The organism is Corynebacterium provencense (genome assembly GCA_900049755.1).
GTDB classification, from domain to species: Bacteria; Actinomycetota; Actinomycetes; order Mycobacteriales; family Mycobacteriaceae; genus Corynebacterium; species Corynebacterium neomassiliense.
In genome coordinates this window covers 32,244-89,914 of the sequence record LT160593.1, presented here as the reverse complement: position 1 = coordinate 89,914, position 57,671 = coordinate 32,244, and the positions used below count along the sequence as shown (strand labels likewise).

Annotated in this window: 44 protein-coding genes and 1 pseudogene (1 of these 45 only partly in view); 12 read left to right on the top strand and 33 right to left on the bottom strand. The window is 67.2% G+C overall.

Translation table 11 applies throughout. The features are described 5' to 3' along the window. Window positions 1-668, top strand: partial view of a DUF6114 domain-containing protein gene (locus tag BN3906_RS06885; protein ID WP_066589405.1) — the 3' portion only. The gene continues 757 nt to the left of window position 1, outside the view; only the last 668 of its 1,425 coding nucleotides appear in the window; its start codon lies off the left edge, out of view; its stop codon occupies window positions 666-668. A 65-nt stretch (window positions 669-733) separates the two neighbouring features. Here BN3906_RS06885 and BN3906_RS06880 read toward each other — a convergent pair whose 3' ends face one another. The 20 genes from BN3906_RS06880 to BN3906_RS06785 all read right to left on the bottom strand — a co-directional run bounded on the left by BN3906_RS06880 (window position 734) and on the right by BN3906_RS06785 (window position 29,025). Continuing rightward, entirely contained in the window at window positions 734-1,261 is a 528-nt protein-coding gene (locus BN3906_RS06880) for a hypothetical protein (RefSeq protein WP_147592859.1), read from the bottom strand. 369 nt (window positions 1,262-1,630) lie between these two features. Further along, complete coding sequence (locus BN3906_RS06875) at window positions 1,631-3,214, bottom strand: acyl-CoA carboxylase subunit beta (RefSeq protein ID WP_066586438.1); 1,584 nt, start codon at window positions 3,212-3,214, stop codon at window positions 1,631-1,633. A 19-nt stretch (window positions 3,215-3,233) separates the two neighbouring features. Further along, the gene (gene pks13, locus BN3906_RS06870; protein WP_066586435.1) at window positions 3,234-8,333 is read right to left on the bottom strand and encodes a polyketide synthase Pks13; all 5,100 of its coding nucleotides are present in this window, start codon (window positions 8,331-8,333) and stop codon (window positions 3,234-3,236) included. Between the two features lie 251 nt (window positions 8,334-8,584). Next, complete coding sequence (locus BN3906_RS06865) at window positions 8,585-10,471, bottom strand: FadD32-like long-chain-fatty-acid--AMP ligase (protein WP_066586432.1); 1,887 nt, start codon at window positions 10,469-10,471, stop codon at window positions 8,585-8,587. 158 nt (window positions 10,472-10,629) lie between these two features. Then, on the bottom strand, window positions 10,630-11,586 hold the full coding sequence (locus tag BN3906_RS06860) for a cutinase family protein (RefSeq protein WP_066586422.1): 957 nt from the start codon (window positions 11,584-11,586) through the stop codon (window positions 10,630-10,632). A 104-nt stretch (window positions 11,587-11,690) separates the two neighbouring features. Beyond that, complete coding sequence (locus BN3906_RS06855; RefSeq protein ID WP_066586420.1) at window positions 11,691-12,260, bottom strand: DUF732 domain-containing protein; 570 nt, start codon at window positions 12,258-12,260, stop codon at window positions 11,691-11,693. A 50-nt stretch (window positions 12,261-12,310) separates the two neighbouring features. Further along, the gene (locus BN3906_RS06850; RefSeq protein ID WP_066586418.1) at window positions 12,311-14,248 is read right to left on the bottom strand and encodes an alpha/beta hydrolase-fold protein; all 1,938 of its coding nucleotides are present in this window, start codon (window positions 14,246-14,248) and stop codon (window positions 12,311-12,313) included. Between the two features lie 331 nt (window positions 14,249-14,579). Next, entirely contained in the window at window positions 14,580-15,650 is a 1,071-nt protein-coding gene (locus BN3906_RS06845) for an alpha/beta hydrolase (protein WP_261796892.1), read from the bottom strand. A 148-nt stretch (window positions 15,651-15,798) separates the two neighbouring features. Further along, entirely contained in the window at window positions 15,799-16,845 is a 1,047-nt protein-coding gene (locus BN3906_RS06840) for a decaprenyl-phosphate phosphoribosyltransferase (protein WP_066586416.1), read from the bottom strand. Next, window positions 16,842-17,426 carry a phosphatase PAP2 family protein gene (locus BN3906_RS06835; protein ID WP_066586414.1) on the bottom strand — a complete coding sequence of 195 codons (585 nt, stop codon included), beginning with the start codon at window positions 17,424-17,426 and terminating at the stop codon, window positions 16,842-16,844. Before BN3906_RS06835 ends, BN3906_RS06840 begins: the two co-directional genes overlap by 4 nt. Beyond that, on the bottom strand, window positions 17,419-19,479 hold the full coding sequence (locus BN3906_RS06830) for a glycosyltransferase (RefSeq protein ID WP_066586411.1): 2,061 nt from the start codon (window positions 19,477-19,479) through the stop codon (window positions 17,419-17,421). The genes BN3906_RS06835 and BN3906_RS06830 overlap by 8 nt, the downstream gene beginning before the upstream one ends. A 125-nt stretch (window positions 19,480-19,604) precedes the next feature. Continuing rightward, on the bottom strand, window positions 19,605-20,108 hold the full coding sequence (locus BN3906_RS06825) for a hypothetical protein (RefSeq protein WP_147592857.1): 504 nt from the start codon (window positions 20,106-20,108) through the stop codon (window positions 19,605-19,607). A 33-nt stretch (window positions 20,109-20,141) separates the two neighbouring features. Next, on the bottom strand, window positions 20,142-21,005 hold the full coding sequence (locus tag BN3906_RS06820; RefSeq protein ID WP_066589400.1) for an ABC transporter ATP-binding protein: 864 nt from the start codon (window positions 21,003-21,005) through the stop codon (window positions 20,142-20,144). 14 nt (window positions 21,006-21,019) lie between these two features. After that, entirely contained in the window at window positions 21,020-22,129 is a 1,110-nt protein-coding gene (locus BN3906_RS06815) for a FecCD family ABC transporter permease (RefSeq protein WP_078057250.1), read from the bottom strand. Then, a complete protein-coding gene (locus BN3906_RS06810) occupies window positions 22,126-23,244 on the bottom strand; it encodes a FecCD family ABC transporter permease (RefSeq protein ID WP_315969036.1) in 1,119 nt (372 codons plus the stop codon). Before BN3906_RS06810 ends, BN3906_RS06815 begins: the two co-directional genes overlap by 4 nt. A 241-nt stretch (window positions 23,245-23,485) precedes the next feature. Next, complete coding sequence (locus BN3906_RS06805) at window positions 23,486-24,583, bottom strand: iron-siderophore ABC transporter substrate-binding protein (RefSeq protein ID WP_066589389.1); 1,098 nt, start codon at window positions 24,581-24,583, stop codon at window positions 23,486-23,488. 146 nt (window positions 24,584-24,729) lie between these two features. Further along, entirely contained in the window at window positions 24,730-25,584 is an 855-nt protein-coding gene (locus tag BN3906_RS06800; protein ID WP_066586407.1) for a helix-turn-helix transcriptional regulator, read from the bottom strand. Further along, the gene (locus tag BN3906_RS06795) at window positions 25,581-26,486 is read right to left on the bottom strand and encodes a siderophore-interacting protein (protein ID WP_066586404.1); all 906 of its coding nucleotides are present in this window, start codon (window positions 26,484-26,486) and stop codon (window positions 25,581-25,583) included. The genes BN3906_RS06800 and BN3906_RS06795 overlap by 4 nt, the downstream gene beginning before the upstream one ends. A 323-nt stretch (window positions 26,487-26,809) precedes the next feature. Further along, complete coding sequence (locus BN3906_RS06790; RefSeq protein ID WP_078057249.1) at window positions 26,810-27,805, bottom strand: ABC transporter substrate-binding protein; 996 nt, start codon at window positions 27,803-27,805, stop codon at window positions 26,810-26,812. A gap of 125 nt (window positions 27,806-27,930) precedes the next feature. Then, window positions 27,931-29,025 (bottom strand): ABC transporter substrate-binding protein, encoded by a 1,095-nt coding sequence (locus BN3906_RS06785; RefSeq protein ID WP_261796890.1) that lies wholly within the window; start codon window positions 29,023-29,025, stop codon window positions 27,931-27,933. 360 nt (window positions 29,026-29,385) lie between these two features. Between BN3906_RS06785 and BN3906_RS06775 the strand changes: the two genes are divergently transcribed. The 3 genes from BN3906_RS06775 (at window position 29,386) to BN3906_RS06765 (ending at window position 33,039) form a co-directional block, all read left to right on the top strand. After that, window positions 29,386-30,561, top strand: a complete 1,176-nt coding sequence (locus BN3906_RS06775) for an ABC transporter transmembrane domain-containing protein (protein ID WP_066586396.1) — start codon at window positions 29,386-29,388, stop codon at window positions 30,559-30,561. 75 nt (window positions 30,562-30,636) lie between these two features. Beyond that, the gene (locus BN3906_RS06770) at window positions 30,637-31,167 is read left to right on the top strand and encodes an ATP-binding cassette domain-containing protein (protein ID WP_066586393.1); all 531 of its coding nucleotides are present in this window, start codon (window positions 30,637-30,639) and stop codon (window positions 31,165-31,167) included. Between the two features lie 114 nt (window positions 31,168-31,281). Further along, the gene (locus BN3906_RS06765) at window positions 31,282-33,039 is read left to right on the top strand and encodes an ABC transporter ATP-binding protein (protein ID WP_066586383.1); all 1,758 of its coding nucleotides are present in this window, start codon (window positions 31,282-31,284) and stop codon (window positions 33,037-33,039) included. On the opposite strand, the gene BN3906_RS06760 is transcribed toward BN3906_RS06765, so the two are convergent. Beyond that, entirely contained in the window at window positions 32,966-34,732 is a 1,767-nt protein-coding gene (locus BN3906_RS06760; RefSeq protein WP_066586380.1) for a long-chain-fatty-acid--CoA ligase, read from the bottom strand. The genes BN3906_RS06765 and BN3906_RS06760 overlap by 74 nt on opposite strands. Window positions 34,733-34,841: 109 nt before the next feature. Continuing rightward, window positions 34,842-36,011 (bottom strand): UDP-galactopyranose mutase, encoded by a 1,170-nt coding sequence (glf, locus tag BN3906_RS06755; RefSeq protein WP_066586378.1) that lies wholly within the window; start codon window positions 36,009-36,011, stop codon window positions 34,842-34,844. Window positions 36,012-36,056: 45 nt separating this feature from the next. Between glf and BN3906_RS06750 the strand changes: the two genes are divergently transcribed. Beyond that, complete coding sequence (locus tag BN3906_RS06750; RefSeq protein ID WP_066589381.1) at window positions 36,057-37,193, top strand: zinc-binding alcohol dehydrogenase family protein; 1,137 nt, start codon at window positions 36,057-36,059, stop codon at window positions 37,191-37,193. Window positions 37,194-37,202: 9 nt separating this feature from the next. On the opposite strand, the gene BN3906_RS06745 is transcribed toward BN3906_RS06750, so the two are convergent. From BN3906_RS06745 to nrdI, 3 genes are all read right to left on the bottom strand, one after another. Continuing rightward, window positions 37,203-37,985, bottom strand: coding sequence for an acetoin reductase (locus BN3906_RS06745; RefSeq protein WP_066586376.1), 783 nt, complete (start codon window positions 37,983-37,985; stop codon window positions 37,203-37,205). A gap of 303 nt (window positions 37,986-38,288) precedes the next feature. Continuing rightward, window positions 38,289-39,311: a class 1b ribonucleoside-diphosphate reductase subunit beta gene (nrdF, locus tag BN3906_RS06740; RefSeq protein ID WP_078057245.1), complete on the bottom strand. Its 1,023-nt coding sequence runs from the start codon at window positions 39,309-39,311 to the stop codon at window positions 38,289-38,291. Continuing rightward, window positions 39,308-39,865, bottom strand: a complete 558-nt coding sequence (gene nrdI, locus BN3906_RS06735) for a class Ib ribonucleoside-diphosphate reductase assembly flavoprotein NrdI (RefSeq protein WP_078057244.1) — start codon at window positions 39,863-39,865, stop codon at window positions 39,308-39,310. The genes nrdF and nrdI overlap by 4 nt, the downstream gene beginning before the upstream one ends. Before the next feature lie 238 nt (window positions 39,866-40,103). Between nrdI and BN3906_RS06730 the strand changes: the two genes are divergently transcribed. The 3 genes from BN3906_RS06730 to BN3906_RS06720 all read left to right on the top strand — a co-directional run bounded on the left by BN3906_RS06730 (window position 40,104) and on the right by BN3906_RS06720 (window position 44,837). Next, entirely contained in the window at window positions 40,104-40,640 is a 537-nt protein-coding gene (locus tag BN3906_RS06730; protein WP_066586375.1) for a flavin reductase family protein, read from the top strand. After that, complete coding sequence (gene nrdE, locus BN3906_RS06725; RefSeq protein ID WP_078057243.1) at window positions 40,627-42,789, top strand: class 1b ribonucleoside-diphosphate reductase subunit alpha; 2,163 nt, start codon at window positions 40,627-40,629, stop codon at window positions 42,787-42,789. The genes BN3906_RS06730 and nrdE overlap by 14 nt, the downstream gene beginning before the upstream one ends. A 161-nt stretch (window positions 42,790-42,950) precedes the next feature. Next, window positions 42,951-44,837, top strand: coding sequence for a phosphoenolpyruvate carboxykinase (GTP) (locus BN3906_RS06720; RefSeq protein WP_227871087.1), 1,887 nt, complete (start codon window positions 42,951-42,953; stop codon window positions 44,835-44,837). A 45-nt stretch (window positions 44,838-44,882) separates the two neighbouring features. Here the strand turns inward: BN3906_RS06720 and BN3906_RS06715 are convergent, their stop codons facing one another. The 4 genes from BN3906_RS06715 to serS form a co-directional block, all read right to left on the bottom strand. Next, complete coding sequence (locus tag BN3906_RS06715) at window positions 44,883-46,082, bottom strand: low temperature requirement protein A (RefSeq protein ID WP_187119910.1); 1,200 nt, start codon at window positions 46,080-46,082, stop codon at window positions 44,883-44,885. 35 nt (window positions 46,083-46,117) lie between these two features. Then, a complete protein-coding gene (locus BN3906_RS06710; RefSeq protein ID WP_066586373.1) occupies window positions 46,118-47,032 on the bottom strand; it encodes an HAD family hydrolase in 915 nt (304 codons plus the stop codon). A gap of 14 nt (window positions 47,033-47,046) precedes the next feature. Next, on the bottom strand, window positions 47,047-47,976 hold the full coding sequence (locus tag BN3906_RS06705) for a lysophospholipid acyltransferase family protein (protein WP_066586370.1): 930 nt from the start codon (window positions 47,974-47,976) through the stop codon (window positions 47,047-47,049). Window positions 47,977-48,041: 65 nt separating this feature from the next. Next, window positions 48,042-49,316, bottom strand: a complete 1,275-nt coding sequence (gene serS, locus BN3906_RS06700) for a serine--tRNA ligase (RefSeq protein WP_066586368.1) — start codon at window positions 49,314-49,316, stop codon at window positions 48,042-48,044. A 41-nt stretch (window positions 49,317-49,357) separates the two neighbouring features. Between serS and BN3906_RS06695 the strand changes: the two genes are divergently transcribed. Then, window positions 49,358-50,374: a septum formation family protein gene (locus BN3906_RS06695; RefSeq protein WP_066589363.1), complete on the top strand. Its 1,017-nt coding sequence runs from the start codon at window positions 49,358-49,360 to the stop codon at window positions 50,372-50,374. A 5-nt stretch (window positions 50,375-50,379) separates the two neighbouring features. After that, entirely contained in the window at window positions 50,380-50,727 is a 348-nt protein-coding gene (locus BN3906_RS06690; RefSeq protein WP_078057458.1) for a metallopeptidase family protein, read from the top strand. A 53-nt stretch (window positions 50,728-50,780) separates the two neighbouring features. Here BN3906_RS06690 and BN3906_RS06685 read toward each other — a convergent pair whose 3' ends face one another. From BN3906_RS06685 to pheA, 3 genes and pseudogenes are all read right to left on the bottom strand, one after another. Beyond that, window positions 50,781-52,328 carry an MFS transporter gene (locus tag BN3906_RS06685; RefSeq protein ID WP_066586364.1) on the bottom strand — a complete coding sequence of 516 codons (1,548 nt, stop codon included), beginning with the start codon at window positions 52,326-52,328 and terminating at the stop codon, window positions 50,781-50,783. A 152-nt stretch (window positions 52,329-52,480) separates the two neighbouring features. Continuing rightward, window positions 52,481-53,467: a histidine phosphatase family protein gene (locus BN3906_RS15075; RefSeq protein WP_066586361.1), complete on the bottom strand. Its 987-nt coding sequence runs from the start codon at window positions 53,465-53,467 to the stop codon at window positions 52,481-52,483. After that, window positions 53,464-54,478 (bottom strand): annotated as a pseudogene (pheA, locus tag BN3906_RS06675) (prephenate dehydratase). Before pheA ends, BN3906_RS15075 begins: the two are co-directional and overlap by 4 nt. A 39-nt stretch (window positions 54,479-54,517) precedes the next feature. Between pheA and BN3906_RS06670 the strand changes: the two are divergent. Beyond that, window positions 54,518-56,008 carry an amidase family protein gene (locus BN3906_RS06670; protein ID WP_066586357.1) on the top strand — a complete coding sequence of 497 codons (1,491 nt, stop codon included), beginning with the start codon at window positions 54,518-54,520 and terminating at the stop codon, window positions 56,006-56,008. A gap of 40 nt (window positions 56,009-56,048) precedes the next feature. Beyond that, window positions 56,049-56,831 carry a CPBP family intramembrane glutamic endopeptidase gene (locus BN3906_RS06665; protein ID WP_066589354.1) on the top strand — a complete coding sequence of 261 codons (783 nt, stop codon included), beginning with the start codon at window positions 56,049-56,051 and terminating at the stop codon, window positions 56,829-56,831. Between the two features lie 19 nt (window positions 56,832-56,850). On the opposite strand, the gene BN3906_RS14075 is transcribed toward BN3906_RS06665, so the two are convergent. Beyond that, window positions 56,851-57,324 carry a hypothetical protein gene (locus BN3906_RS14075; protein ID WP_187119909.1) on the bottom strand — a complete coding sequence of 158 codons (474 nt, stop codon included), beginning with the start codon at window positions 57,322-57,324 and terminating at the stop codon, window positions 56,851-56,853. Window positions 57,325-57,671: the final 347 nt, after the last annotated feature.

Here is a 57,671-nt window from a genome sequence, read left to right as displayed (position 1 = left end):
CGGCCCCCTCCACCACACCGGCGGCACCCTCACTGCAGCTGCCGGGCCTGCCGGAACTCCGGCTGCCCGAGCCGACCCTGCCGGACGGTACCGCACTGCAGCAGAACATCGACGGTGGCCTCGACGCCCTCGGCGTCACGGTCCCCGGGCTCAACGTCGAACCTCCGGCACCGGTGCAGGGTCTGCTGCCGATCACCGGCAACACCTTCACCATCAAGTCCGACCGGACCGCAATGACGCCGGGGATGAAACTCTCGGTGGTCACCGTCGACACCCTGCAGGGGCCGAAGAAGGCATTCCGCATCGACTCCGACCGCACCGTGCTGACCAACCTGCGGGTCCAGTTCCCCAACGGCGTCCCCGGACTGCAGGACCTGGGCCAGGACACGCTCGGGGCGGTGACGACCCTGTCCGGGAACTTCCACATCTTCGTCAGGAAGATGACCATCACCGCCGAGGTGGCGGGGGTGGACACCGGCCTGCCGCTCACCCTCGACGCCGAGGACCTGCCGGACAACATCGTCCGGGAACTGTCGAAACTCGGTCTCGGGCTGCCGGACTTCCTGTCCGGTCAGACCGACATCCTCAACGGCACGATGGAGACCTACCTGGTCACCTCGGATGTGCTCGAAGCCCCGACCAACGACATCGGCCCCTGGCAGAGCTGACAGGGGCAGACAGGGGGCCGGCAGGGGGCCGGCAGGGGGGCCGGCGGGGGGCCGGCGGGATTGACCTACTCGGCCGGGTCCCCCACACCGGAACCGGAGGACGCCACGGCCGGCTCCTCCGCCTCGGGCGCGGTGCTCTGCCCGGTGCTGGACTCCGCGGCACTGCTCTCTGCCGGCGTACTTTCCGTGGTACTGCTCCCGCCCGTGGAGCCGGAGCTGCCTGAGACGGAACCTTCCACCGAACCGACGACATCATCCCATGTCAGCGGCGAGTTCGCGATGAGTGAGAGAATGTCGATGACAGTCGTCAGGTTGACGGTGCCCGTCGCCAGTGCCCCGGCGACACGCGCGACCCGGCCCCAGTCCGTGGTAGCCAGGGAGCCGACGAGCCGGCCGTCCTCGAGGGACCCGGTCGCCTCCGGCGCGTCGGTGGACTCGGCGTCCTCACCTGGCGCAGGTGCCGGAGACTCAGACGTCGGGGCCACAGACGTCTGGGCGACAGTACTGTCGGCCGACGAGCCCGGCACTGTCGGATCAGCGGAGCTGACCGGCACCAGAAGCGCCGCGGCGGTGACCGTGGTCAGTGCCGCCACACCGACCCGCGACGACAGACGGGCCGACAGCCGCGATGAACGACGGGAAGAGCGGAGCGTGGAAGCGGATAGGGAGGAAGGGAGGGAATGGAGAGACACAGGATTACCGTCCTTGCGGAATCGTCGGTTCGTGAAGTTCACGGTCCCCGCCACTGACGACCGGGACCCGTTGACCACTAAACCCTCTCCGGAGCCTCTCCGCCAGAGGTGAATTCACCGGGACGGTAATTTCCCCGGAGAACACCCCCACCGCCGGCACCACGACCACCCGGCCACCCCCGTCACGGCCCGGTCGGCCACCCCCGCTGCCCCTGGATCAGTGGCGCTACAGTGGCGCTACAGTGGCGCTACTGTGGCGCGACAGTGGCGCTACAGCGGCATGATCGTGTGCTTCTTGGGCACCTCGGGCACTCTCTTGTCCTTCAGGATCCGCAGTGACTGCCGGATCCTCAGCCGGGTCTCCGCAGGATCGATCACGGCGTCGATGTACCCGCGTTCCGCCGCCACATAGGGGCTCGTCATGTTGGCGTTGTAGAAGTCCATGAACATCTTCTTCGCCGCCGGACGCTCCTCCTCAGGAAGTGCCGCAAGCTGTCTCCCCTGCAGCATCACCGCGGCACCCTCCGCACCCATCACGGCGATCTGGGCGGTCGGCCAGGCGAAGTTCATGTCCGCACCGAGGTTCTTCGACCCCATCACCGCATAGCCGCCGCCGAAGGCCTTGCGGATGACCACGGTCACCTTCGGCACACTCGCCTCGACCATGGCGAAACCTAGCTTGGCCCCACGGTGGATCAGGCCCGCCTTCTCCTGGTCGGCACCGGGCAGGTAGCCCGGAGTGTCCACCACGAAGACGAGGGGGATGTTGTAGGCGTCACAGATCCTGATGAACCTCGCCGCCTTGTCCGCGGCGTCCGCGTCCAGGCACCCGGCCAACTGCATCGGCTGGTTGGCGACCACACCCACCGAATGCCCGTCCACGCGGGCGAAACCGGTGATCACGTTCGGTCCGAAGTCTGGCAGGACCTCGAGGAAGTGGTCGTCGTCGAAGATGCGGGTGAGCACGTCGGTCATGTCGTAGCCGGCGTTGGGGTCGTCCGGGACAATGTCGAGCAGTTCGGTGTCCGTCCCCGACTGTTCGTCACCGGGCGCCCAGAACTCCGGCGTCGTCTCGAACGCCGACGACGGGAGATGGTCGAGCAGTTCGCGGGCGTAGTCGAAGGCGTCCGCCTCATCAGGGGCGACATAGCTGAGATTGCCGCGCTCCGCCTGGATCCGGGCGCCACCGAGTTCCTGCATGCTGATCTTCTCGCCGGTGACGGACTCGATGATCGCCGGACCGGTGACGAACATGGTGGTCTGCTCTTCCACGCCGATGAGGAAGTCCGTCGTCGCCGGTGCGTACACCGCACCTCCGGCACAGTTGCCCAGCAGGATCGAGATCTGTGGGGACTGGCCGGACAACGGGAGCTGGCGGCGGGAGATCTCCGAGTACATCGCCAGGGACATCACGGCGTCCTGGATCCTGGCACCACCGGAGTCGTTGATACCGACGACGGGGCATCCGATACGGGTCGCGAAGTCCATCACCTCGCACACCTTGTTGCCGAAGGTCTCGCCCACGGAACCGCCGAACACGGTCTTGTCGTGGGCGTACACGGCCACGGGGCGCCCGTTCACCCGCCCGTACCCGGTGACCACGCCGTCACCGTAGGGGGCGGTGTCGTCGCCCGGGGTCTGGGCCAGGGCACCGATCTCGGTGAAGGTTCCGGGGTCCAGCAGGGCGTCGATGCGCTGCCTCGGGGTCGTCCGTCCGGCGGCGTCCCTCTTCGCCCGCGCGCGTTCACTGCCCGGGTCCAGGGACTCCTCCGTGCGCCGCCGCAGGTCGGCGAGCTTCTCCGCGGTGGACCGGCCGGAACCGGGCCCGTAACGGTCGTCTGTGCTCTCGCTCATGGTGCTCACTCCTCCCACGCTAGCTGAGGGTGTCAAGGTGTTCGGTGATGCGGGCTCCGACGATGCCGATGGCCGGCTCGTCGGGGACACCGAGATGGTCTCCGGGCAGGTGGACGATCTCAAGGTCGTCGACGATACCGCCCCATCCGCCGTCCGGTGCTATCTCGGCGAAGCTGGGTTCCAGCTCGATCGCGCCCTCGTGCATGCCCTCGGACTTGTACAGGGTCACCGGGGCAGTGACGTCGGCCCAGCGGTGGAAGTCGAGGGAGTTGAGGATGCGGGTGTCGACGAAACTGGCGCGCTGGTGTTCCAGGACACCGGCGGCAAGGCCGTGCCCGGAAGAGTCCGAGGTGCGCAGGAAGGTGGTCATCAGGCCGATGAGCGCCTCCTCACCCTGCTCGTCGAGCAGGTCGTGCGGCACCGGCAGGTCGATCCCGTAGGTCTTCGACGCAAAGGCGGAGTACCTGTCCCAGCGGGCGTGCATCTCCTCCTTCGTGTCAGGGGCCGGGTGGAGGGGCTGCACCAGGTCGAGAAGCTCCAGATGACCGACGGTGACCTCGGAGTTCTCCAGACGGTGGGCGACCTCGTAGGCCAGGGCACCGCCGAAACTCCAGCCGCCGAGAACCACCGGCAGGCCGTCGGCGAGCGCGGTGATGTCCTCGACGTATGCTCGGGCACGCTCGTCGAGACTGCCTTCGAGCCTTTCCACCCCGTACACCGGGACGTCGTCGGGGAGGCGCCGCGTCAGCGGTTCGTAGACCACCGAGGAACCGCCCGCCGGGTGGAACATGAACACGGCAGGACGCCGCGAGCCGGAGGGACGCTCCCGCAGGACACGGATATTGCCCTCCACCTCTGTCTCGAGGAACTCCCGGGCGATGTCGGACAGGGGTTCGACGGTGCCGGCCTCCATCACCTGCTGCGCGGTGATCGAGGATCCGGACCGTTCGTTGATCCTGGCGGCGATCGTCTCCGCTGTGGCGGAGTCGACGGGCGGCAGCGGGCTGGTGACACCGGCCGGAGCGGCACCGGTGACGGAGGCCCAGGTTCCGAACACCATGCGCTCGGCGGCATCGCGGGGGGCGACACCGACCCCGGTCGGGGCCTGTGCCTGTGCCGCGGAGGCGTCCGTCGTGCCGGAGGCTCTAGATGTGTATAGAGGACGGGCCTGTGCCTGTGCCGCGGAGGCGTCCGTCGTGCCGGAGGCGTCCGTCGTGCCGGCTGAAGTGTCGGAGGCGGCGGTGACGGCTGCGTCCTCACGGGCATCCTCACCGGCGTCCTCACCGGCGTCCTCACCGGTACTTTCCCCGGTGTTCCCGCCGTCGGCCACCAGAGACTCGACCATCGCGATGACCGAATCCACGGAACCGTCCCTGAGCTCCTGGACATTCAGCGGAGGAAGCCCGAAATCGTACTCGACACGGTTCTTGATACGCATACCCATCAGAGAGTCCAGCCCCAGGTCGATCAGCGGCAGCTCCCCGGGAAGGTCGTCGGCGTCATAACCCATCGACTCGGAGACAATGGCACGCAGCCGGTCAGCCACCGACTCACCGGACTCCGGGTCCCACCTCTCCGATGACGTGTCGACAGCGGGTAGGGCGTTGACCGCCCCCTTCCCGGTGGCCGACCTGTCAGAGACCGGGGCCACCCCGCCTGCAGCACCTGCAGAAACCGCCGGAGCAGCAGCTCCCCCGCCCTGCGGTGTCGCGGCCGACCCGGAGGCGGTGGCGAACGCTTCGCCGACCAGCCGGGCGGAACCGTCGGCGGCGATGTGGTGCACATGCACCGTCAGCCCGCCGAGACTGCGCTGCACAACGGTGGTCACGTCGTCCCCCGGGGCACCCGCCAGGGCACCGTAGCTCTCCACAGCGGAGACGACCGCGTCACCGTCGACGGCGTGCACCGCCGCCTCCGCCACCGCGGACACGCTCGTCACATCGGACAGCGCCGCACTGAACGCGGTACGACCGTCCGGCAGCGCGACCCTCGCCCCGGGCATGCCGCGGACCGCACCCCCGCCCGGGCGGGCGTCGGTCCAGTGACGCTGCAGATTCCAGTGCATCCCCGGCAGGTCAGCCCAACCACCCGGCCCCGCCAGCGCGGTGAAGTCGATGTCCGCACCACGGACGTACAGTTCCGCGACCGTGGTGAGGAAGGTGTCGGCGGCGGGATGCTTCCGCTTGAGCAGGAACATCAGGGAGGCGTCCCCGGCGTCACGGGCGAAAGCGGTGTTCATCAACGGCATCAGTGCCACCGGGTTCGGCGAGAACTCCACGAACGTGCGGAAACCGGCGTCGAACTGGCTGCCCGTCGCGTCCGAGAACCACACCGGCTGACGCGTGCACCGCACGAAGTAGTCGGCGTCATGGGGAGTGTCCCCCGGCCGGTAGACCACACCCCTGTCCACGGTGCTGTACAGGGGCACGGTGATCGGACGGGCGGTGATGTCACAGATCTCCGCGTGCAGCTCACCGAGCACCGGGTCCAGCATGCTCGTGTGCCCGGCCCCCTTGACCTGCAGCTGACGGGCGAAGCGCCCCTCACCGTCGACGAAAGCCACAAGATCGGCGACCTGCCGGGCAGGTCCGCCCACCGTCGTCATACCCGGCGCGGCGTACACCGCGGGCTCCACGGCGGAGAACTCCGGGTGCTCCTGCTGGAAGGACGCCAGCTCATCCACCCCCAGGTCGATGACCGCCATCGCACCGAGCTTGTCCTCGGGCAGCAGACGCTCACCCTCACCCATCAGACGGGCCCGGTGACAGGCGACCCGCACAGCGTCCTGCATCGACAGTCCGCCGACAGCGTACGCCGCCGCGATCTCACCCATGGACTGCCCGACCACGGCGGACGGGCGTGCACCCGCCGCGGTCATCAGGTCGGTCAGCGCTATCTGGATCGCCGTGATACCCACCTGTGCCGTCTCCAGGTCGTAGTCCCGGGCGTCATCGGTGACCAGTTCCACCAGATCCCATCCGGACTCGGCGGCGACAACCTCCGCGATCTCCCGGACACGTGCCGCGAACAGGGGGGACAGGGTGAACAGTTCCTTGCCCATCTTGCGGTGCTGGGAACCGAAACCGGAGTACACCCACACCGCACCCATCCGGTCGGGACTGTCCGCCGCAGCCACCCCGGCACCTTTCTTCCCCGCAGCAAGGCGGGCGACACCGGCGGACGCCTCGTCGAGCCCGTGCGCGAGGACCACCCCACGGGACCGTCCGTGACTGCGGCGTCCCAGTGTCCGGGCAGTGTCCGTGAGCAGCGACTGTCCCGCCCCGGCATTGTGACCGTCATTCCCGTCATGGCCGCCCAGCCAGTCGGCGAGGTCCGAGGCCGCGGTGCGGCGCCGAGACGGCAGCAGACCGGACACCGGCAGAAGCTGCGGAATTCCCAGTTCGGACTTCCCGCCGTCACCGTCGTCCACTGTCTGGGTGGCACTGCGGTCGAACAGGGCGGGCCGGTCCTCCCGTGCCTCCGGGTCCGGATCCGGCGCAGCCCCCTCGGGGGCGACGACCACGACATGCGCGTTCGTTCCACCGAACCCGAAACCGGAGACCCCGGCGACCGGGTGGCCGGAGTAGGCGGGCCACTCCCGCGGATCCTCCACGACCTCCAGGTGGTCACGGTCGAAGTCGATGTACGGGTTGGGCCCGGTGAAGTTCAGTGACCGGGGAAGGACGCCGTGACGCATCGACTCGACGACCTTGATCACCCCTGCCACGCCGGCGGCGGCCTCGGTGTGCCCGAAGTTCGTCTTCGCCGACCCGAGGAGCAGTGGACTGGAGTTGTCACGGCCCTCACCGAGGACACGTCCGAGAGCACCCGCCTCAATCGGGTCGCCGAGGATCGTGCCGGTACCGTGTGCCTCGACATAGTCGACGGTCCGCGGGTCGATCCCGGCGTCCCCGTAGGCCTGCTGCAGGACAGCGACCTGGGCCTCCGGATTCGGGGCGGTCAGGCCGTTTGACCGGCCGTCCTGGTTGACCGCGGTACCGGCGATCACGGCGAGGATGTCGTCACCGTCCCGGCGCGCGTCAGACAGCCGCTTGAGCACCAGCACCCCGGCGCCGTCGGACCGGACGATGCCGTCGGCGTCCTCCGAGAACGCCCGGATGCCACCGGTGGGACTGAGGACGCCCAGCTCAGAGAAGGCGACGGTCCCGAACGGGTTCGCGAGAATATTCACGCCACCGGCCACTGCCAGGGTCGCTTCCCCGGTGCGCAGCGCTGCGACCGCGTCATGGACGGCGACGAGGGAGGACGAGCATGCGGTGTCCATGGCGACCGAGGGGCCGCGGAAGTCGAAGGCGTAGGAGATCCGGTTGGCGACCACGGCCGTGGAGTTCCCCGTCAGAGCGTACGGGTGCGCCGCAGTGGGGTCGGCGCTGATCAGCATGCCGTAGTCGTTGTTCGTGGTACCGATGAACACACCGGTGCGGGTGCCGCGCAGCGTGTTGGCCGGAATGTGCGCGTCCTCCAGGGCCTCCCAGGTCAGCTGGAGCAGTATCCGCTGCTGGGGGTCCATGTTCGCCGCCTCGACCGGGGACAGCCCGAAGAATTCCGCGTCGAAGGAGGCGATGTCGTCGAGGTAGCCTCCCGTGAGCTGGGCGGCGGACATCCGACGGACCATCTCAGGGTCACCGTCGTACTCGCTCCAGCGGCCTTCGGGCAGGTCGCCGACGCCGCTGCGCCCCTGTTCGAAGAGCTTCCACATCTGGCTGACGGACTCCGCACCCGGGTACCGGGCGGCCATACCGACCACGGCGACCTGCCGGTCGGAGGGGTCCTGCCACGCACCGGCGGCGGAGGCCGCCTGCGGGCCGGGGACACGGTCGGACCCCGACGTCCCGGAGACCCGGGCCATGACATAGGACGCCAGGGAATCGACGGTGTTGTACTCGTAGGCGACGGTGGCGTCGAGTGTCACGCCGAGCAGGCGTTCCAGGTCACCGGACAGGACCACCACATCCCGGCTGGACAGGCCGGACTCCTCCAGGGGACGGTCATCTGCGATGTCCGCGGGGTCGGTGTCCGTGGTCCTGGCCACCCAGTCGTGCAACCAGGCACGCATCTCGGGGACGGTGGTGGGGGCACTTGCTGGCGTGGTCGACATGGTCGTGGAGATTCGCCTTCCTGAGGTTGTCGCCCGGGTGTCTCCCGGGTACTGCACTGTGGTTCTGCTGGCGTGATGCTGTCGTACTGCTGTCTGAGGGGTTACGGCGGTCGCGTACGACGACAGCGGAACAGCGGCCTCCGTCGGTACTCCAACGGCACAGGCCGCCCGACTGCTACAGGCCGCCGGTCAGGGCACCGCCGGCACAGAGGGACAACTCTACCGGGTGCCCCTGTGACGGGTCACGGGGCTCAGGCGAACGCGCCTTCCGCCCACGCCTTCGCGGCGACCCGGCGCGCGATCTTGTTGGCGGAGGAACGCGGCACGGAACCACGGTCGACGATGAGGACCTCGGCGGGGCTGACACCGTGGACGGAGGTGACCGCCGCCCGGACCGCTGCGGCAGCGTCACCGTCGAGGGCAGGATCAGCCTCCGGGTCACGCTCGGCGACGATGATGAGCTGCTCCACGCCCTCCCCTTCCCCGGGGGTGGCGGCGAACGCGGCAAGGACACCGGGGAGGATCTGGTCCGTGGCCTCCTGGGCGGTGGCCTCAATGTCCTGCGGGTAGTGGTTACGGCCGGCGATGACGACAAGGTCCTTGATCCGGCCGGTGATGTACAGCTCACCGTCGACGGTCACGGCCAGGTCCCCGGTACGCAGCCAGTTGTCCTCCGGGGCGCCGGCGGCGGCACTGCCTTCCCCTCCACCGTTGAGGCGGCTGCCGACAGGCAGCACGTTGCGGAACGTCTCTACGGTCTCCTCCTCACGGCCCAGGTATCCCGCGGCAACGTTGTCACCGTGGATCCACACTTCCCCGACAGACCCGGAGGGGAGCTCAGTGCCGGTGGCGGGGTCGACGATCACGATGTACTCGTTCGGCCCCGGCTCACCGACGGACATGATCGGCACGGCGGTGCCGGAGTCCGCGGGAACCTCGACGGCGGTGCCCTCCGAGAGCTTCTCGCGGTCGAAGACCCGCAGCCGGGGCCGGTCCTCGGTCTGCGGGGTGGTGACGAACACCGTCGCCTCGGCGAGACCGTAGGAGGGCCTCATCGCGGTACGCCGGAACCCGTAGGGGCCGAACACCTCCTGGAACCGGTCCACGGACTGCAGGGACACCGCCTCTGCCCCGTTGATGATCCCCTCGACATGGCTGAGATCCACGTCGGCGAGATCCTCCCGCTCCGCCGGGTCGGCGTAGCGGGCGGCGAGCTCCAGGGCGAAGTTGGGAACCGCCGCGTACACGTTGACGGCGTCCTCCCCCACTGTCCCTTTCTCGTCGAGCTGGCGGATCCACCGGCCGGGGTCCTGGATGAAGTCCCTCGGCCCCATGATGTCCTGCGGGATCCCGAGGATGAGGCAGAAGGACGCCAGGATGATGCCCATGTCGTGGTGCAGCGGAAGCCAGTTCACCAGACGCATCGGCATCTGCAGCTGGCCGGCCTGGAACACCTGGAGGACGTTGGTGACGATCGACCTGTGGGTCAGGACCACACCGGCGGGTGTGCGGGTGGACCCGGAAGTGTACTGCAGGAAAGCGGGGTCACCGGCCTTCGGTGCCAGCTCCGGGTGCTCCATCAGGGCGGCCATGGGGTTGACCCAGTCCTCGGCCAGGGAATCCGGGAGCGCGTCGACGGTGAGGATCCTGGGACGCTGCCCTGCGGGCCGGTCGGAGAAGTGGCCGCGTACCGCCGCCGCGGAATGCCTGTTGGTCAGGACCACGGTCGGAGTCGAGGACTCCAGGACTGCGGTGAGGTGGGCGCCGTGACCGGGCTCGGTGGGATCGTAGAGGGGCACGGGCACCGTGCCGGCGTAGAGGGCGCCGATGAACCCGATGAGGTACTCGGGACTGTTGTTGGCCAGGACCGCTACCCGGTCACCGGGGGTGGTGACCTGCCGCAGCCGGACGCTCACGGCCTTGATCTTCGTGTTGACCTGTGCACGGGTCCAGGTGACGACCTCTCCCCCGCGGGAGGCGGAGTAGTCGTGGAAGCGGAAGAGGAGGGAATCCTGGGTGCCCTGCATCTGCGCCATGGCGAAGAGCATTTCGTTCATACCCGAGAGGGTCAGCTGGTCAGGGATGCTGATGTTCCCCTTGTCGTCGTAGAACTGCTGCATCGCGGCACTGATGTCCATGAAATCTCCTCTGTGGGGTCTGTCCTGCGGATGGCACCCCGCGGCGCACACGGTAATGCCCGTCGCGTGGTTTTCTCTTTGGAACCTTAACGGTTTCTCCTGTCAGAGGTCCCCGTTCGGGGTACCCGCGTGTCCCGGGACGGCCGTCCCGGGCACGCTCACCTGCCCCCGTCGATGATGCCCCGCGCCCAGGACACCACCCACTGGGGAACTGTCTGACCGGGGACGACGTTGCCGTTGGTCGAGTAGCGGGCATGTATCCCGTTCGCTGCCACGAGATCGTTGGCCCGCTGGATGGCGTTACCGATGTCACGGGGTGCACTGCAGACAAGGTCGGCGGGATCGCAGAACTGGTTGACCCTGTCGTTGAGCGCCCCGAAGTCGGTGGGACGCGGTCCGCGCATGGTCGCCCCCGGGACGATGGGCTGGACCAGGAGGTTGACGGAACTCAGCGCGATCTCCGCACCGATGCCCTGCACTGCCGGACTCCCGACGAGTGTGCCCTTGCCGTCTTCCCTGCGACCGTCGGCGATGAGGGACACTCCGGCGACGGTGTCGGCGGGCACCGGACCGTTGCCGTTGCCGATGTCGGTGGCCAGGTCGCCGGTGAGCACCGCCCCCTGGCTGAATCCGACGAGGAGGAACTTCGTCCCCGGGCATGCGCCGTGGGTGGCGGCCAGTTCGTCACTGACCCGGCTGTAGCCCTGGTTGCGGGAGTCGTCGTAGGTCATCTCGGTGAGGGCGTTGATGTTCCGGAACTGGGCGGCGTAGGGCAGGGTCCAGACCTTCACCCCGCCGTCAGCGCCGGCTGCGGTGGCCTGCCCGCCGTAGGCCTCCTGCAGCGGTCGGGTGACGTTGAGGAGCAGTGAGTTCGGGTTCGCTGTGGGATTCACAGGGTCGTCGTCCGCCCGGGACTCCCAGGTACCGGGGGCGGCGATGACCTCGAACGCCGGACAGGACGCCGGCTGTTCGGCTCCGGTGGTCTCCCCCGGGGCCGGTACAGGGCCGGTGGGCGGGGTGTTCTCGTTGCCACGGCCGCCCAGCCAGGTGCCGACGCCCACGACGAGAATGACCGCGAGCACGAGGACTCCGAGCACAGTGAGGATCTTCTTCATCCTGCCGACGCTACCCCCTCAGACTGACAGGACGCTGGGAGTCGGCGAAGCCCCGTGGGAGTTCTCCGGAGCGCAGGGGAGAGACCCGGCGCTCTCCGCGGAGATCAGGAGCAGAAGTGGGCTTCTGCCGCAGAACGGATCACCGAGGCAGATTCCTCCGGAGCCTTGTCGGTCACCCCGAGTGTGCCGAGCTGGCCTGCGATGGCGGGGACGGAGAAACTTTCGCGCCCCTCCGAGTTCGCCTGGCACTGCTCGTGCCCTGCGGCGATGACCTGGTCCTGGGTGACCTGGTCGGTGATGTCGATGCCGTTGGCCCTGAGTTCACCGAGGAAGGCGTCGTCGGCCTCGGAGCGGACGGAGGAGGCGGGGGGCAGCTCGGTGATCTCCGTGACTCCGCCGTCTGCGGTGGAGCCGGACCCCTCCTCACCGGCTCCGGAACCATCGTTGCCGGAATGGGGGTTCGGCGTGGTCGTCGCGACGGTGCCGTCCGTGGACGTCGGGTTGGCCGGTACAACGGTCGACGGGGCGACCGCCGCTGTTCCTGTACCTTCAGCTGTCGAGGAATCGTCGCCGCAGGCGGTGAGACCTGCCAGTGCACCTGCGGTGACCAGGGCGAGAATGCCGAGAGAAACGGGGCGGCCGCCGGCGTGTGCCCGGTCGGTCAGCTTTGTCATCAGGTTTCCTGTCCTATGGGGCTGCATCAGGGGCGGTATGAGGGGCACCGTCAGATCTGGTCTTCGCGGAGTTCACCGTGCTGGAAGGTGACCTTCTTCACTCCGTTGTCGACCACCTCGTCAGACACCGGGAAACCGAGGCGTCCCTGCTCGTAGCCCTGACGACCCCATTCCTCGAAGATCTTTCCACGGGAGAGCTTGTGCGCCCCGGTGGCGGCGGACCAGTAGATGTTGCCGTTGTCGAACTCGCTGAAGGCGCCACCGTTGATCTTGATCTCGTCGGTGTTCGGGAAACCGAGACCGGACTTCGACGGGCCTCCGTCGGCGATGTACTTCTGGGCGATGACGCCCTCGACGTACCTCACCTGCCCGTCGGGGTCACGGACGATCACACCGTTCTCGAACTTCTGCCAGGCTCCGCCGTCGATGCCGGTCTCAGCTTCGGTCGGGAAGCCCAGGGGGCCTCTCTCCCAGTTGTTGCGACCCCATGCGTCGATGATGTCCTGCTTCACGGCGACGGCGCCGGTCTCCGGGGTCCAGTAGATGGCCCCGTGCTCGAAGGTCACGAAGCGACCGCGTCCGTCAGCGATGGTGTGCTCCTCCGAGGTCGGGTAGCCGAGGAAGGAGTCCGGCCCACCCATCTCGGAGTAGCGGGCGCTGATCCGTCCCCAGGTCGCGTGAGCACCGGTGGCGGGGTTCCACCAGACACGGCCGTTGCGGAAGTCCTGGACCTTGCCCCCGTCCTTCGCGTCGTACTCGTTGGACAGGCAGGTTCCGAGTTCGGTGGAGTACGTGTTCGCGACCGGGGCAATGGCACCGACCGGCGCGCAGCTGGTCGAGGTGTCCCCGGCTTCCAGGCCGAAGGTCTTGGCGATGTAGGGCCAGGCCTGCGTCATCTCGTACTGCCAGTACGGCCAGTCGTGCGTGCCGGAGGGACGGAACTGCTGGATGACGTCGACACCGGCGGCGTCCGCCGCGGCGACGAAGGTGCGGGTGGTCAGCATGGCCATGGCCTCGAGACCCCAGGCGGCCGGGTTCTCCGGGTATCCGGGGATCGGTCCCTGCGTGTCGTAGGCGCCGGCGTTGCCGTTTCCGGAGGAGGCGTAGACGGTGATGCCCTTGAGCTTCTCCACGTGCTGCTTCGGGTCGTTCTCGTTCCACCGGGCGGACCCGTAGGGGCCCCACATGTTCACGGCGGACAGGCCGCTGGTCTCGTGGATGGCGTAGTCGATCGCCATCGGCATGCCGAAGGAGGTGGTGTCGAGGTAACCGGAGAACGAGCCGACGAACTGGAACATCTCCGGGTGGTGCTCGGCAAGGTTGACCGCCGCGGTGCCGGACATGGAGAGGCCGGTGATCGCGCGCTGTTCACTGGTCCTCCAGCCTTCCCGGAGGACAGCGGGCAGTTCATTGATGAGGAAGGACTCCCACTTGTAGTTCACCTCACCGTCCGGCTGGTCCCAGTCGGTGTAGAAGGAGCCTGCACCGCCGACGGGCATGATCACGTTGACGTTCTTGTCGGCGTAGAACTGGGCGATGTTGGTCGACAGCGTCCACCCGGACTCGTCGTCACGGGCGCGCATGCCGTCCAGTGCCCAGACCGCGGGGAAGGTCTTGTTCGGCTGGCTGTACCAGTCTCGGGCGAGGAGGATCTGGACCTTGACCGGCTGGCCAGGCATGGCGGCAGAGTTGATGTACAGGTTGACCCACCGGTCGGTGAGCCACTCCACCTTCTCCACGGAGACCCCGGACGGAAGCCCGGACAGGGCCTGCTGCTGCACCGCCTGAGGCACCCGCTCAGGAACATTCTGCGGGTCGAGGTAGCCGCCCAGCACGGAGGGGTTGGGCTCGGGGGCGTTCTCCTGGGCGACGGCGGTACCTGCCAGCGGCAGGGCGACGGCCACCGACAGAGGCAGTGCGAGCACCGAGGCGGCCAGACGACGCGTCCGGGCCGCGCGCGGGGATTTCCGGGCGGAAGGTGTCTTCATGTCTCGTTATTCCTCTTTAGTCTCGTAAGTTCTGTCCGTGGTGGCGGTCCGACCTTCCGCCGGACGCCACGGTGGAGCATCGACCTGCACGACCGTCAGCCGCCGTCGGACAGGTTCCCCTCCTGTCCGGCAGGCGGTGTCAACCAGGCGGGCACCATTATGCCAGTCGGTCGCCGACACTGTCCGCCGACACTCCAAAAGTCTCAAGTATCAGTTGAAGGTTGGTGCTCAGACTATCACCGGAGAACTGACTCCCGGGGAAGAAGTCCACTTCCCACCGCACACGGGGGGGAGCGGTACACCTCTCAGCCCCGCCCGTCCCGTGGTGGGCCTAGGCGCAGGTCCACTGACCGCCGCGGTAGCAGACTCCGAGCGAGTCCAGGATCTGCGGGCGGGCCTTGGCGAGCTCAGGGGTCCACAGCGTCCAGTTGTGCACCCCGATCATCGGGTAGCTCGAGGTGACCTGAACTCCGGCCACCCGCGCCGCCGCCTCATAGGGCATGGTGAGGGTCTTCGCAAGCAGCTCCAGGGCAATGCCTGTGACGCCACCGATCGGGTCACTGAAGAAGTTCCCGGCGTCCACCAGGGGGTTGGGGATCCCGGACGCCGCCGCAAGGTAGACGGGCATACCGCTGAGACGGCCCACATTCGCCATCGGGTCATTTCGGCTCCGCGCCGGATCCCAGGGGGCACCCCACATGTCCCACACGGACGCCCCCGGAGAACCCGAGGTCATGGCGACCTGCAGGGCCGAGTACATGCCCGGGGCGGTGGTGTTGAGGTAGCCGGACAGTGAGGTCACCTGTTTGAACTGGTCACGGTGGTAGGCGGCGAGGTTGAGTGCGGCCGTCCCACCCATCGACAGGCCGACGATCGCGTTCTTCTGCGACGAGATCCCGAAACCCTGCTGCAGCTGGGCCGGCAGTTCCCTGGTCAGGAAGGTCTCCCAGCGGGGCTTCTTCGGGGTGGTGATCCCGTTGAAGTTGCCGGACCAGTCCGTGTAGAACTGTGACGCCCCTCCGACCGGCATCACCACGTTCACGTCATCGTCGGCGAACAGGTCCGCCCCGTGACCAAGGTAGGTCCAGGCGTTCCAGTCGTCCCGGGCGCGAAGTCCGTCGAGCATGTAGATCGCCGAATCGGAGTTGGAGCGCTTGATCTGGACCTGGATGTCCTGGCCCATCGCGTCGGACCAGAACCAGCAGTTCTGCACCCAGTAGTTGTAGGGGCTCCAGCTGCAGCGGGGCCCCAGTTCCGCGCGCTTGTCCCCGCCGGCCGACGCCGTCGGAGCGGCGACGGAGGCCACGCCCAGGGCGGCGGCCACGGCCACGATCAGTGCAGCGACCTTGCGCCCCAGGCTCCGTCCCGCGGACCTGTGCTTTCCGGTGCTCGTCGTCATCATTCCCTCTTCCTGCTGTGATTCCGGTCAGGAACCGTCTTCGGTCACGGAACCTATCGCGCCACAGGACGGGAACGTTACCAAACAGTGACTATGGTCTACAAAAGTACCTGGTGAGAGCACTGTAAGGATCAGAGGAAGCTGTATTTTCTCAGTTCAGCTCAGGAATGACATACACGGCGACGGCGATGACCACGACCCACGCGAGCGCGAGAGCCTGCAGTGTCCGGTCCTTCAACGCGATCTCGTCGGGCGCACCGCCCTCCCCCCGGTCGACATCGGCCGCGTACCGCAGGATCGCGACAGTGAACGGCACCATCGACAGCTGGTACCAGACCGAGGCATGCCCCGGATGCTGCTGGCTCATGTCGAACCCCCACAGGGCATAGAAGACGACCACCACAGTGGCGGCCATCGTCCACACGAACCGGAGGTAGGTCGGGGTGTAGCTCTCCAGGGAACGCCGGATCTTCGCACCTGAGCGCATCGCCAGCTTCAGTTCCGCGTACCTCTTGCCGGCTGCCATGAACAGGGACCCGAAGGCCGCGATGAGCAGGAACCACTGGGACAGGTCGATGTCCGCCGCCACGCCTCCGGCCATCGTGCGCAGCATGAAACCGGAGGAGACCAGTGCGATGTCGATGACCGGCTGGTGCTTCCAGCCGAAGCAGTAGCCCAGCTGCAGTGCGATGTAGACGGCGATGACGATCGCCAGTTCCGGTCCGGAGGACGCCAGGAAGCTCAGCCCCACCGACAGTGCGATGAGGACAACCGCCATGATGTAGGCCAGCGGCACGGGAAGAACCCCCGCCGCGATGGGACGGTACCGTTTCGTCGGGTGGGCGCGGTCGGCCTCGACGTCACGGGCGTCGTTGATGAGGTAGATCGAGGACGCCCCGAGGCAGAAGACCACGAAGGCGATGACAATGTCCAGGATGACATCGGCGTGGAAGAGCATGTCGCCGCCGGCTGCGGCCGGTGCCGCCACGACCAGGACGTTCTTCACCCACTGCTTCGGACGCAGGGCCTTGACCATCGCGTCGGGCAGGTTCCTCGGCGCCCGTGGCGTCCTCCCTGTACCGTCCGGGGAGGTCTCGGTGTGCCCCTCCGTCCACACGGCCGTGTCCTCGTCGAGTCCGGAGGTGTGCGGCTCGGACCCGATAAGTCCACCGTCGGGATTCTGCCTGTCGGGATTCATCGACCGTTCTCCTTACTCTCTGCCCTGTCAGTTCCGGCCCTGCGGGACCCCGCCCGGTCTGTCATGAACCGGTGCACGGCCTGCTCCGTCAACGCCCCGAGCACAGCCCCCGCAGCCACGTCCGTGGGATAGTGGACGCCGAGGGCCAACCTGGACGCCATCATCACGGGAACACCCGCCAGGGGCACGGCCGAGCCCGTGATCCGGGACAGCGCGGCAAGTGCCGCCGTCGTCGAGGTCACGTGCGAGGAAGGGAAGCTCAGACTGCTCGGGGTACCGACACCCACCGTGATCCGGGGATCGTGGGGGCGCCTGCGACGGACGACACGTTTGAGGACCACCGACGTCGCGTGCGCGGTGAAGGCGGCGGCGCCGAGAGCGATCCACGCGTCCCTGCCCGTCCGGCGGTCCCGGCTGTCACGGGCGGAGAACGCTCCGACGGCAGCCAGCGCGCACCAGCCCAGGGAGTGCTCCCCGAAGTAGCTGAGCCCGCGGGCCACAGTCCGGACGGCAGGCCCGGCGGGAGTCCGGACCACGGCGTCCTGGAAGGCTGCCAGCAGGTCGTCCTCGCGACTACTCACCGACACTCTCCGGTTCGAAGATCCGGCCCCATGCCTCCGTGCTGGTGAGTTCAGGAAGTGCGACACGGTAACGCTGACGCATCTCGTCGAAACGGGTGAGCACTTCCTTCTGCAGTCGGACGGACTCCGTCGCAAGTTCCTTCGCCTTGTCCCGGTCCCGCTTGCGGAAGACCACTCCCCTGCCGTCGGCGGTGGTGACGGTGGCTCCGTCGACCCGGCCCATGGAGAACCACCGTGCCTCGATCGGGGGCAGATTGACCTGCGGAACCTCGTGATGGTGCGGGTCAGCGGGGCGGAGGTTGTTGCGCAGCACCTTCACCAGGGTCGTGATCTTCTTCAGCGGTGTCAGCGGGATCTCCGTCAGGCGGGCGGGGCCGCCGTCCGCGGGGGGCAGCTGCGATGCACTCGGGACGACCACGGCGTCGGGGAAGTTCTTTCTCAGGGCGCTGATCCGCGGGAGGGCGGTGCCCAGGATCTCGAAGAGGTGGTCGGGGCCGGCGAGGAAGTCCTTCATCGCCTCGTTCTGGATGGCCACGGTGGAGTACTCCAGGCACATGAGGTGCTTGGTCGTCGCCTTGGCCATCGAGGCGATGATGCCGTTGGGGCTTCCCTCATGCTGAAGTGCGGCGACGATGAGCCGGTTACGCAGGTGGAAGTAGGCCTGCCAGTCAATGGCGTCGTCCTTGTCGGACCAGGCCATGTGCCAGATGGCGATACCGGGCCACGAAGCGGTGGGGAAGCCGTGGTCGCGGGCCCTGAGCCCGTACTCACCGTCGTCCCACTTGATGAACAGGGGGAGCGGCTGGCCGATGGTGTCGGCGACGACGCGCGGAATCATGCACATCCACCAGCCGTTGTAGTCCGCATCGATGCGGCGGTGCAGGTCCTTGGAGTCGATCCTCTCACCGGACGGGGTCACACCGTACTCGCCGCGGTCGCTCAGCGGATGCCGGTAGAAGTCGTGGTCGTAGTGGGTGTGGGGGGCGCCGGTCCACATGAAGCTGCCCCGGTCGATGATCTCCCCCATGGTGTGCAGGTGGGACCTCTCCTGGAGGTTCAGCATCTGACCGCCGATGAGCATGGGCGAGGAGGCGTACCGGGCCGCCGCGAGGGCACGGAGCACGCTGTCCGGCTCAATGGCGATGTCGTCGTCCATGTACAGGATGAAGGGGCTGTCGGTGCCGCGCTCCGGGTGGCGGGCCTCGTACATGATGCGGGAGTAGCCGCCGGAGCCGCCCAGGTTGCCCTGCACCGGCATGCGCAGACGCTCCCCGTAGAAGGCCTCGACCGCTGCGAACCCGGGCTCGTCAGCGGGATGCTTCGTACCCTGGTCAGGCATGATGAGTGCGTCCACCACGGAATCGACGACCGGGTCGGAGGACAGTGCCTCCAGGGCGGCGACGGCGTCCGCCGGCCGGTTGAAGGTCGGGATACCGATGGTGATGCGCGGCTCCCGGGCGGGGAGGGTGTCCCCGGCGTGCAGCGTGGTCTTCTCGCCGGTACCGGGGTCGGTGACGACGGCGTCAGCGACGAGGGTCTGTTCCCCGGCGTCGGCGGTGGCGTACCATCCCGCCGCGTGGACCGTGGTCTCGGACTCGCAGGTGAGGTCGAACCAGATCCACCCGCCGTCCTCGAAGGGGGCGAGGGAGACGGTGAACTCCGCGGTGCCGCGGCCGGAGTCGTCTGTCTCGACGACGCCACCGGTCACCGCGATGCGCGAACCGTCGATCTTGGACCTGTAGATGTCGATCCTGGCGTCCCCGGTGAGCTCGATGCGCAGCTGGACTTCACCGAGCTGGCTCCAGCGGCGCCAGTAGGACGCCGGGAATGCGTTGAAGTAGGTCTCGAAGCTCACCTCGGTGCCGGCAGGGATGCTGGCCGAGGTGCGCGACAGTGCGGTCACGCGACCGGGGGCCGACTCGTCCTCGACGATGTAGAGGGACCGGACGTCCCGCGGCTCGCCACGCTTCGGCAGAATCACCCGGGCGAGACGCCGCGGGTCGAAGGTGTCGGAGGTGCTGCTGTTGACGCTGTTGTCGCTGGTTGCGCTCATGTATTCCTACGCCGGCTTCCGGTAGACAGTTGTTCGCCGACGATTATCCCCTATCGGGGACCCGGGAGTGTAGTCCGGCACGCGGACAGGTGGCGGATTTTACCGGGAGTTCCCTGTGAGACCGGTCATCCCAGGGTCAGTCCGAGGGTGTCGAACCTGCTGTCTGCGCAGGTGCCCAGGGTGTTGACGCAGTAGCCGGAGACGGTGTCCGAGTCGAGCGGGAGAAACTGCCCCTGCACGGCGGCATCACCTGCGGCGTCCTGTGCGAGGGTGACCGCCGCCGCCCCGTCGGGGACGTCCGACCGGTCGAAGACGGCGAACACCGCACCGGTGAGTTCCTTTCCCGCCCCGGGACTGCAGGTCGCTCCCGGGTGTTCGGTGTACGGGTCCGCACCCGGGATGCAGTTCCAGCCGGCGGCGCGGGCTACAGCGAGGAAAGCCTCCACGTCTGCGCCCGGGCCCGATGAAGCGGGGCCGGGTGATCCCGGCCCGGATGACCCGGTGGCCGCCTCTGTGGCGGTCTGCTGCCGGCCGGGATCCCGCTCCGTCCCGTCGGAGCAGGACGCCGACACCAGGACGGTGGTCGCGGCGACAGCGACAGTGACGGCCGTGGTCTTCGCGGTGCGCATGGTGTGCATCGTAGGCGTCGTCGCCGCGGACTGTCAGGCTTCGTCGACGACGGGTGTGACGGGGGCGAGTCCCCCTTCGGCGGACCTCGGGTCCAGCGGGACCACCGTCGGGGTGCCGGTGACCGGGTCGGGGACGACGAGGGACCGCAGACCGAAGACCTGCTCCACGAGGTCCGGGGTCATGATCTCCTGCGGGCTGCCCGTGGTCACCACCTGACCGTCCCTCATGACGATGAGATGTCCTGCGTAACGGCAGGCCTGGTTGAGGTCGTGGAGAACGGTGACGACGGTCTTGCCGTCGTCGTGGAAGGTGCGCAGCAGTTCCATCAGCTCGTACTGGTGGGCGATGTCCAGGAATGTCGTCGGTTCGTCGAGCAGCATCACCGGTGTCTGCTGGGCCAGCAGCATCGCGACCCACACCCGCTGACGTTGTCCACCGGACAGTTCGGCGACGGGACGGGAGGCGAGACTGTCGGTCCGGGTCGCCACGAGGGCGTCCTTCACCGCTTTCTCGTCCTCCGGGCTCCACTGGCGGATGAGGGACTGGTACGGTGCACGGCCACGTGCGACCAGGTCGGCGACCCGGATGCCTTCGGGGGCGAGGGAGGTCTGCGGCAGCAGACCGAGCTGCCGGGCCACCTCCTTTGACCCGTAGGTCTCGATCGCCCGGCCGTCGAGGAGGACCTGGCCCTTCACCGGGGTGAGCACTCTGGCCACGGCCCGGAGCAGGGTGGATTTTCCGCACCCGTTGGGGCCGATGATGGCAGTGAAGGAACGGTGCGGGATGTCGACGGTGAGGTCGGTCGAGATGATCCGCTGGTCGTAGCCGATGGTGGCGTCGCGGATCTGCAGCCGCGCCTCGACGGTATCTGTGTTCACGGTGTTGTCACTCCTCATGTCGGTGTCCCGTCTCATTTCGGCGTCCCGTACTGGACCCGTGCCTCGCGGATCAGCAGCCAGATCATGTAGATACCGCCGACGGACACTGTCAGCAGTCCGACGGGGATGGACCGGTAGAACTGTGCGATCACCAGGGACAGGAAGTGGGCGAACGTGAGCAGGGCCGCCCCCACCGCCGCGGCACCGAGCACCGTCACCCCCGGGGTCCCCGCGATGCGCCGTGCCAGTTGCGGGGCGACCAGCGCGATGAAGCTGATGGGTCCGGCTGCGGCGGTGACGAGCGCTGTCGTGGCGACGCCGAAGACCATGAGCAGCAGTCGTGTCCGTTCCACGTTGATTCCCTGGGTGGTGGCGGCGTCATCCCCGAGTTCCATCTGCCGCAGTGACGGTGCGAGCAGTGCCACACCGGCGAGGACGACAACGGCGAGCACGAGCACCGGAACCAGGGAGTTCCAGGTCACCCGGTTGATTGAACCGGCGGACCAGAAGCCGACCATCATGGCGTCCTCGACATCGGCGCGGGTGATCAGGTAACTGTTCAGGGAGCCGAGCGTGGCCGAGACGCCGATACCGACGATGATGAGGCGGAAACTCTCGACCTTCCGGTTCTTCCGCGCCAGGAGGAAGACGATGCCCGCCGTGATGATTCCCCCGATGATGGCGGCGAAGGCGACGTCCCAGTAGGCGGTCGCCCCGAACGCGAGCATGCACAGGGTGACGGCGGTGTAGGAGCCGGCGTCGAACCCGATGATGTCCGGGGAGCCCAGCGGGTTCCGCGTCATCGACTGGAATACCGCCCCGCCGATGCCGAGCAGCGCCCCGAAGACAACCGCCGAGATGGCGACGGGCATCCTCCACTCCACGACGACGATGCGGTGGAAGCGGGTCTCCGGGTCGCCGAAGATCGCACGGGTGATCTGCCAGGGATTCAGCGGGTAGTCGCCGATGCCGATGGCCACGACCGCGAGTACGGCGGCGGCGACGAGGAAGGACACGGCGACGACCACGAGACGGACATGGACCCTGCCACTGGTCCGGGGGGTACGGACAACGACGGTGCGGTAGCCGAAGTCGATCCCGGATTCTCCGGTGTGGTTCCTGATTCTCTCTCTGATACTCACAGACCACTCGCATTCTTCCGGCGGACCAGCGCGATGAGGACGGGTGCACCGATGACGGCGGTGAGGATGCCGACCTCGATCTCACCGGGACGGGCGATGACGCGTCCGAGCGTGTCTGCCAGCAGGACCATCACGGGTCCGCCCAGCAGACAGTAGAAGAAGATCCATCTCTGGTCGGGGCCCACGATCCAGCGCACCACATGGGGCACCATCAGGCCCACGAATCCGATGCCCCCGGTCAGGGCGGTCGCTCCGCCGGCGAGCACTGTGACCGCTACGACGGTGACCACACGGGCCCTGACCACCCTGGTTCCCAGGGAGGCGGCCAGGTCGTCACCCAGGGCGATCGAGTTCAGGTCGGTGGCCACCAGCACGGCGAGAACGAACCCGAGCAGCAGGAACGGGATGACGAAACGCGCGTCCTCCAGCGAGGTCCGAGCCACCGAACCGAGGTTCCAGTTACGGATCGACTCGAAAGTGTCGGGGTCGATGAGGGTGAGGAAGCTGGTGACTCCTCCGAACACGGCACCGAGGGCGACACCGGCGAGCACCAGGGTGGCCGGGTTGGCTCCTCTGCCGCCTCCGGCGACGCCGATGACATAGACGAGCACTGTCGTCCCCGCGGCCCCGAGGAAGGCGAACCAGATGTACTGGGTGATCCCCGAGATCCCGAGGACGCCCACGCCGACGGTCACCGCCAGTCCGGCGCCGGCGTTCACGCCGAGGATCCCGGCGTCCGCCAACGGATTCCTGGTCAGTGCCTGGATCAGTGCACCTGCCAGCGCGAAAGCTGCTCCGGTGAGGATGCCGATGACGGTGCGCGGCAGGCGCTGGTCCCAGACGATCCAGGACGCCTCGTTCTCACCGCGGTGCCAGATGGCGTCCCAGACATCGGCGTAGGGGATCGGGTTGGCACCATGGGCGAGACTGGCGAGGAAGGCCAGTGCCAGTGCCACGACAAGCACGATCAGCCCCAGGGCACGCCGGGCGTTGATGCCTCTGTCCCGGCGACCTCCGCCGCCGGTATCAGGGTCAGTACCGGTGGTAGCGGATGTGCCGCCGGAGTTCTCGTCCGGGCCGGGGTCCGGTGGGGCGTCGGTGGTCAGATGTGTCATCTCTGTCTGTCGTCAGTCTCGGTACGGTTGTCGCCGGCGCTGTTCACAGGTGGTTGTCGCCGACGGTGGAGCAGGTGGTGGAGCAGGTGGTGGAGCAGGTGGTGATTCAGGGCATTCTTACCGGCTTCGTAGCCTAGCCTCTCCTCCGAACATTCAGTTGTCCGGAAGTGACGGATTCTTGACCTGTTCCGGCGTCGGTCGGGTGCTCCACACACCGCGGTCCGCCCCGCAGGGGTCGAGGTCACCGGGCTGGGCGGACCACCGCACCCCCGTCGACGGCCGAGGCCAGATCATCAAGGAATCCCTGGTCGAGCGACCATCGGATACTCAGGGGACTGGGCGCGTTGGTCGCCGACGCCAGGGTCTCGTCCTCGATCAGGTAGTAGTGACCGCTCTTGATCGGCTCCCACCTGGCCACCGCGGGATTGTCGAGCGTGTCCTCGGTCTCGTCGTGCCCGCCGGACCATCCGACAAAGAGGTCAGTCTTCACCCGCTGCAGGTTCTCGAGACTGATGTCCCCGTAGAAGGAGTCCGCGTCCTCCACATTGAGATCTGTCTTCAGGCTGGGGCTGTCCACCAGCCCGAACTCCCGTAGGAACGCCACCCGAGGATCCCCGGACACGTAGATGCCGATGCTCGAGGAGCCCTCCGGGGGCAGGGTGAGCCCGTAGAGGAAGTTCTTACCCGCCAGCTGCGGATGCTTCGCCGCCTCCGCGGCCATGGCGTCCCCGGTCTCGGAGATCAGTTCGGTGGCCCTGGCGTCCTCCCCCAGTGCCTTCGCCACCGTACGGGTGAGGTCCTGCCAGTTCCCCGACTGCCACGGTTTCTCCTGGTAGGCGACCGTGGGCGCGATGCTGCTGAGCTTGCTGTAGTCGTCGGCGGTGACGCCCGAATGAGGGGCGAGGATGAGATCGGGTTTCAGGGTGGCGATCTTCTCGATGTCTGTCGTGCCGTCGTCCCTGTTCGTCGTCTCCGGCATGTCCGCGCCGAGGACATCCTGGACCTGGTGGCGGAACCACGGGGTGAAGCCCTCGTCGTCCCCGCCCCAGGTTTCGTCGACCCCTACCGGAGCCGTACCGAGCGCGGCGACGATGTCGTGGGTGATCCACCCGATCGTCACGACCCGCTCCGGCTTCTCCGGAATCTCCGTCTCACCGTAGACGTGCCCCACGGTGACGGGGAAGTTCCCGTCGCCGGACTCCCCGGATGTACCGGCGGCACTGTCCCCGTCGTCGCCGGACGAGCACGCCACTGCCGCGCCCAGGGTCACCGCCGCGAGAACTCCCGCCGCGGCCGTACGCCACATGGACGCCGTGCGTCGCAGTTTCACTGTTGCCATGTCCACTCCTCTGCTGAAAGCCCCCGCCATGTCAGGCCAGGGTCACCTTGGTCGACAGTAGAAGTGCGTCCACACTGGTGGACGACAGGATTCTTCGCTCAGCGGACAGTGCGTCACGGAGTCTGACGGGACCGCCGTCACGCCTGTCACCGGGTCCGGAAGTCCTGTGGGCCACGGCCGGTGATCCTCTTCAACGCTGTGGCGAAGGCACTCGGACTGGTGTAGCCGACCCTGCGGGACACCGTGCCGACCGGTGTTCCCTCACCCAGCAACCGCACGGCGGCGGACATACGGGCCACAGTCCGCCATTCACTGAACGTCATCCCGGTGTCGGACCGGAAGGCGCGGGCGATGGTCCGACCGGACGTGGCGAGCAGCCACGCCCAGTCATCGAGGGAACGGGCGTCCTCCGGGTGTTCGAGCAGCTGACGGGTGATCGGCTGGATCAGCGGACTGCGTGGCAACGGCAGTTCCAGTCCCGGAGCCCCGGGCTCGGCCATGAACTCCAGGCACAGGCGTTGGGCACGGAACCGCTGTTGCCGTGACATTCCCCGGTAGGCCAGGTGCAGGAGCAGTTCCCGTGTCGCCGTGTTGACCGTGACATCCCGGACAGCACCGGCCGGGCCCTGCCAGGCTGACGGCCGGACGTACACGGCGGTGAGGGTGCTGTCCTCCGAAGTGTCCGAGACATGCTCCACTGAAGCCGGTACGAACAGTCCGAGTCCGGGGGGAAGATGGTGGCGGTTGCCCCGGATGTCCACGTGCGCGGTACCGCGTACCGAGAAGAACACCACATGATGGTTGTCGTGACGGTGGGTCCGGCCGGTGCACAGTTCAGGTTCCAGGGGACTGGGGTAGCGCAGTTCCCGCAGGGTGAACAGGTAGTCACCCGGAATGAGCGCATCCCTCGCATCGCCTGAACTCCCGGCACCTCCGGCGTCCCCGGTGCCCCCGGCGTCCCCGGCGCCCCGGAAGGAGGCACCGGTCACTGCGGCGGTCACAGTCCCCTGCTCCCGTAGAGTTCGTCGACGACCGCGGTCTTCTCGTCGTCATCGAGGTCACTGTCGAAGATGTCCCGGACCTTGTCGGCGAAGTCGGGACCGAGGGCGTCCCAGGTCGCACGCCACTGTTCGGAGTCGTGGATCCAGTAGCCCATCGTCGTTGCAGCTCCCCTGGCCAGGCCCTTGTCCCGGCGCAGGATCTTCCGGACCGCGCGCGAGGTTCGGGTCTCCGTCGCCGCCCACACGGCGTCCTGACCGGTGATCTCCATGTCGGAGAGGACGTCAGGGATCCTGCTTTCCGCGACACCGTTGCCGGAACCGGGGAGCCAGATGCACTCGACGTCATCTCTGGACGGGACTATCCCGTAGCCTTCGGCACGGACTTCGCACACCAGTACCGAGGACACTGTGGCCGGAGCGGTCTCGATGATCCGGAGTGCCGCGGGAAGACCTGGTTCGTCGCAGAAGAGCACCTGGCGGGTGGCCTCAGGAGGACGGTCGTAGACGCCGACCGGTGGGGTGAGGCCGACCTCGCCACCTGTTTCCACGGTCGTGGCCCAGGTGGTGGCGACACCGTCGCCGTGGACGACGAAGTCCACGTCAATCTCCCCTGCCCGCCAGGCCCTGACCGTGTAGGTGCGCATCTCAGACGGCTCCACCCCCTCGTCGTACACCCAGCCCCGGCCCTGCAGTTCCGGAAGACGGACAGGCTCTGCCGGCGAGTCAGGGAAGAAGATCCGGATCCACTCGTCACCGACACCGGTCGTCGGATAGTCCGCCATGTCCGTTCCGCCGAGGGTGACACGCACCATCGCGGTCCCCACCCTGGTCACGGCCAGAACCCCTGCACGGTGGACACGGGGAACATAGTCGGCAGGGTACTTTTCATCACTGCTGGTCATGTGCTTCTGTCAGCCTCTCGTCATGTGGCGGAGGTGTCACGGCACCGTATTCCCCGGGCCGTCTACGCCATGTTCAGTGAGGCAACCCTACCCGGCGGAATCTTCGCGCAGCGGACAGGTGCGGCGGCGTGGCGGGCACGGCACATGCATCCGGAGACACTGACCGATCCACAGTTGCCGCAGGTACGGAAAGCCATCCGGGCCGAGGCGTCCATCACATTCGCCATCTTTGTCAGAGGGACTCCTGCCGGCACCTCCGCGTCAGCTCACCGGCGGAGAGGAGGTGGTCGGGGACCACCAGTTCGGCCGGGGAACGGAAGCTGTCACTCCTGCAGGGGTCTGAGCACGGATTTCTCGACAGCGCTCAAGAAACTCTCTGCCGTCGAATAATCCGTGATCTGTACGAATACCCCGAACACCTTCTCTTCTTTCGCTGCCCTGAGGTTCTGGAACTGGACATTGTCCGTCAACGATGCAACATCCGTAAGGACACTGCCGTCGGGTCCCGCGGGAACAATGACGACGTCAGCCTCTCCCAGCACGTCAGTGATCCTCTCATCCGAGTATTTCTCCCATCCGTTGGGAAAGTCTCCGGACGGAATCGACGATGCCGTCCGCATACCGATCTCCCGGTAGACAGCACCTGCCGGACCAGTGGGATAGTGCACGGCAAAACTGTTCTCATCCATCGGCGCGACAGACGCGAAAGTCGTGTCCTCCAGCACGTCACGGTACTTCTCGCCGAGCTCGGCAAGATGCTGTTCGTATCGCTTCTTCCCTTCGGAAAGCTCTCCCGTTCTCCCTACGGCCTCTGCGATTCCGGCCGTGACACCCTGCCAGTCTCCCCAGTTTCCTGTGCGGACCAGAACTGTCGGCGCAATGGCCGCGAGCCGCTCGTAGTCCCCGTCCCCGAGAGCCATGGCGTCGCCCACGATGAGATCCGGTTCGGCTTTCGCCACAGCCTCGAAATCCAGTGATCCGGCACTCCCGACCGAATCCGGTGCAGCAAGATACCTCTGCTGCTCCTCAGTGAGCCCGTCTCCCGACATTGAATAGTCAAGGGTGGCGACCGGGGTGATTCCGAGAGACCTGAGCTGCAGCGGAGTGTCATAGGTGACCGCAACCACCCGCTCCGGATCCTCCGGCACCTCGATGTCACCGTATGCACTGGCAACGGTGCGCGTGGCTGTGTCACCTCCGGCATTGTTGCCACCGGAACTGCAGGCCGACGCCGCGAGGACGCCGATGGTGGCTGCCAGAGTCATTACAGTGCGGCGGACACGGCGGGCGCGGACCGTCGTGAGTTGACGGAGGTTCATGACATTCTCTCTCGGTCGGAGGATCTCTGTTTCAGGATCTCTGTTTCAGGAGAGCCCAGGTAGGCTCACCCCGGTCTGGCGTGCACTTTTCATCCGCGGACGGACCATGGCCGCCCGCTTTCCGGCTAACCGACGGCCCCGGACAACACGTCGGCGATGTCGTCGATCGCCCACGCCAGACTCAACGGTGTGGAGACCGACAACGCCAGGCTCACGTCCTTGTCAGTGATCAGCGCGGTGTGACCTGCTCCGACCGGCCCCCAGGATGCGAAGGCACGGTTGGATCGGAGCGTCTCGTCCCACGACTCCCGGTCGGTACCGGTGACGTACAGGTCGGCGGTCGTGCCGACCAGCTTCTCGACCGAGACGTTGAAACTGGAGGCACCGTCCGCCTCGGCGGCGAGCCTGCCGAGGTCCGGGGAATCGACCAGGCCGAGTTTCTGGAGTGTCTTCACCCGGGCATCCTGGTCGGAGAAGATCACGGTCTGGCCGTCCTCGGGAAGGAATCCGTAGAGGAAGGTCTTCCCGTCGAGTTCCCTGTGACTGTCAGCGGTCTCCGCGATTTTCGCGTCCAGGTCCCCCGTGATCTTCTCTGCCTGTGAAGGACGCCCCAGTGCCCTGGCGACCATGTCCAGATGATCTTCTGCCGAGGTAGCCCAGGGTTCGTCGGGGAAGGCCACGGTCGGTGCGATGTCTGACAGCTTCCTGTACTCATCCTCCGTGATCCCGGAGTTCACCGCGAGAATGAGGTCGGGGTTCTGCTCCAGGACGAATTCAGTGTTCACGTCACCACGTTCCAGTGACGGATCGGTCGCGGGCAGTGGAGCGCCCAGTGCGTCGACGGCTTCGCGGAACCACGGGTAGTATTCCGCACTCTCTCCGTCGCCACCCGCGGTCCCCTGCGCCACCGGTACCGTCCCGAGCTGCACGGCGAGGTCGGAGCCCGCCCACCCGACGACCACCACCCGCTGCGGCTGGGCCTCGACGGTGGTGCTTCCGTAGGCATGGTCGACGGTGACCGGGAATGCTCCCTCTTCGGCGTCGGCGAAGACCCGCCTGTCGTCCGGCGCACTGTCACCGTCGGAGGAGGAGCAGGCGGTGAGGGCTCCGGCTGCCGCGACAGTGACCGCGACAATTACCGCCAGGAGCGCCCTGATCCTCCCGGGGAACCGGAGACCGGGTCCTCCTGCCGTCATCACAGGTACCGGGGTGTCTGACACAGTGTTTTCCTTCCGTCGCATGCTGTTACCTGCAGAACGCTAGTCAGCCTCACCTTCCCCGGGAGGACACTTTCTCCGTCCCCGCGGACATCCGCGACATCCGGAGCGTCCGGAGCGCCCGCGACATCCGGAGCGTCCGGAGCACCCGTGCGGACACTGTCCGCCGCACGGCAACGGTCGTCCTCCAGGCGCGTCCGCCGGCCCCTAGCGTCAGGACCATGCCCGCGCCCCTCTCCCCCACCCCGCGCCCTCCCGGACCAGTGAGCCGCCCTCGCCCCCCGCGGCGGGGCCGGGAAAAGGAACCGCCGGTGATTTTCTTTTTACCACACATAGATTTTTAAAAGAACTAGCGTCAGGACCATGCCCGCGCCACCTCCGCCCGCCGCGCCTTCCACCGCCGCCCCTTCCACCGTCACCACGTCGGACATGCTGCGCACCGCGCTCACCCGCGACGGCCGTTCGCGGCGACTCATCGCCTGCACTCTCGGCCTGGTGGTCCACAGTCTCGGTGAGGCCTCCGTTCCCCTGCTCATCGGAACGGTGATCGACCGGGCCGTGATCCCGGGCGACGCCACCGCACTGGTGTTCTGGCTCGGCGTGCTCGGGGCGTCCTTCGTGGTCATGTCCTCGGCATACCAGTGGGCCATGCTCGGCATGGTGCGGGTCTACGGCCACGGTGAACACGACCTGCGGCAGCTCGCCGTGGGCCGGGTGCTGCACCCCCGGGGCACCGCCGGTCGACGGCGCACCACCGGGGAGGTCCTCTCCGTCGCCTCGAACGACACCTTCCAGGTCGCCGGGGTCGCCTGGTCGGTCGTACAGCAGGGCGCGACGGTGGCCGGTCTGCTCGCCGCCACGGTCGCACTGCTGCTCATCTCCGTACCCCTGGGCGTCGGGGTGTTCCTCGGCGCCGTGGTGGTGCTCCTGCTCATGCAACGCCTGTCCCGCCCCATGTTCGCCCGCGGCCGTGAGGAGCAGAGCGCCGTCGCCGGTGCCTCCGAGGTCGCCGCGGACGCGATGGCAGGGCTGCGCATCATCCGCGGTCTCGGGGCACGGGACGAGATCAGCCGCCGTTACCGTGCCGCCAGCAGGCATTCCCGCGACACGGCGGTGGCCTCCGCGGTCTCCCTGCGTTCCTATGACGCCGTCAGTGAGGTCGTGTCACTGCTCTACCTGGCTGTTCTCACCTTCGCCGCCGGGTGGTTGACCGTCAACGGTTCGGTGACCCCCGGCCAGCTGGTCACGGTCATCGGACTGGCACAGTTCCTCAAGGGGTCCCTGGCCCACATCGGCACCTTCGGCGCGAACTGGGCGTACAAGCGGGCCTCCGCCGCGCGGCTGAGAGACCTTCTCGCCGAAGACTACGGACTGCCGGAGGGGAAGGACGCCACGGCCACCGCCGACGGTGCCGGCAGAGGAAACGGCAGAGGTAACCACAGAGGAAACGGCAACTGTGACGGAGACGGTGTGCTGACCTGGGTGACCGGCGGGGTCCGCGTCCACGCCCGTCACACACACCCATCTGTGTATGTATAAGAGACAAGCCAGGGCCCGCCCGGTTAGGGGCGCATCTCCGACGGGCCCCCCCCCCCCGCGCTCACCGGCATCAGCGTGCCGGACGCCGGAACCGCCCGGCGCGTCGCCGACCGGCTGGGATACCGGACCCTCCCCTCCCCCGGCGAGCTCACGTTCTCCGGGGAGGACGCCCTGTCCGTCGGACCGGACGCGTGGCGTCGCCGTGTCACCGCCCCACCGCACTCGGCCTCGGTGTTCACCGGTACCCTGCGGGAGAATGTGACCCTCGGTCCCGGGGCGCTCGATGAGGCGGTCGTCACCGCCACCGCACTCGACGATGTCATCGCCCACCTGGGCTCCGCCGACGCCCAGCTGGGTGAGGGCGGGCACCGCCTGTCCGGTGGGCAACGTCAGAGGGTCGTGCTCGCCAGGGCACTGCACACGTCCGGGCCGGTCCTGGTCCTTGACGAACCACTCACAGCACTGGACCCGGTGACCTGCGGCAACGTGGCAGCGAGGATGGCTGACCTGGTCGCCGCCGGTGACCGGGCGGTCGTGGTCGTCACCTCCGACCGGCAGCTCCTGGACGCCTGCCCCGTGGTCGTGGACGCGGGGGTGACGGCGTGAGCGTGAACGTCGCCGCCAGGCTTCCCGAGGCGTCGGTACCGGACACCGCCCGGGCGGCCCGGGCCCTGCTGCGCCCGTACCTGCGGCCACTGTCCGGTGCGGCGGTGCTCGGCGGTGCTCCTCGCCGCCGGTGCCACCGCCGGTCTCGGCGTCCCGGCACTGCAGGGCCGCATCGTCGACGACGTCATCGCCGGGAACGGTCCCGGAAGGCTGGCGGTGACGGTCGCTCTGGTGCTCGTGACCGGGGTGTGCGCAGCCCTGCTGGTGCTGTGGGGCGGTCGGATACTGGTCCGCGCCCTGCAGTCAGCCCTGGCGGACCTGCGGGAACAGGTGGTGGACGCCGCGGTCCGCCTGGATGCCGGTCTGGTGGAGTCCGCCGGCAGCGGTGACATCGTCTCCCGGGTCACCGGGGACGTCGAGTCCGTCACCGGTGCAGTGACGGAGGTGCTGCCACGTAGCACGCAGGCCGTGGTGACACTGCTGGTCACTGCCGCGGGCTTCGCCGTGCTGGACCCGCTGACAGGGTTGGCCGCCCTGACTGTCCTCCCTGTGCAGCTTCTCGCAGGACGCCGTTTCCTGCGCAGGTCACGGCCCCTGTATGTACGTCAGCAGAGGACGGAGGCCGAGCGCGGTCAGGCGCTCATCGAGTCTGTCACGGGTGCCGCGACCGTGCGGGCCCATGCCGTGGAGCCTGCCCGTCTGGCTCTGATCGCGTCGCGCAGTCTGGCCGCCGTGGAGATCGGCCGGGCGGCGACGAAGGTCCGCAACGGCTTCAACGCCGGTCTGAACACCGCGGAGTTCCTCGGTCTCGCCGCTGTTCTCGCCGTGGGGTTCCGGCAGGTGGAGGCGGGAGTTCTCACTGTGGGGGCGGCGACCACGGGTGCCCTGTTCTTCCAGCGGTTCTTCGCCCCGGTCAGCGACCTTCTCGCCGGTGTCGACGACCTGCAGCGCGCTGAGGTGGGCCTGGCCCGACTGGTCGGGGTGCTGCAGGTCCCGGTGGAGGCGGCACCTGCGACGCCGGTGGCAGGTGCCGGTGTGCAGCTCCGGGAGGTCTCGTTCGCCTACCCGTCCCTTCCCCCCTCCCTTTCCCTCTCCGCCTCTGAGTCCCCTGCTGTACCTGCCCCGGTGTCTTCTCCGGCATCCGGGGCAGCAGGCCGCACAGTTCTCGACAGGGTGACGCTGACAGTCCCGGACGGGGCGCGCGTCGTACTCGTCGGGGCGTCCGGTTCAGGCAAGTCGACGGTGGCCCGGCTCATCGCCGGTGCCCTGCGTCCCACGTCCGGTGAGGTGCTCGTCGGCGGGGTCCCGGCGCAGGAGGCGGCGTCCTCCCTGCCACCCGGGAGCCCTGCCGTCCTGCTGGTGACCCAGGAGATCCACCGGTTCTCGGGGTCGGTGGCGGACAATCTGCGGCTGGTCGCGCCGACTGCCACGGACGCGGAACTCCTCGCTGCGACGGACGCGGTGGGTGCCGGATGGGTACGCATCCTGGGCCTGGATTCCACGGACGTGCTCGACGAAGCGCAGGTGCAGCAGCTGGCGCTGGCCCGGGTCCTGCTCGCGGACCCGCCGGTGGTGGTTCTCGACGAGGCGACCGCCCACGCGGGCACCGACGACAGGCTGGACGCCGCGGTCGACGCCGTCACCCGCGACAGGACCTCGGTCATCGTCGCCCACCGGCTGAGTCAGGCGGCCCGGGCGGACCTCGTCGTGGTGTTGGACGGGGGACGGATCGTGGAGTCCGGCACGCACGGGACGCTGATCGCCGCGAAGGGGCGATACGCCCGACTGTGGGCGGCGTCTACTCCTCCGTCATCTCCTTGCGCACCTCGACCCGGCGCACCTTCCCCAGCTGGTCGGCGGGAAGCTCGGTGAACACCTTGAACACGCGGGGCACCTTGTACCGGGCCAGGCCCGCACGGCAGTGTTCCTTGAGGATCTCCTCGTCCAGGCGGGCACCGTCGGCGAGGACGATCGCCGCGGCAACAGTCTCGGAGCCGTCGACCCGGGGCAGGCCCACCACGCTCGCCTGCGCGACCGACGGGTGCTCGGTGAGCACCTCCTCAACCTCCTGCGGGTACACGTTGAAACCGCCGGTGACGATCATCTCCTTGATCCGGGAGACGATCTTCACGAAACCGTCGGACTCCATCACAGCCATGTCACCGGTACGGAACCAGTCACCCAGGCCGTCCTCTCCGGGGACGAACACCTCCGCGTCGGCGTCCGGCCGGTTGAGGTAGCCGCCGAAGACCTGGGGACCGCGGACCACGAGCTCACCGGCCTCACCGTCGGGCAGCACCACGGTGGGGTCATCCTGCGAGACCACCCGGACCTGCGTGTCGGGGAAGGGGACACCGACATAGCCGGGCCGACGGTCGGGACTCATGGGGTTACCGAGCACGATCGGCGACGTTTCGGTGAGACCGTACCCTTCGACCAGCAGGCCACCGGTCAGATTCTCCCAGCGTCTGACCACCTCCACCGGCAGTCCGGACGCCCCTGAGAACGACGCCTTCACCCCGGAGATGTCGATGTTCTGCTTCTCCGCGAGGTCCATGATCGTCTGGTAGAGGGCGGGGACACCGGGGATCCACGTCGGCTTCTGCTTCTTCATGGCACCGGCGAGCAGTGGCCGCTTCGGCGCCGGCAGCAGCAGTACCGTCCCCCCGATCAACGGGCCGAGGGTGATGTTCATCGTCAGACCGTAGGCGTGGAAGATCGGGAGAGCTGCGAGCATCCGCTCAGGTTCCTCGTCACTGCCGAGCCCCGGGACCCAGTCACGGCCCTGGATGATGTTGGCGCACAGGTTGGCGTGGGACAGGCCCGCGCCTTTCGGCGATCCCGTCGTGCCGGAGGTGTAGAGCACCAGGGCGATGTCCTCGGGGCGGACGTCGGCGGTCTCGATGAGGGCGCGTCCCTCCGACTCCGAGGCGTCCTTCATCAGGTCCGCCCACTCGGTGAGCCCCTCGGTGGAGCCGGCCAGTTCACCGCGCAGGGCCTTCAGCGGTTTGACCGGGATCTTCAGCGCGGCCTGGAGGTACCAGGGCATCGCCCGGGTGATGGTCACCGGGATGATCTGTTCCAGCGGAGAGACCGTCCGCAGTTCCCGTGCGACATCGACCGCCTTGTCCCAGAACACGCCCACCTTCGCCCCGTGGTCGCGGAAGGCGACCGTGAGTTCCCTGGCGGTGTACAGCGGATTGTGCAGGGTGACGGTGGCGCCCAGGGACAGGACGGCGTAGAAGGTGATGAGCGCCTGCGGGCAGTTCGGCAGGGCGACAGCGACCCTGTCGCCCTTGCGGACGCCACGGTTGTGCAGCATCGCGGCGCAGACACTGACCTGGCGTCCGTACTCCCGGTAGGACACGGTGGTCCCGAAGAAGGTCATCGCCGGCCGTTCGGGCCAGGTCTTCACCGCATGGTCGAAGATCTCGGCGAGGGTGCGTTCGTTCTCGGCGTCGTAGTCGAGTTCAGGCCTCGTCCATTCGGGGTAGACATCCCACCAGGGGTGCTCTTTCCAGGTGGTGGACGGGGTGTTCGGGGTGGACGCCGTGTTCTCGCTCATGGTCTTTCAGACTACGCTGCGGGGGTGCGGGGAGGAATGTCCGGCGATCCCCCGGCGACAGGAGCAGTCCGGCCGGGCTTCACCGGACTGTGCCGGACTGTGCCGGACGTCAGCCCAGCAGCGGCGAGATCTTGTTCTCGAACATGGTCAGCGCAGATCCGATGGCCATGTGCATGTCGAGGTACTGGTAGGTGCCGAGTCTGCCACCGAAGAAGACCCTGTTGTCCCCGGTCTCCGCCTCTGCGAGTTCGCGGTAGCGCAGCAGCTTCTCCCGGTCCTCGGGGGTGTTGATGGGGTAGTACGGTTCATCGTCACCTTCGGCGAAGCGGCTGAACTCCTTCATGATGACGGTCTTGTCCGTCGGGTAGTTCTTCCTCTCCGGGTGGAAGTGCCGGAACTCGTGGATCCGGGTCCACGGGACATCGGCGTCGTTGTAGTTCATCACCGGGGTCCCCTGGAAGTCCCCGGTGTCCAGCACCTCGGTCTCGAAGTCGAGGGTGCGCCACCCGAGGCGTCCCTCCGAGTAACCGAAGTAGAGGTCGAGCGGCCCGGTGTAGACGACCGGGGCGTCCGGGTTGGCTGCGCGGACACTGTCACGGACGTCGAACCAGTCGGTGTCGAGGCGCACCTCGATGTTGTCGTCGGCCGCCATGTTCTCCAGCCACGCGGTGTAGCCGTCGACGGGCAGTCCCTCGTAGGTGTCGTTGAAGTAGCGGTTGTTGAAGGTGTACCGGACCGGCAGGCGGGAGATGTTGGACGCCGGGAGTTCCTTCGGATCGGTCTGCCACTGCTTCGCGGTGTAGTCACGCACGAATGCCTCGTAGAGGGGACGGCCGATCAGGGAGATTCCCTTTTCCTCCAGGTTCCGGGCGTCCTCCGGGTTCAGGCCGTCAGTCTGTTCTCTGATCAGGGCCTTCGCCTCGTCCGGGCTGTAGTAGCGGCCGAAGAACTGGTTGATCAGGCCGAGTCCCATGGGGAACTGGTAGGCGGTGCCGTCATGCATGGCGAACACACGGTGCTGGTAGTCCGTGAACTCGGTGAACTGCTTCACGTAGTCCCAGACCCTTTTGTTGGAGGTGTGGAACAGGTGGGCGCCGTACTTGTGGATCTCGATACCGGTGGAAGGCTCCGCCTCAGAGTAGGCGTTGCCGCCGATGTGGCTGCGACGCTCGATGACGAGCACCTTCTTGTTCAGCTGGCTGGCGGCACGCTCGGCGACGGTCAGTCCGAAAAATCCGCTGCCGACGACGATCAGGTCGTACTTGCTGTTCTCACTCATGACCGTCAACGTTACAGGTCGCCTACCATCGGCGGCATGACTGACATGCCCTCCCCGGAAGCTTCCGCCCGCCCCTCCGCACCGGCTGCGCCCCTGCCCGCCACCATGCACGCTGTCGCGGTGACGGAAGCCTACCCCGCCACCGACCCCCGCTGCCTCACCGATGTCGTCACCGGGGTTCCCGCGCCCGGACCGCACGACCTTCTCGTCAAGGTCGCTGCAGTGTCGGTCAACCCGATCGACACGAAGATGCGTCGCCGGGCCGCCGCAGCCGTCGCCGCCGGTGAGCAGCCAGTCCTCGGCTATGACGCCGCCGGCACTGTCGTCGCGGCCGGCACCGGTGTCACCCGTTTCGCGGTGGGGGACGCCGTGTTCTACGCCGGGTCACAGCTGCGCCCCGGGACGAACTCCCGGTTTCACGCGGTGGACGAGCGCCTTGTCGGACATGCCCCCACGTCACTGCCGCCGGAGGACGCCGCCTCCCTGCCCCTGACCTCGCTGACAGCCTGGGAGGCACTGTTCGAGCGACTGGGGGCAGGGCTGGACAGCGGGGTGGCCCCCGACCCGGGTAGTCCGGCATCCCTGCTGGTCGTCGGCGGTGCCGGTGGGGTGCCGAGCATCATGGTGCAGCTCGCCCGGGCACTGACCGGGCTGACGGTCATCGCCACGGCCGGTCGGGACAGGTCAAGGAGCTGGATGGCGCGCATGGGCGCGCACCATGTGATCGACCACCGGAAAGGGCTTGCAGAGCAGATCGCCGCGCTGCAGAAGCCGGTGGCGTCCGGCGGACATGATCTGCCACCGGTGAGGTTCGTGTTCTCCTCGCAGTCCTCCGGACGCTCCGGTGACCTCGCCGCGCTGATGGCACCGGCCTCCCACCTGTGCCTCATCGACGACCCGGAGTCCTTCGACCTGGGTGCGTTCAAGCGCAAGTCTGTCTCCCTGCACTGGGAGTCGATGTTCACGAAGGTGATCTACGGTTCCGGTACCGACGCGGACGCCACGGTCGACCCGGCGTCCCAGGGGAGGATCCTGGACCGCATTGCCGACCTGGTGGACACCGGGCGCATCGTCCCGACCACCGGGGAGGTCCGGGAGGGGATGGACGCAGCCACCCTCGCAGGCGCCCACCGCGATCTTGAGGCCGGTCACGTCACCGGCAAGATCGTGGTGCGGGTGTGATCGCAGCCGTCAGTTGTAGAGCATGCCGCCGTCGACGAGCAGCACCTGGCCGGTGACGTAGTCAGCGTTCGGGCCGGCGAAGAACGACACCACACCGGCGACATCCTCAGGCGTCTCGATACGGCCGAGGCTGATCGAATCGACGTTCTCCTTGAGGTTCTGGCCGCGGGGCTTGCCGTTGATCTCGGAGAGACGCTCGTCGATGAGGTCCCACATGCCGGTGCCGACGATGCCGGGGGCGTAGGCGTTGACCGTGATGCCCTTGGGCGCGAGTTCCTGGGCGGCGACCTGGGTGATGCCACGGACAGCGAACTTCGACGCGGAGTAGGCGCCGAGGATCGGGAATCCCTGGATCGCGGCGATGGAGGCAGCGGAAATGATGCGGCCCTTCTTGCCGAGCTCCTCGAACTTCGCGGCCGCTGCCTGGATGCCGAAGACGACACTGTTGACGTTGATGGAGAAGATCTTGTCGAGATCCTCACCGGTGATCTCGAGAACCGGCTTGACCTGCGCGATACCGGCGTTGTTGACGATCACGTCGAAGCTGCCGAGATGGTCGGCCGCGGCGTCGACGGCGGCGACGATGTCGTCTTTCTTCGAGACGTCAGCTGCGACGAAGATCGCACGACGGCCGAGCGCCTCGATCTCCGCGACCACGCCCTTACCCTTCTCCTCCTGGAAAGGCAGGTCGGCGACGGCGATGTCGAATCCGTCGGCGGCGAGCTTCAACGCGATACCACGGCCGATGCCCTGGCCTGCGCCGGTGACGAGTGCTACACGGGGTTCACCCATGACTGTTCCTTCCGAAGTTTCTTCTGAATTGTCGGCGTCCGACAGATTCTGCCGGTCCACAGCGCCCCAGAGTAGCCCCGTTTCGGCACTCACTTTCCACTTGTCAGCGTGGCCCTGCCCACATTTGTGCCGCCTTCGGACCTGATCTCGCCTGACCTGGCGTGACCTGGCGTGACCTGACCTGATCCTGCCTGATCCTGGTCGGGCACAGTCCGACCGGCCGCCGGTGCCAGCTGCATCCACACGCAACGGGGGTGCCCGTCAGGGGTGACAGTGGATGCGACAGGATCTCCGGCAGGCGGATCAGAAGTCCCAGTCGTCCTCCACCGTCACCTCGGCCCGCCCCATGACGTAGCTCGACCCTGAACCACTGAAGAAGTCGTGTGTCTCCGAGGAGTCCGGGGTGAGCGCGGCGATGATCTCCGGCCCCACCTTTGCCGACCGCTGCTCATACTGCGGCGTGTAACCGAGGTTCATCAGCGCCTTGTCCGCGTTGTAGTGGACGAACGCGTCCACACCCGCATAGGTCAGGGGAGCATCCGGCTGGTCCGTGACCAGGGAATACAGGTCCTCCGAGTAGTTTTTCTCCAGGTCGAGGAGCTCCGCGGTGAAGCGGTAGGTGAAGTCCTCCATCTCCGCCACCCGGTCAGGGTGTGCCTCCAGACCACGCTGGTACTTGTACCCGGAGTAGTAGCCGTGCACGGCCTTGTCGCGCAGGATCAGCCGGATCATGTCGGCGGTGTTCATCATCACCCCACGGCTGGAGTACCACAGCGGCAGATAGAAACCGGCGTAGAGCAGCAGTGACGACAGCAGAGTGGACGCCACCTTCCGCTTCAACGGATCCGTTCCGACGTAGTGGCGCATCACCGCAGTGGCGCGGGGCTGCAGCCGTCGGTTCTCCACGGCCCAGGTGTAGGCGTCCTCGATCTCCCCGGAACTGCACATGGTGGAGAACACCGAGCTGTAACTGCGGGCGTGGACAGCCTGCATGAAGGCGATGTTCGCGTACACGGCCTGTTCGTGTTCTGTGCGGGCGTCCGGGATCTGGCTGATCTCACCGACTGTGGCCTGCACCGTGTCCAGCAGGGTCAGACCGGTGAAGACACGGGTGGTGAGGGTTCGTTCGGCGTCACTGAGAGCACGCCAGTCCGGGAGGTCATTGGACAGCGGGACCTTCTCGGGGAGCCAGAAGTTGCCGGTCAGTCGTTGCCACACCTCAAGATCCTTGGGGTCCTCGATCCGGTTCCAGTTCACCGGACGCAACGGGACGGTGGAACCCGGACGCCACTGGGGCGGTGTCTGGGAATGGTCGGTGTAGGTCATGCGGTCTCCCTGTCTTCTGTGCTGTGGTCGTGAACTGCGGTCCGGTCAGGCCGGTCTTCTTCCGGGCTGCCCCTGTGGGGTGTTTCCCTGTGGGGTCTGTCCCTGTCCGGCACGTCTGTGTCAGCTTTCCCCGAACGCCAGAACTCCGTGACCCCCTCGCGGACGGTCTCAACGTCGCGCCGGGTGCCGAGGAGTTCGAACCGGTACAGCTCAGGCACCCTGCACTTCGCGGAGATGATTCTCCCTGCGGCGCAGTAGGCTTCTCCGAAATTGATGTTCCCGCTGGTGATGACGCCGCGGATCCAGCGTCTGTTGTCCGGGTCGTTGAGGAAACGGATGACCTGCCGGGGCACCGCCTTCCCCTCGTCCCCGCCCCCGTAGGTGGGGGTGAGCAGGATGTACGGCCGTCGGACAGAGAGGGGATCATCCTTCCTCCGCAGTGGTATCCGGGCGGCCGGGAGTCCGACCGCCTCGATGAAACGTCTGGTGTTCTCCGAAGCCGAGGAGAAGTACACGAGGAAGGGGCTGTTCCGCCCCCCAGAGTTCAATACCATGAACTTTAATGTACCACTCCTTGGATTCCGTGCTACTCTCGTCGTCATCCCGGCACCCCGGCACCGGAGACGCCGGGGGACGCCGCAGAACACGAGCAGCACCCCCAGAGGAGTACCGAATGCCCTGCATCACCGATGCGCCGACAACGACGACAACCACAGCCGGTCCACCGTCGGCGGTCCCGCCCGACCGAACAGGACTACGGCCGACAGACGCCGTCGCCGGCGGTGCAGCCGAGTGACAGCCACGGCAGAAGGCTTCCGCAACCTGTTCCGGCAGACGCCCCAGGCCGTGTGGGTCCTCACCACACGAGACAGCGACGGCGTGCCCTTCGGTGTCACAGTGACGTCACTGACTTCGGTCTCCTCAGACCCGCCCACCGTCACCTTCGCGCTGCACAGCACCTCATCCGTCCTTCCCGTGTTCGCCGAGTCACCGCGCATCCTCGCCCAGGTGGTCTCCGTGGACGGAGAAGACACCGCCCGGCACTTCGCCGCCCCGGGCATCGACCGCTTCAGCACAGTCGAGGACTCCCACGGACCGGGAGGCCTCCCCGCTGTCGAAGACTGCTGCGGGCGGATGCTCATCCGTGTCGACCGCGTTCTCCCCGTCGCCGACAGCGCCCTGTTCATCGGCACCGTCCAGGTCACCTGGATTCCGCTGGACCCCCGGGAGCCCGCCGTCTACCGCAACAGGACCTACACCAGAACCGACGCCGGGTCCCAGGGAGATCCGGTGCTCCAGAATTTCAGGATGGGACATGATGACGACTGATCTCGGTAAGACTGTCGCGGAGCCGGTGGACCGGGCTGACCAGCTGGACTACCACGCGTTGAATGCGATGCTGAACCTGTATGACGGTCAGGGCCGTATCCAGTTCGACAAGGACCGGGAGGCGGCGAACCAGTTTTTCCTGCAGCATGTGAACCGGAACACGGTGTATTTCCATGATCTGGAGGAGAAGCTGGGGTATCTGGTCGACAACGACTACTACGATGCTGCGGTGCTGGACCGGTATGATCCGGGGTTTGTCAAGGGGTTGTTCAAGCAGGCGTATGCGCACAAGTTCCGGTTCCGGACGTTTCTGGGGGCGTTCAAGTACTACACGTCGTACACGTTGAAGACGTTTGACGGCAGTCGGTACCTGGAGCGGTACGAGGACCGGGTGTGCATCGTGGCGTTGGGGTTGGCTGACGGTGACGAGGGGTTGGCGTCGCGGTTGGTCGACGAGATTATCGAGGGTCGGTTCCAGCCGGCGACGCCGACGTTTCTGAATGTGGGTAAGGCTCAGCGGGGTGAGCCGGTGAGTTGTTTCCTGTTGCGTATCGAGGACAACATGGAGTCGATCGGCAGGTCGATCAATTCGGCGTTGCAGTTGTCGAAGCGTGGGGGTGGGGTGGCGTTGCTGTTGAGTAACATCCGTGAGGTCGGTGCGCCGATCAAGCATATTGAGAATCAGTCGTCGGGTGTGATTCCGGTGATGAAGTTGCTGGAGGATTCGTTTTCTTATGCGAATCAGCTGGGGGCGCGGCAGGGTGCGGGTGCGGTGTATCTGCATGCGCATCATCCGGATATCATGCGTTTTCTTGACACGAAGCGGGAGAATGCGGACGAGAAGATCCGGATCAAGACGTTGTCGTTGGGTGTGGTGATTCCGGATGTGACGTTTGAGTTGGCGCGTCGTAATGATGACATGTACCTGTTTTCTCCGTATGATGTGGAGCGGGTGTACGGTCGTCCGTTTGCGGATGTGTCGGTGTCTGAGCATTATGATGAGATGGTGGAGGATCCGCGGATCCGGAAGTCGAAGATCAATGCCCGGCAGTTTTTCCAGACGTTGGCGGAGATTCAGTTCGAGTCGGGGTATCCGTACATCATGTTCGAGGATACGGTGAATCGTGCGAATCCGATCGAGGGTCGTGTGACGCATTCGAACCTGTGTTCCGAGATTTTGCAGGTGTCGACGCCGTCGGAGTTCAATGATGATTTGTCGTATGCTCGGGTGGGGGATGATATTTCGTGTAATCTGGGGTCGTTGAATATTGCTGCGGCCGTGGATTCCCCTGATTTTTCGTTGACGATTGAGACGGCGATTCGTGGGTTGACGGCGGTGTCCGACCAGACGTCGATTGATTCTGTGCCGTCGATTCGTCAGGGTAACGAGCGTTCTCATGCGATTGGTCTGGGTCAGATGAATCTGCATGGTTTCCTGGGGAGGGAGCATATTTTCTACGGGTCGGAGGAGGCTCTGGATTTCACGAACGCGTATTTTGCGGCGGTGATGTTCGAGTGTCTGCGGGCGTCGAATGTGCTGGCTCGTGAGCGGGGTGTGCGGTTCGGTGGGTTTGAGTCGTCGGAGTATGCGTCGGGTGCGTTTTTTGACCGGTATGATCCGGAGGAGTTTGCTCCGGTGACGGCGCGGGTGCGGGAGATTTTTGAGGGGTCGTCGATTCATATTCCGTCGGTGGGGGACTGGGCGGAGTTGCGGGCGTCGGTGATGGAGTTCGGTCTGTACAACCGGTATCTGCAGGCGGTGCCGCCGACGGGGTCGATTTCGTACATTAATAATTCGACGTCGTCGATTCATCCTATTGCGTCGAAGATTGAGATCAGGAAGGAGGGGAAGATCGGGCGGGTGTATTATCCGGCGCCTCATATGGACAATGATAATCTGGAGTTTTTCCAGGATGCGTATGAGATCGGGTATGAGAAGATTATTGACACGTATGCTGTGGCGACGAAGTATGTTGATCAGGGTCTGTCGTTGACGTTGTTTTTCACGGATGATGCGACGACGCGTGATATTAACCGTGCGCAGATTTATGCGTGGCGGAAGGGGATCAAGACGTTGTATTACATCCGGTTGCGGCAGACGGCGTTGACGGGCACTGAGGTGGAGGGGTGCGTGAGCTGCATGCTCTGACTCCCCCGCCCGGCGTGACCTCGCCCGGAGTGACCCGACCCCACCCGCCGTCCGGGACAACCACCCCGGCCCCCTGAAAGACCTCAAGACCTCAAGACCTCAGGACTTCAGGACCACAGACCAGAAGTACACAGATTCACAGGAACAGAAGAAGGATTACCGTGACACTGCAGAACACCCGGGCACCACAGATCCCCGACAGCGTGCCCGAAGGCCCGGTACGGGACTTCATCGCACACTGGGCGGAGATCACCCGCCCCGACCGTGTCGTCGTCGTCGACGCCTCCGACGACGCCTCCCTGCTGGAGGAAGCCCTCGCCGCCGGCGAACTCCACCCGGCAGGTGACGGACGCTACTACTCCCGCTCCCACCCCAGGGACACCGCACGCTCCGAGGAGAGGACCGTCGTAGCCACCTCCGACCCCTCCGACGCCGGCGTGTACAACAACTGGCGTCCCGCAGAAGAGGTGAAGGCCGAACTCACCTCCCGACTGCAGGGTGCGTCAGCGGGTCGGACCATGTACGTCGTCCCCTACCTCATGGCCGTTCCCGGTGGCCCTCTCGCCCGCCACGCGCTCGGTGTCGAACTCACCGACGACCGCACTGTCGTCCTCCAGATGATCAGGATGGCACGGGTCAGCACCCGCTTCCTCGAGGAACTCGCCGAATCCTCCGACCCCGGCTACTTCGTCCGCGGCGTCCAGGTTTCCGGCGACCCCGAGAGCCTCGGTCAGGGAACCGACGACGACCAACGCCTGTTCGCCACCCTCGCCGATGAACGGACGATCATCCACTACGGGTCCGCCTACGGTGGAAACGCCCTGCTCGGCAAGATCGCCCACGCACTCCGCCTGGCCTCCTACGACGGCCGCCGCACCGGGGACTTCCTCGCCGAACAGTTCATGCTCCTCGGCGTCACCGACACGCTCACCGGGAAGACCTGGCACGTCGCGGGAGGTTTCCCCAGCGCCTCCGGGAAGACCAACCTGGCGATGACCCTGCCCCCCGACGCCCTGGGCGACCGGTACCGTGTCACCTTCTACGGGGACGACATCGCCTGGATGTGGGTCGGAGACGACGGCCGGCTCTACGCCATGAACCCGGAGAACGGCGTGTTCGGCGTCGCCCGGGACACCAACAGCCGCACCAACCCCGCGGCAATGGAGGCCGTCCGCCCCGGCACCGGCACCATCTTCACCAACGTCGCCTACAACGAACTCACCGGCGACGTCTGGTGGGAGGGAAAGACACCCGACACACCGGAGGACACCACAGGCTGGAGGGACTGGACCGGCACCCTCATCGACGACCGGGACCCCTCCGACCGCGATGCCCCGTGGGCCCACCCCAACAGCAGGTTCACCACCGCCCTCAGCAACGTCACCACACTGGCACCCGACGCCACCGACCCCGCCGGAGTCCCGGTCGACCTCATCATCTTCGGCGGCCGCACCAGGGACCGGGAACCCCTCGCCCGGGTCGTCGAGGGCAACGCCGCCGGAGTCTACGACGGTCTCACCCTCGGCGCAGAGGCCACCTTCGCCGCCGAAGGTCTCGACGGACAGCTGCGCTACGACCCGATGTCCATGCGCCCCTTCCTCTCCTACCCCGAAGGCGACTACGCACGACACTGGCTGGACATCCTCGGACGGCTGACCGAACCCCCGACCTTCGCCCACGTCAACTGGTTCCAGCGCGACCCCGACGACGGTCACTACCTGTGGTCCGGATTCCGGGACAACCTGCGGGTCCTGCTGTGGCTGCTCGCGTACCGCGAAGGCACGGTCACCGGCATCCCCACCCCCGTCGGTGTCGTCCCCGCCGCCGGTGAACTCGACCTCACCGGCCTCGACATCCCGGCCGACGACCTGACCCGGCTGCTCAGCATCGACCCTGTCCGCTGGGGGCAGGAGATGCAGGCCCGGAGCGTACACCTGTCCGCATTCGCCGACCTGCCGGAAGAGATATCCGGGGCACACCGCGACACCGCCGCCGCCCTCGCCGACAGCATGACCTCCCCGGACGGCGCTCCGCACGACAACAGCTAGGAGGAGCCCACCGCAGCAGGGAGGACGCCACGGGAGAACGCGGCGTCATTCCTGCTGATCCGCCCCGTCAGGACCCGCCACCAGCACAGCCACCACCAGGACGAGAACGACGGCGCTCCACGCGGTGGGCACCGGGATCAGGGGATCCAGGAAGACGAGCAGGGCTGCCAGCGGAACCACCAGATTGACCAGCCTGCTGCCGACAGGTCGTATCACCAGCAGCCAGACACCTGCCATGAACACCGCGACAGGGAGAGTGACCGTGAAACTCGTCGCGATCTCCCCCAGTTCACTGTGCCCGGTGATGCTGCTGATCTCAGACTCGATTCCCGCCGACAGGGCACCCGCCGCAGCAAAGATGAAGTAGTGGCCGTAGCCGTACACCAGCGAATGCGCCATGTCGGAGATCCTCCCGTGGTGCGGCGCCCAGAAATATATCCACCACAGGCACGCCGTGACCGTGAACGCGAGCACCGCCAACGGCACCAGCTCCCCGAGGTACTCCCCCTCATGGAGCGCCTCGATGATCGCGTTCGCGGACCCCAGAAGACTCTCACCCATGAGAATGAGGGTGAACAGGCCGTAGCGCTCGGTGATGTGACGGGCATGCCAGGGTGTACGGCCCCGCCGTTCGGCGACGACCGGGACGGTAAGCTCCGCCGCCACCAGGACAAGGAAAACCACGGCCTGCGCCTGGCCGGGGAGGAACAACCAGGCCACCCAGAGCACCTGTACTGCGGCGATCCCCCCGGCGTACACCCGTGCCGCCCGACCCGCAGCACCTCCGGCCCGTGAGGCCCGGAGCCACTGGCTGACCATTGCCAGACGCATGACGACATAGCCGACGACCACCAGCCGGAAGTCTCCGTCGGAGAAAGCCGGGGGGATACCGGCCGCCAGGACAAGGACCCCGGCCATCTGGACGAAGGTCATGACCCGGTACAGCCAGTCGTCATTGTCGAAACTGGTGGCGAACCAGGTGAAGTTCATCCACGCCCACCAGACCGCGAAGAAGATCATCAGGTACGAGGAAATTCCGTGCCGGACATGCCCCTCCACAAGAGATTCGTGGAGGTTCGTACTCGCCAACGACACTGCGATGACGAAAACCAGGTCGAAGAAAAGCTCAAGGGTACTCGCGGCGCGGTGCCGCTCGCCCGGATCACGGGGACGCACGGGACTGAGGTGGAGACGGGTGCGCGACGGTACCGGGGAGTCTGCTGATGCCATGGAGCTCGATGCCATGGAGGTCAAGGTACGGGCCGAGGGGCCGCGCCGCATCAGAACCAGCGTTCGAGCACTTCCGCCACACCGTCATCGTCGTTGGACACGGTGTGGTGGACCGTGGCGTCCCTCACCTCAGGTACGGCGTTGCCCATCGCCACCCCGAACCCCGCCCACCTCAGCATCGCCAGATCATTGGGCATGTCCCCGAACGCGACGACCCGGGCAGGGTCGATCCCCGGCACCGCGTCCGCGCCGACATCCCCACCGGAGGCGTCACCCAGGGCGTGCGCCAGTCCGGAGAGTTTCGTCACCCCGGGGACATTCACCTCCAGCAGCCCGCCGTCGAAAGACCAGGTCACATGGGCGTCATCCGGGTCGACGACAGGTTCCACCAGGTCGAACATGTCCGCCGAACCCAGGCCCTCGTGACGGACCAGCAGTTTCACCGCCGGACTGGACAACAGGCGGTCCCGGGTCTCCACGGCGTGCTCCTCAGAGTCCCAGGCGTGGGGGAAGGCCGGTTCTACGGCGAACAGTTCGTCGGCACGGTCGAACGCGCTCGTGCCGGTGCGTTCCACCGCGAAGCTCACCGGGCCCAGTCCCCGACGGGCGAGGACCGGGCCGGTGGCGTCGACAATGTCCGACGCCACCCTCCGCAGCACCGACGGGGAGAGTTCCGCCGCGTAGGTGACCCTGTCGGTGGCTGAATCGTAGACGACCGCACCATTGGCGCAGACACACACCGGTGACAGGCCGAGCTGCTCGACGACCGGGAGAATCCAGCGGGCAGGACGCCCCGACGCGGGAATGAACCGCACCCCGTCAGCGACGAGCCGGCCGATGACCTCCCGTGTCCGCGGTGAAACCCGGTCCGCCGAGGTGAGCAGCGTACCGTCCAGGTCACTGACGACCAGCGTCGGGCGCGGTGCCGCGACCGGGGACTGGACCGGTGCTGCGACCGGGGACACTCCCGGGCCCGCGGTCAACGCCTCAGCAGTTTCTTCCACAACGGCTTCTTCCCCATCCTCTCCGGGTGGGCCCTCAGTTCGGCCTCGCGGGCGGCGCGTTCCTCACGCCTGCGTCGGGCGTCCTCCCGGTCCCTGACGGTGGCGTCCTCCAGTGTGGGGGCGGAACCGCCGAGAGACGCGGGCATCCAGAACTCCCCGGGAGGGAACGGCCCGTAGAGCTCCGTGTACCTGGCGCGGACCCGGTCGAGCCGGGAGGTCATCGCTTCGCGGAGACGGCGGGTGTCCTCCCGGGCGTCCCCGGTGAGCTCCACCGGCTCTCCGACGTCAACGACCAGGCAGGCGTTCCGTGGACGCCACACCGGCTTGCGGCCCTTCGTCCATATCCGCTGTGAACCCCAGAGGATCACCGGGATCAGCGGGACACCGGCGTCCCGGGCTATACGCGCGGCCCCGTCCTTGACCTCCTTGATCTCGAAGGAGCGGGAGATGGTCGCCTCCGGGAAAATACCGATGAGCTCCCCGGCGGCGGCCCGTTGCGTCGCCTCACGGACTGAGGCGGCGCCGTCCGCCCGGTCCACGGGGATGTGACGGCATCCGGTCATGGCCGCGCCGGCGATAGGATTGTCCCAGATCTCCTTCTTCGCCATGAAGCGGACCAGCCGGCCCCCCTGGTATGCGGCGGGGATGCCCCCGAACACGAAGTCCCAGTACCCGGTGTGGTTCACCGCGAGCACCGCCCCTCCGGTGGCGGGGATCCGCTCAGGATGGCGGATCTCCACGGTGAGGTGCTGCATCCGACGCATCCACAGTTTCGCGAAGGGGATGATGATCCTGCCGTAGAACAGTTCCCGCGACTCGGGGTGCGGAGGCGTGTCCGGCACCTCGGGAATGACCGTGAACCCCTTCGGGAGCCAGAAGTGGTCACGGGGGAGCTTGAGAACCATGGGAGTCTCTACCTCTTCGGTGTGGTCGTCAGCGGATCAGGGCGTTGTCGGCGGCAGTCAGGCAGTCACCTCGTCGCCGGTGTCAGAACGTCCTTGCCGATGAACGGGCGCAGGGCCTCCGGCACGACGACGGACCCGTCGGCCTGCTGGTTGTTCTCCAGGATCGCCACCAGCCAGCGGGTGGTGGCGAGGGTGCCGTTGAGGGTGGCGCAGATCTGTGCCTTACCGTTCCCGTCACGGTAGCGGGTCCTGAGACGCCGCGCCTGGAAAGTGGTGCAGTTCGAGGTGGAGGTGAGCTCACGGTAGGTGTTCTGGGTGGGGATCCAGGCCTCCGTGTCGAACTTGCGGGACGCCGAGGACCCGAGGTCACCTCCGGCGACGTCGATGACACGGTAGGGGACCTCGACGGCGGCGAGCATGTCCTTCTCCATGGCCAGCAGCTGCTGGTGGACGTCCTCCGCCTCCTCGGGCCTGGCGTAGACGAACATCTCGACCTTGTCGAACTGGTGGACGCGCAGGATACCGCGGGTGTCCTTGCCGTAGGACCCGGCCTCCCTGCGGAAGCAGGAGGACCATCCGGCGTACTTCAGGGGCCCGTCAGACAGGTCGATGATCTCGTCGGAGTGGTATCCGGCGAGGGCGACCTCGGAGGTCCCGACGAGGAAGAGGTCGTCGGTGTCCAGGTGGTAGATCTCGTCCGCGTGGGCTCCGAGGAAGCCGGTGCCCGCCATGATCTCGGGGCGCACCAGCACCGGCGGGATCATCAGCTTGAAGCCGTGTTCCACCGCCTTGCGCGCAGCGAGCTGCAGCATCGCCAGCTGCAGCAGGGCACCGTCACCGGTGAGGAAGTAGAAACGGGCGCCGGAGACCTTCGCACCGCGTTCCATGTCGATCAGTCCGAGTGACTCGCCCAGTTCAAGGTGGTCCCGGGGCGTGAAGTTGAATTCGCGCGGGGTGCCGATGTGTTCGAGGACGACGAAGTCGTCCTCACCGCCGGCGGGGGCACCGGTGACGATGTTGGAGATCTGGTACTGGAGGTCATGGACCTCCTGCTCGGCGGCGGCCTCGTCCGCCTCGATCTTCTTCACCCCCTCCGAGAGTTCTCTTCCCTTCGACTTGAGGTCGTCACGTTCCGCGGGGGTGGCGTCCTTCATCTTCCCGCCCATCGCCTTCGAGAAGGCCCTGGCCTCTGCGCGGGCGCTGTCCGCGGCGGCGATGAGGTCACGTCGCCGCTGATCGGCCTCCAGAAGCCGGTCGACCAGGGACGGGTCCTCGCCACGGGTACGCTGGGATTCGCGGACGACGTCAGGGTTCTCCCGGAGGAACTTCAGATCAATCATGGCCTCCAGCTTAGCGGCAGTGCCGTGACACAATGGACGGCATGTCCTCCGAAGCGCTTTCGCCTGTCCGTCGACGTCGACGTCGACGCACTCTGACGGTACTGCTCGTCGCGTCCCTGTGCGGCGGGACAGGCGCCGCCACCTACGCGGCACTGAGCCCTGACGGTTCGAGCCCGGTCAACCCCACCCCGCCCGGCCCCACCGGAAGCACTGTCGCCGCCCCTGTGTCCTTCACCGACGCGCAGGCGGGAAGCTGCCTGAACTGGACCCAGGACGGGCCGGTGACCAGGGATATCGTGACTGTCGACTGTGCACAGCCCCACCGTTTCGAGGTGGCGACGCGTGAGGATCTCTCCCAGTACCCCACCAGTGAATTCGGCCCGGACGCCCCCCAACCGGACCTGCAGCGCCAGCAGCAGCTCACCGAGGAACTGTGCACCGCCCCGACAACGGACTATCTCGGGGGGAAGCTCGACCCGACGGGCAGGTACACGATCTCCCCGATTCTCCCCCCCGCGGAGGGGTGGGCGGCCGGGGACCGCACCATGTTGTGCGGGGTGATGGTCACTGACGCCGACGGCACCGCCCTGGAGGTCACCGGCGTGGCCGCAGGCTCGGACCAGTCGAGGTTCTCCGCGGTGGACACCTGTGTCCGCGCCGTCGGCGACACCGCCTCCGAAGTGCCCTGTGACCAGCCCCATTCGTGGCAGGTGACGAAGGTGGTGAACCTCGCGGACAACTTCACCGGGGCGTGGCCCACGGTCGACGAGCAGAACCGGTGGCTGTCCGGGGTCTGTCAGACCGCCGCCGTGGACTACCTCGGCGGCGGTGACGCCGGAGATGAGGCCCTCTACCAGTCCACACTCGTCCCGTTCTGGACCACGATGACAGAGGATTCCTGGGATGCCGGGTCCCGTACCGTCAACTGTGCACTCACCAAGGACAGTGCAGGACCGGAGGGGCAGTCCTTCGCCGAGATCGTCGGAGACGTCCGCGGCGCGTTCACCCTGGACGGTCAGGCGCCTGAACCCCAGCCTGCGCGGAATCCGAGGAGGTGACCGGTGTGGTCGAGGTGACCGACGAGGAGTTCGGCGAACTGGTCGACCGCGGGCTCGGGATGATCCCCCGGAGACTGCTCGACAACCTGGACAATGTGGCGATAGTTGTCGAGGACCGCAACGAGGAGGACCCGGACCTGCTGGGCCTCTACCACGGAGTAGCGCTCACCGAACGCTCCGTGGAGTGGCCGACCTATTTTCCGGACAAGATCAGCATCTACAAGGACGCCCTGTGCCGCTGGTGCCGGACCCGCGACGAACTCGCGGAGCAGGTGGCGGTGACCGTGGTACACGAGATCGGCCACCATTTCGGGATCTCGGACGCCCGGCTCCACGAGCTGGGTTGGGGCTGACTTCCCGGGCCCGGCGCGACCTGCGCCGGCCCCGTGTGCTGCGCCGGTCTCTCCTACTGCCCGGCCCGGTCGTCTGACCGGTCGTCTGACCGGTTGTCGTCGGTGTCCCTGACGGGCATGGTCGAGACATCGTATTTCTCGTTGTCCGCGAAACCCTCGAGCACACCCTCGACCTCGTGGTCGTGGTCGACGACCGGCATGGAGCCCAGCAGGTTGCGGCCGGCCGACTCCCGCATGCAGTACACGCCGACACCTCCCACCAGGCAGGCGAACATGATGTAGTACGCGCCGGCGTAGTCGGTCCCGAGAATGCTCTGCAGTGCGGTGATGACGAAGCCCGTGGTGCCTCCGAACAGGGCGACGGCAATGTTGAACATCAGACCCATCGCCGTGTACCGGCTCGCCGTCGGGAACAGTGACGGGAGGGCGGACGCCTGGATCGACACCTGGAACATCATGATCAGTCCGATGATCATCAGTCCGGCGAGTGTGGACCACACCCGGTCCATCATCATCAGGGAGAAGGCGGGGATCGCGAAGACGACACCGACGGCACAGCCGGTGATCATCACGGGTCGGCGGCCGACACGGTCGGACAGGGCGCCGAACAGCGGCAGCCCGACAGAGACGATGATGAGCACGGGCACCAGCAGGGCGTTGCCGTGGACGGTGTCGTAGCCCAGGGTCTCGGTGAGGTAGGTCGGCATGAAGGTCGTGAGTGCGTAACCGACAACCTGGGCGCACATCACCAGGGCGGACCCGGTGAGGATCTGCGGCCAGAAGTTCCTGAACAGGTAGCTGATCTGACCCCGGAAACTGGTGTCTGAGCTGCCGGAGGTGGCGGTGTCCGCGCTGACCGCGGCGTCCCCGCTCCCGGTGGTGCCGGCGGAATCTCCGCCGCGGCTCTCCTGCACGGCCTCGAAGGCGTGGGATTCCTCGATGTGGGAGCGCATGTACAGTCCCACGAGTCCCAGCGGCAGGGCCACCCAGAAGGCGACACGCCAACCCCAGGACTCCATCTGGGCGTCCGAGGTGGACAGTTCCAGCACCGTGACCAGCGCCGCGGCGGCCGCGAAACCGAGATAGGACCCGAGATCGAGGAATGAACCCCAGAATCCCCGACGCCGGTCCGAGGCGTACTCGGCGATGAAGGTCGCCGCTCCCGCGTACTCTCCACCGGTGGAGAATCCCTGGACGAACTTCAGCAGGATCAGCAGGACCGGGGCGGCCACACCGATCTGCTGGTAGGTCGGGAGACAACCGATGAGGAATGTCCCCACCGACATCATGATGATCGTGAACGCGAGGATCCTCTTCCTCCCGATCCGGTCACCGAGCGGTCCCAGGACCAGTCCGCCCAGTGGCCGGACAAGGAAGGTGACCGCGAGGGTGGCGAAGGTGGCCAGGCCGTCCCACGGTTCGGGCAGGGGGAAGAAGTGGAGGGTGATGTAGACCATGACATAGGAGAAGACCCCGATGTCGAACCACTCCATGAAGTTCCCCAGCAGGGTGGCGCGCAGCGCCTTCTTCATTTTCATCTGGTCCACGACGTGTATGTCGCTCGCCTGGATCGGCGCCGTGGAGGGTGCATTGTTAGCCACAATGATTCCTTCCGATAGTCGAACTTGATCGACCGTACCGGAAAATGTCGGGGAAACTACGCCGGAGCCTCAGGAAACCGGGGTCACGGTCCCCGCCGCGACCCCTCCCACATGCCGGCACCGCACCCGGACCACGGTCACATCAGACCAGGTCACGCCAGTGACGGTGGCTCTCCGAGACCCGCCCAGTCAGTGACCTTCCAGGGTTCCCGCACAATTTCGGGAAGGTAGTCCCCGGTCCACAGCATGGGCGCGTCCACCGTCGGCAGTTCCGGCACCGTCAACGAGTCCGGGACCTCCAGCTCCACCCGGGCGGTGTTCGCCAGGTCCGTCCGGACCGCGTACCCGGGATCGACCCTCCCCAGGTATCCCGCCACAAGCCGGATGACGGCTCCGTGACTCACCACGGCCAGATCCGATCCGACGGACCTGACCGCCGCCAGCATCGGCAGCAGGGAGGAAAGGTACCGTCCGACGACCTCCCGGCCGTTCAACGCCCCGGGGACCCGGAGGTCCAGGGCTCCGCCGAGCCAGTCGGCGAAAGTGCGGTGGTAGACCAGGTGGGCCTCAGGGTCGGTGCGCATCTCCAGGCGTCCTGCGGGTATCTCCGAGATCCCCGGGACCGCCCCGGGCACCGCCTCCGGCGGGATCAAGGGAAGCTGCCGCTGCGGGGACCCGGACAGGCGGGGAACATCCTGTACCGCTGCCGGCGTCCACTCCGGAGTCGGTTCCTCTGACGGCATACCGTCCGACGGTATCCCCACGTCACCCGTGAGCACAGGCTCCGGCAGGTCCGCCCCGGCGTTCCGGCGGGACAGTCCCCCGTAGCCGGCGACCACCGGAACACCGGTCAGCGATCCTGCGAAAGGACTGCCCGGCGAGGTCGTGTTCAGGTCCACCCCGTAGGACGCCGCACCCGCCACGATCCCCGCCGCCGTCTGCCGGGCCCGCAGCGCCAGCGAGGAGACAAGGTACATTCCCGGCGCGGTGCCCCCTGTCTCCACGGCGATCCTCTCACCCGCGGCCCGGGCCTGGTCCCACCCGAGAGCGGTCAGTGACGCCCCCGGCAGGGCGGTGTCCAGGGCCCGGATGACGTTGGAGGTCGTCTGCCCGTGCCGGATCAGCAGCAGGCGGGTCATACTGTCCGGTTCCTTTCCGACCCCGCCTCCGGGTCCAGGTGACCTCCCCGCCTCAGACGGCCCCGCCGCAGGTCACGGATCCACCGACGCGAGTCGGAGTAGTCGGGGGGCACAGACCCGGACGGCCCGCTGACGCCACCGACCCAGCCCTCCTGCGGCCACGACCCCAGGTACCGGACTTTCTCGCAGTACCGGTACAGCCCTGCCAGCGCTTCGGCGACGGCGGCGTCCTCGATGTGCCCCACGATCTCGAGGTGGAAGTCGTAGGTCCCGGCGTGTTCCCGGGTGGGCCGGGATTCGATCCGTGACATGTCCACCCCCCGCATGGACAGTTCCATGAGAGCCTGGACCAGCGACGAGGGCCGGTTGGGGACGCGCAGGACGAAACTGGTCCGGTCGTGTCCGGTGGGGGCCGGTGGGGTCCGGGGTCGGGTGATGAGGACGAACCTGGTCCGGGCGTCCTGAATGTCGGCGACGTCCTCGGCGAGGGGTTCGAGCCCGTGGATCAGCCCCGCCCGCGCCGGTGCGGCTTGGCTCTGATACACATCTAGCTGCGGGTGAGAGACAGGCCGTGCCGGCGGCCACGGCCCCCGCCCCGGCACCGTTGGAGGACGCCGCGACGAACTCCACCCCGGGGAGATTCCTCCCCAGCCACCCGCTGATCTGGTTGTAGGCGACCGGGTGACAGGTCAGGGTCTTCACGTCCTCCGGACGGGTGCCGGGTCGCACGAGGACCGAGAAGGTGACGGGGACGTCGTGCTCCCGGATGATCTGGAGTTCATCACCGGTGGTGAAGCAGTCGAAGGTCTGGGTGACAGGGCCGTCCACACTGGACTCCAACGCCACGCAGGCGACATCCGCGTCCCCGGCGCGCACCATGTCCAGGGCCTCGCGGGGTGATGAGACGGGAATGTGGTCGGCATCCCCGGGGAGATGACCTGCGGCCGTGAAGTCGGTGACGGCCTGCTCGGTGAAGGTGCCCCGCGGGCCGAGGAAAGCGACGGTGGTCATGTCCTTCAACCTACCTGGCGGAGGCTACGCTGGGTCACCATGGCACCACCCCGGACCCCCGCCACCTCCACCGCCGCGCGACTGCGGTCCGTCCGTGAGTCCACCGGACTGTCGGAGGAGGAACTCGGGGTCGCGAGAATGTACGCGGCACCGCACGTGGACGCCTCAGCCGCCACCGGTCCACTGTCCGGTACCGAGATCCTCGTCAAGGACCTCCAGCAGGTGGAGGGGGAGACCACGGGCTTCGGCAGTCCGGCCCACGCCTGTACGGCCGCCGCCGACGACGCCGTCGTCCGGCACCTCCTGTCGACGGGGGCGTCACTGGTGGGGGCGTCGGTGAGCTCCCAGTTCGGCGCGACCGTCTACACGGAACCGGCACTGGTCGGCGGTGGTGCCGGCCCGGTGAATCCGGTGGATCCCCTGATGACCTCCGGCGGATCCTCGTCGGGGGCGGCGGTGGCTGTGGCGCGGGGGATCGTCGACATCGCCCACGCCAGCGACGGGGGCGGGTCGATCCGGGTTCCGGCTGCCGCGGTCGGTTTGCCCGGCTTCAAGCCCGCCCACCGTGTGGCCGGCGGTCCCCTGCCGGATCCGACGGCGCAGGGCTTCATCGCCGCTGACATCGCGTTGACCGCCCGCGCCTACGGGATCACCGGCGAGGGCCTGTGCACCGCACCGCACCCGGACCCTGCTTCCGCGGTGCCGTTGCGGCTGGGCATGACCACGGTCCCGTTCCACGGTGACCCCGGTCAGGCGGGGCCGACGTCCGTGGACCCCAGGATCACCGCGGCGACGACGGCGGCAGCGGCCCTGCTGGTCACCCATCCCCGGGTCGCCGGGGTCTCCCCGGTCCCCGCGCCGTACCCTCCCGCGCGTTTCGCACTCTTCGCGGAGCTCATGGCCGCCAGGTGCGCCTCCCTCCCGGATCCGCTGGGACCGATGCCGCGCTGGCTCAGGAACCGTGGCGCGCAGCTCACGGCGTCTGACACGGCCGCCGCCGCGTCAGCTGTCAGTCGGCTCCCCGACGAGGTCATGCAGGCGTGGCCGAGGGTGGACGTGGTGGTCACCCCGATGCTGGCCTGCGCCCCTCCTCCGGTCGGCGCATTCTCGGCACTGTCGTCGGCGGGGTCTCCGGGGCTGGACTTCCTGGCCCAGACGGCGTGGACGCCGTGGGCGACCCTGTGGAATCTCACCGGGTGGGCCGCACTGTCGGTGCCGCTGGTGCCTGCCGCTCCGGGCAGGTGGCCGGTGTCGGTGCATCTGGGTGCCGTCGGTGACAGGGTGGACGCCGCGACCCTGCTGGCCCTGGGGGCCCACCTTCAGGCCGCGGTCGCGGATCTGGTGGCAGGTGATGACGCCGCGGCCGAGGCTTTCACCTGCCCGGGACCGGGGGATGTCGAGGCGCTGGGGTTCCGGCCTGTCCGGTCGGGGCGTCTGCACGCACACCCGCACGGTCACGGTCACGGTCACGGTCATGGTCACGCTCAGGCACCCGGCCACTCACAGACGGAGGACGCCCGTGACCGTTGATCTCCGCAGTCTCCGCCGGTGGCTGCACTCCCCCTCCCCGGTGAGCCCCGTCCCGCCCGCCACCGCTACCGGGCGCACCGCACTGCGCTGGGAGATCTTCCTGGTCCTCGCGGTCACTTTCGGCACCTCCGGCGTCCGGGCGGCGCTCCGGCTTCTCGAGGCGGCGACCACCCCGACCAGGCTCAACGAGCAGACCACCACCCTCAACGCCCCGGTATCCACCCTGGCCTGGCTTGACCCGGTGTTCCAGCTCATCAGTTCGGGCGTGCTGCTGGCCTGGGGCGGTCTGGCGGTCCTCCTGCTGCTGCGCCATGTTCCTGTCCGTCTCGCCGGACTGACCGACCCCGACCGTCCGGGGCTTCCCCGCCCCCGTCTGCGGGACGTGCTTCCCGGTGCGGGACTCGCGGCGCTGATCGGACTGCCGGGCCTGCTGTTCTACGTCGCCGCGGTCAAGCTCAACCTGTCCAGGCAGGTCGTGGCGTCCGGGCTGGACTCCTCGGCAGGTGATCTGGCACTGCTGGTCGTCAACGCCTGGGCGAACGGCGTGGCGGAGGAGGTCATCGTCGTCGCCTGGCTGGTGTCACGGTTGCGTCAGCTGCAGGTGCCGTGGGCGTGGGTATTCGCCGCCTCAGCTGTCCTGCGTGGAAGCTACCACCTCTACCAGGGCTACTCCGCGGGGTTGGGGAATGTGCTCATGGGACTGGTGTTCGTCTACTTCTTCTACCGGACCGGGCGTGTGTGGCCGTTGATCATCGCCCACGGGCTGATCGACACGGTGGCGTTCGTCGGCTACCAGGTCCTCGGCGGGGTGCCGGGGCTGTAGCGGCCGCCGACGCCACCGGTCAGTGTTTCCGTCTCCCGTTGCCGCTCTTCCCCTTCTTCTGCATCTGCTTGGTCTGCTTGTTCTGCCTGGTCTGCTTGGTCGGCTTCGACTTCCTGGTCTGCCTGGTCTTCTTTGTCGCCTCCACCGCCGCGGCGTTGGCAGTGCGGACCATCGGCACGAATCCGAGAATCACAGCCAGGTACGGCACCAGTCCGAGGTATCCCGCCCACTTCTCTCCGACGACCAGGCCGACGACGAGTGCCGCCACCCAGACCACCACTGTCGCAAGGACTGTCCTGCGTGCCACGGGCAGTGCCGCGAGGTGCCCGGCGGTCCAGGTGGCGTCAGACTTCTTCACCGCCGGCGTCACCAGGCCGAAGCCGCTGTTCCTGTCCAGGTGTCCCCTCGCCGCCGCGCGCAGCATGGAGAACACGATCAGGGCCGCGACGACGGCCAGACCTCCGGCGACCAGTCCCATGGTCTCATCACTCATGGTTCCCAGGGTATCGGCGTTCACCCGGGCGACCGAACCGGGAGCCACCTCCGTCCTCCCCCGCCGGGCCACGCCCCCGGGACGGGCCGCCCCGACCTCTCCCCGGCGGTCTCGCCCCGGTGCTCCCCGTCGCCACAGGATGCGTCTGCGCGTCCGTCGGTTCACTAAGCTGTCCCCATGGATCAGCCACCCCGCCCTGATGACGGAGCCGACCTGTACGCCCGGGACCACCGGGGCCGGGTCCTGCGCGACCGGTTCGGCAAACCTGTCATGCGCCGGCCCGACGTGCGCGCCGACGAACCCGCAGCCGGTTCCGGCGAGCAGCAGCCACGGGGACGCCACGAGCG

Bases quoted from the DNA above. Each gene is read 5' to 3' on its own strand.
- BN3906_RS15075 (WP_066586361.1), bottom strand. From the start codon at position 53,467: ATGACCCGCCTGCTGCTGATCCGGCACGGGCAGACGACCTCCAACGTC.
- BN3906_RS06760 (WP_066586380.1), bottom strand. From the start codon at position 34,732: ATGAGCGAGAACACGGCGTCCACCCCGAACACCCCGTCCACCACCTGG.
- BN3906_RS06705 (WP_066586370.1), bottom strand. From the start codon at position 47,976: ATGGTTCTCAAGCTCCCCCGTGACCACTTCTGGCTCCCGAAGGGGTTC.
- BN3906_RS14075 (WP_187119909.1), bottom strand. From the start codon at position 57,324: ATGAGTGATGAGACCATGGGACTGGTCGCCGGAGGTCTGGCCGTCGTC.
- serS (WP_066586368.1), bottom strand. From the start codon at position 49,316: ATGATTGATCTGAAGTTCCTCCGGGAGAACCCTGACGTCGTCCGCGAA.
- BN3906_RS06845 (WP_261796892.1), bottom strand. From the start codon at position 15,650: ATGATGACGACGAGCACCGGAAAGCACAGGTCCGCGGGACGGAGCCTG.
- pks13 (WP_066586435.1), bottom strand. From the start codon at position 8,333: ATGTCGACCACGCCAGCAAGTGCCCCCACCACCGTCCCCGAGATGCGT.
- glf (WP_066586378.1), bottom strand. From the start codon at position 36,011: ATGAGTGAGAACAGCAAGTACGACCTGATCGTCGTCGGCAGCGGATTT.
- nrdI (WP_078057244.1), bottom strand. From the start codon at position 39,865: ATGGTATTGAACTCTGGGGGGCGGAACAGCCCCTTCCTCGTGTACTTC.
- nrdF (WP_078057245.1), bottom strand. From the start codon at position 39,311: ATGACCTACACCGACCATTCCCAGACACCGCCCCAGTGGCGTCCGGGT.
- BN3906_RS06830 (WP_066586411.1), bottom strand. From the start codon at position 19,479: ATGAGCGCAACCAGCGACAACAGCGTCAACAGCAGCACCTCCGACACC.
- BN3906_RS06820 (WP_066589400.1), bottom strand. From the start codon at position 21,005: ATGAGGAGTGACAACACCGTGAACACAGATACCGTCGAGGCGCGGCTG.
- BN3906_RS06860 (WP_066586422.1), bottom strand. From the start codon at position 11,586: ATGAAGAAGATCCTCACTGTGCTCGGAGTCCTCGTGCTCGCGGTCATT.
- BN3906_RS06775 (WP_066586396.1), top strand. From the start codon at position 29,386: ATGCCCGCGCCACCTCCGCCCGCCGCGCCTTCCACCGCCGCCCCTTCC.
- BN3906_RS06810 (WP_315969036.1), bottom strand. From the start codon at position 23,244: ATGACACATCTGACCACCGACGCCCCACCGGACCCCGGCCCGGACGAG.
- BN3906_RS06795 (WP_066586404.1), bottom strand. From the start codon at position 26,486: ATGACCAGCAGTGATGAAAAGTACCCTGCCGACTATGTTCCCCGTGTC.
- BN3906_RS06855 (WP_066586420.1), bottom strand. From the start codon at position 12,260: ATGACAAAGCTGACCGACCGGGCACACGCCGGCGGCCGCCCCGTTTCT.
- BN3906_RS06695 (WP_066589363.1), top strand. From the start codon at position 49,358: ATGTCCTCCGAAGCGCTTTCGCCTGTCCGTCGACGTCGACGTCGACGC.
- BN3906_RS06865 (WP_066586432.1), bottom strand. From the start codon at position 10,471: ATGGACATCAGTGCCGCGATGCAGCAGTTCTACGACGACAAGGGGAAC.
- BN3906_RS06875 (WP_066586438.1), bottom strand. From the start codon at position 3,214: ATGAGCGAGAGCACAGACGACCGTTACGGGCCCGGTTCCGGCCGGTCC.
- BN3906_RS06745 (WP_066586376.1), bottom strand. From the start codon at position 37,985: ATGGGTGAACCCCGTGTAGCACTCGTCACCGGCGCAGGCCAGGGCATC.
- BN3906_RS06840 (WP_066586416.1), bottom strand. From the start codon at position 16,845: ATGAATCCCGACAGGCAGAATCCCGACGGTGGACTTATCGGGTCCGAG.
- BN3906_RS06850 (WP_066586418.1), bottom strand. From the start codon at position 14,248: ATGAAGACACCTTCCGCCCGGAAATCCCCGCGCGCGGCCCGGACGCGT.
- BN3906_RS06750 (WP_066589381.1), top strand. From the start codon at position 36,057: ATGCCCTCCCCGGAAGCTTCCGCCCGCCCCTCCGCACCGGCTGCGCCC.
- BN3906_RS06790 (WP_078057249.1), bottom strand. From the start codon at position 27,805: ATGAACCTCCGTCAACTCACGACGGTCCGCGCCCGCCGTGTCCGCCGC.
- BN3906_RS06715 (WP_187119910.1), bottom strand. From the start codon at position 46,082: ATGGCATCGAGCTCCATGGCATCAGCAGACTCCCCGGTACCGTCGCGC.
- BN3906_RS06825 (WP_147592857.1), bottom strand. From the start codon at position 20,108: ATGCGCACCGCGAAGACCACGGCCGTCACTGTCGCTGTCGCCGCGACC.
- BN3906_RS06670 (WP_066586357.1), top strand. From the start codon at position 54,518: ATGGCACCACCCCGGACCCCCGCCACCTCCACCGCCGCGCGACTGCGG.
- nrdE (WP_078057243.1), top strand. From the start codon at position 40,627: ATGATGACGACTGATCTCGGTAAGACTGTCGCGGAGCCGGTGGACCGG.
- BN3906_RS06805 (WP_066589389.1), bottom strand. From the start codon at position 24,583: ATGGCAACAGTGAAACTGCGACGCACGGCGTCCATGTGGCGTACGGCC.